Annotated in this window: 41 protein-coding genes and 1 pseudogene (2 of these 42 running past the window's edge); 25 read left to right on the forward strand and 17 right to left on the reverse strand. The window is 72.0% G+C overall.

Annotated features, from left to right (window positions below; all coding sequences use genetic code 11):
• From uvrA to NYF13_RS29700, 4 genes are all read left to right on the forward strand, one after another.
• On the forward strand, positions 1-1,001 hold the final stretch of the coding sequence (uvrA, locus tag NYF13_RS29685; protein ID WP_315661206.1) for an excinuclease ABC subunit UvrA. 1,861 nt of this gene lie to the left of the window's left edge; only the last 1,001 of its 2,862 coding nucleotides appear in the window; the start codon falls outside the window, past its left edge; it ends in the stop codon at positions 999-1,001.
• Positions 1,002-1,112: 111 nt separating this feature from the next.
• Positions 1,113-1,331, forward strand: a complete 219-nt coding sequence (locus NYF13_RS29690) for a hypothetical protein (protein ID WP_315661207.1) — start codon at positions 1,113-1,115, stop codon at positions 1,329-1,331.
• 33 nt (positions 1,332-1,364) lie between these two features.
• Complete coding sequence (locus NYF13_RS29695; RefSeq protein ID WP_315661208.1) at positions 1,365-1,754, forward strand: hypothetical protein; 390 nt, start codon at positions 1,365-1,367, stop codon at positions 1,752-1,754.
• Positions 1,751-2,197: an SRPBCC family protein gene (locus NYF13_RS29700; protein ID WP_315661209.1), complete on the forward strand. Its 447-nt coding sequence runs from the start codon at positions 1,751-1,753 to the stop codon at positions 2,195-2,197. The genes NYF13_RS29695 and NYF13_RS29700 overlap by 4 nt, the downstream gene beginning before the upstream one ends.
• A gap of 108 nt (positions 2,198-2,305) precedes the next feature.
• Here the strand turns inward: NYF13_RS29700 and NYF13_RS29705 are convergent, their stop codons facing one another.
• On the reverse strand, positions 2,306-2,473 hold the full coding sequence (locus NYF13_RS29705; protein WP_315661210.1) for a hypothetical protein: 168 nt from the start codon (positions 2,471-2,473) through the stop codon (positions 2,306-2,308).
• 54 nt (positions 2,474-2,527) lie between these two features.
• Positions 2,528-3,967, reverse strand: a complete 1,440-nt coding sequence (locus tag NYF13_RS29710; protein ID WP_396287746.1) for a cation:dicarboxylate symporter family transporter — start codon at positions 3,965-3,967, stop codon at positions 2,528-2,530.
• Between the two features lie 80 nt (positions 3,968-4,047).
• On the opposite strand from NYF13_RS29710, the gene NYF13_RS29715 reads away from it, so the two are divergent.
• On the forward strand, positions 4,048-5,652 hold the full coding sequence (locus NYF13_RS29715) for an ATP-binding protein (RefSeq protein WP_396287747.1): 1,605 nt from the start codon (positions 4,048-4,050) through the stop codon (positions 5,650-5,652).
• The gene (locus NYF13_RS29720; protein WP_315661214.1) at positions 5,649-6,326 is read left to right on the forward strand and encodes a response regulator; all 678 of its coding nucleotides are present in this window, start codon (positions 5,649-5,651) and stop codon (positions 6,324-6,326) included. The genes NYF13_RS29715 and NYF13_RS29720 overlap by 4 nt, the downstream gene beginning before the upstream one ends.
• A gap of 55 nt (positions 6,327-6,381) precedes the next feature.
• On the opposite strand, the gene NYF13_RS29725 is transcribed toward NYF13_RS29720, so the two are convergent.
• From NYF13_RS29725 to NYF13_RS29760, 8 genes are read right to left on the reverse strand one after another with little or no spacing between them, the layout of a single operon-like run.
• Positions 6,382-7,770, reverse strand: a complete 1,389-nt coding sequence (locus NYF13_RS29725) for a beta-N-acetylhexosaminidase (protein ID WP_315661215.1) — start codon at positions 7,768-7,770, stop codon at positions 6,382-6,384.
• Positions 7,771-7,772: 2 nt separating this feature from the next.
• Entirely contained in the window at positions 7,773-8,615 is an 843-nt protein-coding gene (locus NYF13_RS29730) for a carbohydrate ABC transporter permease (RefSeq protein ID WP_315661273.1), read from the reverse strand.
• 14 nt (positions 8,616-8,629) lie between these two features.
• Positions 8,630-9,583 carry a sugar ABC transporter permease gene (locus tag NYF13_RS29735; RefSeq protein ID WP_315661216.1) on the reverse strand — a complete coding sequence of 318 codons (954 nt, stop codon included), beginning with the start codon at positions 9,581-9,583 and terminating at the stop codon, positions 8,630-8,632.
• A gap of 5 nt (positions 9,584-9,588) precedes the next feature.
• On the reverse strand, positions 9,589-10,872 hold the full coding sequence (locus NYF13_RS29740; protein WP_315661217.1) for an extracellular solute-binding protein: 1,284 nt from the start codon (positions 10,870-10,872) through the stop codon (positions 9,589-9,591).
• 34 nt (positions 10,873-10,906) lie between these two features.
• Complete coding sequence (locus NYF13_RS29745; protein WP_315661218.1) at positions 10,907-12,049, reverse strand: lactonase family protein; 1,143 nt, start codon at positions 12,047-12,049, stop codon at positions 10,907-10,909.
• Between the two features lie 38 nt (positions 12,050-12,087).
• Entirely contained in the window at positions 12,088-13,497 is a 1,410-nt protein-coding gene (locus NYF13_RS29750) for a gluconate:H+ symporter (RefSeq protein ID WP_315661219.1), read from the reverse strand.
• Complete coding sequence (locus tag NYF13_RS29755; RefSeq protein ID WP_315661220.1) at positions 13,494-15,089, reverse strand: D-aminoacylase; 1,596 nt, start codon at positions 15,087-15,089, stop codon at positions 13,494-13,496. The genes NYF13_RS29750 and NYF13_RS29755 overlap by 4 nt, the downstream gene beginning before the upstream one ends.
• Positions 15,089-16,393 (reverse strand): amino acid deaminase, encoded by a 1,305-nt coding sequence (locus NYF13_RS29760; RefSeq protein WP_315661221.1) that lies wholly within the window; start codon positions 16,391-16,393, stop codon positions 15,089-15,091. Before NYF13_RS29760 ends, NYF13_RS29755 begins: the two co-directional genes overlap by 1 nt.
• A 152-nt stretch (positions 16,394-16,545) precedes the next feature.
• On the opposite strand from NYF13_RS29760, the gene NYF13_RS29765 reads away from it, so the two are divergent.
• Genes NYF13_RS29765 through NYF13_RS29775 form a run of 3 tightly spaced genes read left to right on the forward strand, consistent with a single transcriptional unit; the run spans position 16,546 to position 18,663 of the window.
• On the forward strand, positions 16,546-17,487 hold the full coding sequence (locus NYF13_RS29765; protein ID WP_396287761.1) for a sugar kinase: 942 nt from the start codon (positions 16,546-16,548) through the stop codon (positions 17,485-17,487).
• 34 nt (positions 17,488-17,521) lie between these two features.
• Complete coding sequence (locus NYF13_RS29770) at positions 17,522-18,280, forward strand: IclR family transcriptional regulator (RefSeq protein WP_315661223.1); 759 nt, start codon at positions 17,522-17,524, stop codon at positions 18,278-18,280.
• Complete coding sequence (locus tag NYF13_RS29775; RefSeq protein ID WP_315661274.1) at positions 18,280-18,663, forward strand: RidA family protein; 384 nt, start codon at positions 18,280-18,282, stop codon at positions 18,661-18,663. The genes NYF13_RS29770 and NYF13_RS29775 overlap by 1 nt, the downstream gene beginning before the upstream one ends.
• A gap of 35 nt (positions 18,664-18,698) precedes the next feature.
• On the opposite strand, the gene NYF13_RS29780 is transcribed toward NYF13_RS29775, so the two are convergent.
• The 3 genes from NYF13_RS29780 to NYF13_RS29790 all read right to left on the reverse strand — a co-directional run bounded on the left by NYF13_RS29780 (position 18,699) and on the right by NYF13_RS29790 (position 20,940).
• Positions 18,699-19,697, reverse strand: a complete 999-nt coding sequence (locus NYF13_RS29780; RefSeq protein WP_315661224.1) for a 1-aminocyclopropane-1-carboxylate deaminase — start codon at positions 19,695-19,697, stop codon at positions 18,699-18,701.
• Complete coding sequence (locus NYF13_RS29785; RefSeq protein ID WP_315661275.1) at positions 19,694-20,308, reverse strand: GntR family transcriptional regulator; 615 nt, start codon at positions 20,306-20,308, stop codon at positions 19,694-19,696. The genes NYF13_RS29780 and NYF13_RS29785 overlap by 4 nt, the downstream gene beginning before the upstream one ends.
• A gap of 272 nt (positions 20,309-20,580) precedes the next feature.
• Positions 20,581-20,940: a DUF1844 domain-containing protein gene (locus tag NYF13_RS29790; RefSeq protein ID WP_315661226.1), complete on the reverse strand. Its 360-nt coding sequence runs from the start codon at positions 20,938-20,940 to the stop codon at positions 20,581-20,583.
• Between the two features lie 216 nt (positions 20,941-21,156).
• Here NYF13_RS29790 and infC point away from each other — a divergent pair, with 216 nt between their 5' ends.
• The 6 genes from infC to pheT all read left to right on the forward strand — a co-directional run bounded on the left by infC (position 21,157) and on the right by pheT (position 28,154).
• Positions 21,157-21,783: a translation initiation factor IF-3 gene (gene infC / locus NYF13_RS29795; RefSeq protein WP_315661276.1), complete on the forward strand. Its 627-nt coding sequence runs from the start codon at positions 21,157-21,159 to the stop codon at positions 21,781-21,783.
• A 68-nt stretch (positions 21,784-21,851) separates the two neighbouring features.
• Positions 21,852-22,046 (forward strand): 50S ribosomal protein L35, encoded by a 195-nt coding sequence (gene rpmI, locus NYF13_RS29800; protein ID WP_315661227.1) that lies wholly within the window; start codon positions 21,852-21,854, stop codon positions 22,044-22,046.
• Between the two features lie 66 nt (positions 22,047-22,112).
• Positions 22,113-22,490, forward strand: coding sequence for a 50S ribosomal protein L20 (gene rplT, locus NYF13_RS29805; RefSeq protein ID WP_220241958.1), 378 nt, complete (start codon positions 22,113-22,115; stop codon positions 22,488-22,490).
• Positions 22,487-23,299: an RNA methyltransferase gene (locus tag NYF13_RS29810; protein WP_315661277.1), complete on the forward strand. Its 813-nt coding sequence runs from the start codon at positions 22,487-22,489 to the stop codon at positions 23,297-23,299. The genes rplT and NYF13_RS29810 overlap by 4 nt, the downstream gene beginning before the upstream one ends.
• Before the next feature lie 1,232 nt (positions 23,300-24,531).
• Positions 24,532-25,587, forward strand: coding sequence for a phenylalanine--tRNA ligase subunit alpha (gene pheS / locus NYF13_RS29815; protein WP_315661229.1), 1,056 nt, complete (start codon positions 24,532-24,534; stop codon positions 25,585-25,587).
• Positions 25,587-28,154 (forward strand): phenylalanine--tRNA ligase subunit beta, encoded by a 2,568-nt coding sequence (pheT, locus tag NYF13_RS29820; RefSeq protein ID WP_315661231.1) that lies wholly within the window; start codon positions 25,587-25,589, stop codon positions 28,152-28,154. Before pheS ends, pheT begins: the two co-directional genes overlap by 1 nt.
• A gap of 763 nt (positions 28,155-28,917) precedes the next feature.
• On the opposite strand, the pseudogene NYF13_RS29825 reads toward pheT, so the two are convergent.
• Positions 28,918-29,571: pseudogene (locus NYF13_RS29825) on the reverse strand (DNA alkylation repair protein).
• A gap of 130 nt (positions 29,572-29,701) precedes the next feature.
• Between NYF13_RS29825 and NYF13_RS29830 the strand changes: the two are divergent.
• The 9 genes from NYF13_RS29830 (at position 29,702) to argH (ending at position 39,879) form a co-directional block, all read left to right on the forward strand.
• Positions 29,702-31,297 (forward strand): alpha/beta hydrolase, encoded by a 1,596-nt coding sequence (locus NYF13_RS29830; RefSeq protein WP_315661232.1) that lies wholly within the window; start codon positions 29,702-29,704, stop codon positions 31,295-31,297.
• 193 nt (positions 31,298-31,490) lie between these two features.
• On the forward strand, positions 31,491-31,991 hold the full coding sequence (locus tag NYF13_RS29835; RefSeq protein ID WP_315661234.1) for a helix-turn-helix domain containing protein: 501 nt from the start codon (positions 31,491-31,493) through the stop codon (positions 31,989-31,991).
• 648 nt (positions 31,992-32,639) lie between these two features.
• Positions 32,640-33,668: an N-acetyl-gamma-glutamyl-phosphate reductase gene (gene argC, locus NYF13_RS29840; RefSeq protein ID WP_315661235.1), complete on the forward strand. Its 1,029-nt coding sequence runs from the start codon at positions 32,640-32,642 to the stop codon at positions 33,666-33,668.
• Positions 33,665-34,825, forward strand: coding sequence for a bifunctional glutamate N-acetyltransferase/amino-acid acetyltransferase ArgJ (argJ, locus tag NYF13_RS29845; RefSeq protein WP_315661236.1), 1,161 nt, complete (start codon positions 33,665-33,667; stop codon positions 34,823-34,825). Before argC ends, argJ begins: the two co-directional genes overlap by 4 nt.
• Positions 34,822-35,742 (forward strand): acetylglutamate kinase, encoded by a 921-nt coding sequence (gene argB / locus NYF13_RS29850; RefSeq protein ID WP_315661237.1) that lies wholly within the window; start codon positions 34,822-34,824, stop codon positions 35,740-35,742. The genes argJ and argB overlap by 4 nt, the downstream gene beginning before the upstream one ends.
• The gene (locus NYF13_RS29855; RefSeq protein ID WP_315661239.1) at positions 35,739-36,992 is read left to right on the forward strand and encodes an acetylornithine transaminase; all 1,254 of its coding nucleotides are present in this window, start codon (positions 35,739-35,741) and stop codon (positions 36,990-36,992) included. Before argB ends, NYF13_RS29855 begins: the two co-directional genes overlap by 4 nt.
• Positions 36,992-37,918, forward strand: coding sequence for an ornithine carbamoyltransferase (gene argF, locus NYF13_RS29860; protein WP_315661241.1), 927 nt, complete (start codon positions 36,992-36,994; stop codon positions 37,916-37,918). The genes NYF13_RS29855 and argF overlap by 1 nt, the downstream gene beginning before the upstream one ends.
• Positions 37,915-38,415, forward strand: coding sequence for an arginine repressor (locus tag NYF13_RS29865; RefSeq protein WP_315661243.1), 501 nt, complete (start codon positions 37,915-37,917; stop codon positions 38,413-38,415). Before argF ends, NYF13_RS29865 begins: the two co-directional genes overlap by 4 nt.
• A 48-nt stretch (positions 38,416-38,463) precedes the next feature.
• On the forward strand, positions 38,464-39,879 hold the full coding sequence (gene argH / locus NYF13_RS29870) for an argininosuccinate lyase (protein WP_315661244.1): 1,416 nt from the start codon (positions 38,464-38,466) through the stop codon (positions 39,877-39,879).
• Between the two features lie 18 nt (positions 39,880-39,897).
• Here argH and NYF13_RS29875 read toward each other — a convergent pair whose 3' ends face one another.
• From NYF13_RS29875 to NYF13_RS29885, 3 genes are read right to left on the reverse strand one after another with little or no spacing between them, the layout of a single operon-like run.
• Positions 39,898-40,563, reverse strand: a complete 666-nt coding sequence (locus NYF13_RS29875; protein WP_315661245.1) for a TetR/AcrR family transcriptional regulator — start codon at positions 40,561-40,563, stop codon at positions 39,898-39,900.
• The gene (locus tag NYF13_RS29880) at positions 40,563-41,234 is read right to left on the reverse strand and encodes a DUF4166 domain-containing protein (protein ID WP_315661246.1); all 672 of its coding nucleotides are present in this window, start codon (positions 41,232-41,234) and stop codon (positions 40,563-40,565) included. Before NYF13_RS29880 ends, NYF13_RS29875 begins: the two co-directional genes overlap by 1 nt.
• Positions 41,231-41,800 carry a hypothetical protein gene (locus NYF13_RS29885; protein ID WP_315661247.1) on the reverse strand — a complete coding sequence of 190 codons (570 nt, stop codon included), beginning with the start codon at positions 41,798-41,800 and terminating at the stop codon, positions 41,231-41,233. Before NYF13_RS29885 ends, NYF13_RS29880 begins: the two co-directional genes overlap by 4 nt.
• Positions 41,801-41,920: 120 nt before the next feature.
• Here NYF13_RS29885 and NYF13_RS29890 point away from each other — a divergent pair, with 120 nt between their 5' ends.
• Positions 41,921-42,409, forward strand: partial view of a DNA-3-methyladenine glycosylase gene (locus NYF13_RS29890; protein ID WP_315661248.1) — the 5' portion only. 141 nt of this gene lie beyond the right edge of the window; 489 of the gene's 630 nt are visible here — the first part of the coding sequence; it begins with the start codon at positions 41,921-41,923; its stop codon lies off the right edge, out of view.

Below are 42,409 nucleotides of genomic sequence, written 5' to 3' on the forward strand. Positions count from 1 at the left end.
AGCGGCAGCTCACGGTGGTCGGCGCGCGGGAGCACAACCTGCGCGGGCTGGACGTGTCGTTCCCGCTCGGCTGCCTGGTCTCGGTCACCGGGGTGTCCGGCTCGGGCAAGTCCACGCTGGTCAACGACATCCTGGCCCAAGTGCTGGCCAACAAGCTCAACGGCGCCCGCCAGGTGCCCGGCCGGCACACCCGGGTCAACGGGCTGAGCAACGTCGACAAGCTGGTGCGCGTCGACCAGTCGCCGATCGGGCGGACCCCGCGGTCCAACCCGGCCACCTACACCGGCGTGTGGGACCACGTGCGCAAGCTGTTCGCGGCCACCACCGAGGCGAAGGTGCGCGGCTACCAGCAGGGGCGCTTCTCGTTCAACGTCAAGGGCGGCCGCTGCGAGGCGTGCGCCGGCGACGGCACGATCAAGATCGAGATGAACTTCCTGCCGGACGTCTACGTCCCGTGCGAGGTCTGCAAGGGCGCGCGGTACAACCGCGAGACCCTCGAGGTGCACTACAAGGGCAAGACCGTCTCCGACGTGCTGGACATGCCGATCGAAGAGGCGGCCGCGTTCTTCGAGCCGATCAAGGCGATCCACCGGCACCTGCAGACCCTGGTCGACGTCGGTCTCGGCTACGTCCGCCTGGGCCAGCCCGCGCCGACCCTGTCGGGCGGCGAGGCGCAGCGGGTGAAGCTGGCGAGCGAACTGCAGAAGCGCTCGACCGGCAAGACGGTCTACATCCTCGACGAGCCGACCACGGGGCTGCACTTCGAGGACATCAGCAAGCTGATCGGGGTGATCAACGGACTGGTGGACAAGGGCAACACGGTGATCGTGATCGAGCACAACCTCGACGTCATCAAGACCTCCGACTGGATCATCGACATGGGCCCGGAGGGTGGCTCGGGCGGTGGCACGGTCGTCGCGGAGGGCACCCCCGAGTACCTCTCGGAGGTCGCGGAGAGCTACACCGGTGAGTACCTCCGCACCGTGCTGAACCCGGCTTGACCCCCTCGGCGGCGGGGCCGGCCGGGGTCGCCGCCGGGTGCGGGTTCCGGGCCCGGGGCGCAGTGGTCTGGGTGCACCGGTCCGGTAGCACTGGGCAAGGCGGCTACGGCCGTGGCCGCCGTGGTCGTGACCGTTGTGGCCGTGGCCGCCGTGGTCGTGATCGCCGTGGTCGTGACCGTTGTGGTCGTGATCGCCGTGGTCGTGACCGTTGTGGTCGTGATCGCCGTGGTCATGACCGCCCTGTCCGGGGCACCAGCCGCATGTCCGGGGCACCTGGGTCGTAGTGTTCGGCTCCCTCGTCGCGATCTACTATCGCGGGAGGCCGGTTAGCCGGGGGATCGCCACTGGGACGGAGGCAGGGCGATGAGCGCGGTGGAGCAGGAGCGCACGCGGCTCGGCGCCTCCGTCCTGGATGTGTTCGATCGGGTGGGCGGCGAGGATTTCGGAAGGTTCCTGGTGACGTGCGCACCCTGTCACGGCGGCTGTTGGGATAGCCGTGCTCACACTGGGGTGAGGGTGACTGGGCGGCCGACCGCGCCGCTCACCCTGGCAACGCAGATCCCTGGCCCTCGCGACACGGCCGCGACGAACGTCGCCACGGGAGTGCGGCGGACGGCTGGGAACCGGGTTGAGCTTCGGCTCGAACGGGCCGCGATCGTGGCTCCGGCGGGCGCCGGCGAGGTCGGGATCGACCTGCTCGAAGCTCCGCGATCTCTTCTCGGCTCGGGTCTGAGCTGGATCGAGCTCAGATGAGCGCCGACTACCGCTTCCGGAGCACCTGGTGGCTGCCGTCCGCGCCCGCGGACCGGGTTTTCGACGCCTTGGTCGACCTGGAGTCCTATCCGCGCTGGTGGCCGGACGTCCGGTCGGTGCGCCGGCTCGACCAGGACACCGCGGAGCTGGTCTGCCGCTCGCGGCTGCCGTACCGGATCGTCATCGCCATGCACCGGGAGCGGCAGGACCTGGTCGCGGGTCACGTCCGCGTGGGGCTGAGCGGCGACCTCGAAGGCTTCCTCACCGGTGACCTGCAGCCGGTCGGGGCGGGTACCCGGCTGGTCATCACCCAGCAGGTGCGGGCCCGGAAACCGTTGCTGCGCAAGCTGAACGTGGTGGCCCGGCCGTTCTTCCGGGCGAACCACGAGTGGATGATGCGCCGGGGCCACCGCGGCCTGGCCGCCTACCTCGCCCGGCGGTGAAGCTGCTCGGAGGCCACCGCGCCGGACCTGGACGAGGTGGCCTTCCGGGACTTGCCCGACCCGCCGCGCGCAATTGACGGCTGGCTAGTACTGCGACGGCGAGCGCTCTCAGACCAGCACGTCGACGCGGGTCAGCCGGCCGTGCGCGAGGTCGCGGCGGTGGCCGTCACCGGTGCTCGAGATGATCAACGGGGCGGTCAGCCCGGGAAAAGACCGAGTGCCGGGAAAGAAGACCAGGCCGGTGGTCCGTGAGCACGGGGGACGCTCACGGACCACCGGCCCAGCCGGCGTTCCGCGCCGCCCGGAACGGGCCGGCGGACGCGGACCGGGTCAGCTGCCTGCGGCGACCGGCTCGGGCTTCGGCGCGGTGGGGGGCGGCGGGGTCTCGTCGAGCAGGCTCGTCTCGTCGAACGGGGCGTGACCGGCGAACACCCGCTCGGACTTCGCGCGGTCGAACTCCTTCATCCACGATCCGATGAGGACGGTCGCGATGGCGTTGCCGGCGAAGTTCGTCAGCGCGCGGGCCTCGGACATGAACCGGTCGATGCCGAGGATGAACCCGACGCCGTCGACCAGTTCCGGCCGGTGCGACTGCAGTCCGCTGGCCAGGGTGGCGATCCCGGCACCGCTGACGCCGGCCGCGCCCTTCGAGGCCAGGATCATGAACAGCAGCAGGGTGATCTGCTCGCCCAGGGCCAGCGGCGCGTCCTGCGCGGTGGCGATGAACAGCGTCGCCATGGTCAGGTAGATCGCCGTGCCGTCGAGGTTGAACGAATAGCCGGTGGGCACGGTGATGCCGACGACCGGCTTGCTGACCCCCAGGTGCTCCATCTTCGCGATCAGCCGCGGCAGCGCGGACTCCGAGGACGAGGTCGACAGGATCAGCAGGAACTCGCGGCCCAGGTACTTGAGCAGCTTGAACACGTTCACCCGCGCGCCGAGCCACAGCACCGCGCCGAGCACGCCGAACACGAACACCAGGCAGGTCAGGTAGAAGCCGAGCATGATCACCAGCAGGCTGCGCAGCGCGCCCCAGCCGGTCGCGCCGACCACGGCGGCGATCGCGCCGAACGCGCCGACCGGCGCCGCCCACATGATCATCGACAGGATGCGGAACACCAGCCGCTGGATGTGCTCGATCCCGCGCAGGATCGGCTCGCCCCGGGGGCCGAGCTTCTGCAACGCGAACCCGGCCAGCAGCGCGACCAGCAGCGTCTGCAGGACCTGGCCCTCGGTGAAGGCCGAGACGAAACTGGTCGGGATGATGCCGAGCACGAAGTCGACGCCGCTCTCGGCGCCCTTGGCCTGGTCGTGCACCTTGGACACGTCGGCCGGGCTCAGGTGCAGCCCGGCGCCCGGGTGCAGCAGGTTGCCGACGACCAGGCCGATGGCGAGCGCGAACGTCGACATCACGATGAAGTAGACCAGCGCGGTGATGCCGACCTTGCCGACCTTCGCCGCCTTCGCGACCGAACCGATGCCCAGCACGATGGTGCAGAAGATGATCGGCGAGATCATCATCTTGATCAGGTTGACGAAGCCCGTGCCCAGCGGGGCCAGCTGCTTGCCGACGCCGGGGAAGATCAGCCCGACGGCGATGCCGAGGACCACGGCGACGATCACGGCCAGGTACAGGTAACGCGTCCGGTCGCGCCGGGGCGCGGACGTGTCGGGGGTCGGTGGTGCAGGCACCGTTGCCTCCAGCTCGAGGGGGGTGGAACGTCGGTCACTATGCGGGCAGGATATGACCAGCGTCACCGTTGTGTTCATTGAGTTCACGTGAACGCCGTCGGCGTCCGGTTCGGACACCGGTCCCGCCGGCCCGGCCCGGGTGTGCTGGTATGGACGGCGTGCCGACGAAGCCACGGACCCGGTCGAGCCGGTGGAGCCTCGCCCGCCAGCTGCTCGTCCTGCAGCTGGCGGTGCTGCTGGTGCTCGTCGCGGGCGGGATCACGATCGCCTACTTCGACTCGCTGCGCACCACCAAGGACCGCGCGAGCCAGCAGTCGCTGTCGGTGGCGCGCGCGATCGCCGACGCCCCCGACGTCGCCCGGGCAGCGTCCACACCGGACCCGAGCTCGGAGCTCCAGCCGTTCGCGGAACGCGTGCTGGCCGACACCGGCGTGGACTTCGTGACCATCATGTCGCCGGCGGGCACCCGATACACCCACCCGAACCCGGCGCTGATCGGGCAGCCGTTCCTCGGCCACATCGCGGCGGCGCAGTCCGGTGGGGTGGTCACCGAGACCTACACCGGCTCGCTCGGGCCGTCGGTCCGCGCGGTGGTGCCGGTGTTCGACGGGGCGCACCGGGTGGTCGCGCTGGTTTCGGTGGGCATCACGATCGCGGCGATCTCCGCGGAGCTGCGGGAGCGGGCCGGGCCGCTGGCCGGGGTCGCGGGCGCGGTGCTGCTGGTCGGCGCGTGCGGGGGCTGGCTGGTCAGCGCCCGGCTGCGGCGCCAGACCCGCGGTATCGCGCCGGACGAGCTGAGCACCCTGTTCCAGTACCACGAAGCCGTGCTGCACGCGGTCCGCGAGGGTGTGCTGCTCGTCGGCCGCGACGGGCGGGTGGGGCTGTGCAACGACGGCGCCCGCGCGCTGCTCGGCCTCGACGCCGATCCGGCGGGACTTCCGCTGGAGGGGCTGGGGCTGCCGCCGGAGCTGGTGGCCGCGTTCACCGCCGCGCAGGCCCGGACCGAGCAACTGCACGTCACCGATTCCCGGGTGCTGGTGGTCAGCACGACGGTGGTCCGCACGGGCGGGCGGGCGGAGGGCACCGTGGTCATCCTGCGCGACCACACCGAGCTGCAGACCTTGACCGGCGAGCTGACCACCGCGCGCAGCCTGGCCGAGGCGCTGCGGTCGCAGGCGCACGAGGCGGCCAACCGGCTGCACACCGTGGTCTCGCTGGTGGAGATCGGCCGGCCGCAGGACGCGGTCGAGTTCGCGACCGCGGAGCTGGCGCTGGCCCAGGAGCTGACCGACCGGGTGGTCGGCTCGATCGCCGAGCCCGTGCTCGCCGCGCTGCTGCTGGGCAAGGCGGCCGAGGCCAGCGAGCGCGGGGTCGAGTTCACCATCACGCCGGACACGGTGATCGAAGACCTCGGCCCGGCGATCACCGGCCGTGACCTGGTGACCATCCTCGGCAACCTGGTCGACAACGGGATCGACGCGGCGGTGCGCGGCGCGGGCGGGCGGCCCGCCGTGGTGGTCACCGCGCGCTCCGGCGACGGTGACCTGTTCCTCCGGGTCGCCGACAACGGCCCGGGAGTGCCGCAGGAGGCGGTGGGGGACATGTTCCGCCGGGGGTGGTCCACCAAGGCGGACGAGGGCCACGGGCTGGGGCTCGCCCTGGTCGGCCAGGCCGTGCGGCGCTACGGCGGCAGCGTCGAGGTCGGCCGGGACGGCGGCGCGGTGTTCACGGTCCGGCTGCCGAAGCAGGAGGTGCCCCGGTGATCCGCGTGCTGGTGGTGGAGGACGAGCCGGTGGCCGCCGAGGCGCACCGGGTCTACGTGGAGCGGCTGCCCGGTTTCGTGGTCGCCGGCGTGGTGCACTCCGGCGGCGACGCGCTGCGCTTCTGCGAACGCGAGCCCGTCGACCTCGTGCTGCTCGACTTCTACCTGCCCGACACCCACGGCCTCGCGGTCTGCCGCTCCCTGCGCGCGGCCGGGCTGCCCATCGACGTGATCGCGGTGACCTCGGCGCGCGACCTGGCCCTGGTGAAGGCGGCGGTGTCCGTCGGGGTGGTGCAGTACCTGCTGAAGCCGTTCACCTTCGCCTCGCTGCGGGAGAAGCTGGAGCGGTACGCGGAATTCCGGCAGGCTTCGGGCGAGGCGGGCGGCCAGGCCGAGATCGATCGCGCGCTCTCCTCGTTGCGCACCAGCGAGCGCCTTCCGCTGCCCAAGGGCATGAGCGCGCAGACACTGGAAGCGATCACCGACGCGCTGGCCGGGGCCGGGGAAGGACTCTCCGCCGGCGCGGCCGCGAGCGCGATCGGCGCCTCCCGCGTCACGGCCCGGCGGTACCTCGAGTACCTGGCCGACAACGGTCTGGCCCAGCGCGAGCCGCGGTACGGGCAGGTGGGGCGGCCCGAGGTCTGGTACCGGTTGAAGCCGGTCACCTCGCCCTGATCGGCCTCTACCACCACGGCCGGGCTTGTGTATAACGATTTGTACGGCGGGGCGCTCAGCGTGGCCGGCCCGGCGCGTCCGGCCGGGTCTGCCAGGGGTGGGGCCCGTCCAGCGGCCGGTACTCGACGCCCAGGGCGTCCAGCCGCGGGAGGTGGTGGTCGCGCAGGCGGGGCAGGAACTCGGCGAAGTCACGACCCGGGGGGCTCCACGCGAGTTCGGCGAAGGCGGCCAGCCGCGGGAACGCCGCGTAGTCCACCCGCCGGACCGTGTCGAGGTGCTCGGCCCAGATCTGGGCCTGCACGCCGCGCAGCCGGGGACCGGCCAGCGCCGGTTCGTAGCCGTACACGTCGGCCAGGGTGTGCAGGTAGCCGACCGGGATCGGCTCGTCCGGGTGGTCGGACTGGCGGTGGTCGAGGTACAGGTGCTCCTCCGAGCAGAGCACCACGTCGTGGCCGAGGTGCGCGGCGCGCTGCCCGGCGGCGTCGGACTGCCAGGCGCCGATCAGCATCGGCGGCAGGCCGTCGATGTCCAGCACCTCGTCCCAGCCCATCGGCCGGCGCCCGCGTGAGACCAGGTACGCGGCGAGGTCGCGGACGAACCGGCCGTGCGCCTCGGTCCGGCCCGGTGTTTCGTCGCCGCCCAGCGCGATCACCGGCGACGGGAAGATGTCCAGCAGGTGGTCGAACACGGCGCGGTAGAAGGCCCGGGTGGACTCCGACGGGTCGAGCAGCGAGGTGCTGACGCCCCAGGCGGTCCACACCTCCCACTGCGCTTCCGGTTCCGGTCCCAGCTCCGGGTACGCCGCGATGGCCGCGCGGGAATGGCCGGGCACGTCGATCTCGGGCACCACCGTCACCGCTCGTGCCGCGGCGTACGCGACGATCTCGCGCAGGTCGTCGGTGGTGTAGAAGCCGCCGTGCGGACGGCCGTCGCGCTCCGGTCCGTCGTGCCGGCCGACGGCCGAGCCGTGCCGCCAGCCGCCGACCGAGGTCAGCCTCGGGTAGCGCGGCACCTCGATCCGCCAGCCCTGGTCGTCGGTGAGGTGCAGGTTCAGCACGTTGAGCTTGTGCGCGGCCAGCAGGTCGACGAACCGCAGCACCTCGGCCTTGGTCCGGAAGTGCCGGGCCACGTCGAGCAGGCAGCCGCGCCAGCCGTGGCGGGGGTGGTCCCGCACCACCCCGCACGGCAGGGTCAGTCCACTGTGGATCGGCGCGGCCCGGAAGGCGTCCGGCCCGGCGAGCTGGCGCAGGGTCTCGCGGCCGTGGACCTCGCCGGCGGAGTCCGAAGCGGACAGGGTGACGCCGTCCGGGGTGATGTCCAGCCGGTAGCCCTCGGCGGGCAGCTCCGGTCCGGCCCGCACCGAGACGGCCACCGGCCACGGGCAGGTCCCCGGCGCGGGGGAAACCGAGACCGGGCGGGGGAGCAGGGTGTCGAATCCGGGCATGCTCAGCCCTTCACCGCCCCCGCCACCCCGGCGATCAGCCGGCGCTGCACCAGCACGAAGAACACCAGCACCGGGATGGTCATGAGGGTGGAGGAGGCCATCACCGCGCCCCAGTCGGTGTCCTCCGGTTTGAAGAACACCAGGATGGCCTGCGGCAGCGTCTGGTTCTCGGTCTTGGAGATGATGAAGGTCTTGGCGAACAGGAAGTCGTTCCACGCGTGGATGAACGCGAGCACGCTCACCGCCACCAGCCCGGGTGAGACCAGCGGGAACAGGATCTGCCAGGTGAAGCGCACCCGCGAGGCGCCGTCCAGGGCCGCCGCGTCCTCCAGCTCCACCGGGACCGCCGCGACGAAGCCGCGCAGCATCCAGATCGCGAACGGCAGGCTGAAGGCCAGGTGCACCAGCACCAGCGAGCCCAGCTCGTTGAGCCCGAACGCGGGCGCCACCGCGCCGACCGAGCGCATCAGGAAGAACAGCGGGATGGTCAGCGCCTCCACCGGCACCATCTGCGCCACCAGGATCATCACCAGCAGCACGGTGCGGCCGCGGAAGCGGAACCGGGTGAGCGCCACCGCGGACAGGAACGAGATCAGCAGCGACAGCACCACCACGGCCAGCGCGACCACCAGGCTGTTGAGGAAGAACCGGCCGAACCCGGACACCGTCAGCACCCGGGCGAAGCTGTCCAGCGAAGGCGCGAACGTCCACGGCCGGGGGCTCGCGGTCTGGATCTCCCCGGCCGGCTTGAACGCCGAGAGCACCATCCAGTACAGCGGGAACGCCACCAGCCCGGCCACCACCACCGTGACGACCTCGGCCACCAGCCGCCCGGGGCGGCGCACCTTCCGCGCGCTCGTCACAGTCCCGCCTCACCCCGGCGCTGGGACCGGACGTACAGCCCGGTGACCGACAGCAGCAGCACGGTCATCACGACTCCGATCGCCGAGCCGAGGCCGTACTCCTGACCGGCGAAGGCCTGCTGGTAGGCGTAGACGTTGAGCACCAGGTTGCGCCCGGCCACGCCGCCGCCGTTGGTCATCACGTAGATCTGGGTGAACACCTTGAAGTCCCAGATGATCGACTGGATCGTGGCGATCACCAGCAGCGGGCGCACCATCGGCAGCACCACCGCCCAGGTGCAGCGCCACGGCGAGGCGCCGTCGAGGGAGGCCGCCTCCAGCACCTCCTCCGGGATGGCCTTGATCCCGGCGTACATCGTCACCAGGACGAACGGGAAGGAGCACCAGATCACCTCGGCCGCCACCAGCCCGAACGCGCCGAAGGTGCCGAAGGTCCAGGAGTGGTGCGCCATCCCGCTGAAGCCGATCCCCGAAAGCACCTCGTTGACCAGGCCGAAGTCGGTGTCGAAGAGGAAGAGCCACACGTACGAGCCGGCGATCGCGGGCGTCGACCACGCGCCGAGCGCGGCCAGGAACAGCAGCGTCCGCGGCACCGCGCGGACCCGGCCGGCCAGCACCGCCAGCGCCGTGCCGGCTCCCAGGCTGCCGAGGACGCAGGCGGCGGCGAACCCGACGGTCTTGGCCAGCACCGTCCAGAACTGCGCGTCGGACAGCAGGGCCGCGTAGTTGTCGAAGCCGAGGAACACCAGCGGCGCCGCGCCCGCGGCCTGGGGCTGCCCGTAGTCGTAGAACGAGATCAGCACCAGCTGGTAGATCGGGTACGCCAGCAGCGCGGCGAGCAGCAAACCCGCCGGCAGCAGGTAGAGCGCGGCGGCGCGGCCGTCCCGCCGCCGCGCCGGACGGAGCGCGGGCGGGGCCGGGACGGCGGCGGGCAACTGCGGCGTGACCACGGCGGCTAGCCGAAGTTCTTGTTCATCGCGGCCGCGGCGTCGGCCAGCGCGCCCGCCGCGTCCTTGCTGCCGGTCGCGATCTGCTGCACGGCCGTGGGCAGCACGTTCTGGCTGTCGATCTTGGACCAGGCCGGGGTCGCGGGCACGAACTTGGTGCCCGCTTTCAGGCTGTCCACGAAGGGCTTCAGCGACGGGTCGCCGGCGGCCAGCTTCTCCTGCACGCGGCCGAGCGTGGGCAGGTTGCCCATGGCGTCGTACATCTTCTCCTGGTACTTGGCGCCGGCCAGCAGCTCGGTGAACTGCACCGCGAGCCCGTGGTGCCGGCTCGCGCCGAACACGCCGAGCAGGTTGCCGCCGGCGAACGCGGGGGCGATCGAGCCCGGGGTGGTGCCGGGCAGCGGGACCACGGCGTACTTGTCCTGCACCGCGCCCTGCGCCACGGCCTTGCGGTTGAAGTCGCCGCCGATGGTCATGCCGGCCTTGCCGCCGGCGAACGCGGTCACGCTCTGCGTGCCGGTGAGGTTCGCGCAGGCCGAGGGCGGGCAGATGTCGCCGGAGAGCAGCCCGGCGTACTGGGTCAGGCCCGCCCGGGCCGGTCCGTCCTGCACCGTGGAGGTCCACTTCCCGTGGTCCTGCTCGGCGATCTCGCCGCCGTGGGCCCAGATGTAGGGCAGCATCGCGTAGGTGTACTTGCCGCCGACGGAGATGCCGTACAGGTCGGGCTTGGCCGCCCGGATCCGGCGCGCGGCTTCGGTCAGCTCGGCCAGCGTGGCCGGGGGCTTGAGGCCCAGCTCGGCGAACACGTCGGTGCGGTAGTAGAGCGCGCGGATGCCGGTGTACCAGGGCAGCCCGTAGGTCTTGCCGTTCACCTTGGCCGTGTCCAGCACGGCCGGCAGCAGGTCCGGGCCCTCCGGCCAGGACGCGAGGTCGCCGGTGAGGTCGGCCAGCGCGCCGGTCTGGGCGTAGCCGGCCACGTCGGTGTTGCCGAACTCGGCGACGTCGGGGGCGTTCGACGGGTCGTTGAAGGCCCCGGAGAACTTGTCGGCCCGGCCCTCGACCGGCACCCACTGCACGTCCACGTCGACCCCGGCGTGCGTGGATTCGAACTCGGCGATCGCGTCCCGGACCGCGGCCTCCTTCGGGGCGCGGTGGGCTTCGTCGAACAGCCAGACCCGCAGGGTGCCGGTCCGGTCGTCACCGCCCGGCGCGGCGGGGGCGGACTGGGTGGGCGCGCAGCCGGCCAGCAGGGCCAGCGCGGCGACGGCGGTGAAGGTGCGGCGCACTCTCATGGGTGGGCTCCAGGGATTCGGGGCTCGTGGGGGTTCAGGCGAAGAAGACCGAGTTGACCGACGGGACGGCGAGCGAACCCGCGACCGCCCCGGGCCGGCCGGTCGAGGCGTCGCGCGGCAACCAGGTGACCGTGCCGGAGCGCTGGTTGGCGACGTAGAACCAGGTCTCGTCCGGGCTCAGCGCCAGGTGGCGCGGCCAGTTGCCGCCGGTGTCCACACTGGACACCAGGGTGAGTCCCGAGTCGTCGCCGGACACGGAGAAGGTGGCGATCGTGTTCGGGCCGCGCACGGTGGCGTAGGCGAACCGGCCGTCCTTCGACACCGCGATCTCACCCGGGAACAGGTCGCCGGAGCTGCCCGCGGGCACGGCCGGGACGACCGCGATCGGGGTGAGCCGGCCCGCGGCCGCGTCCCAGCTCAGCACCGTGACCTCCGGCCGCAGTTCCTGGGCGAGGTAGGCGTAGTGGCCGCCGGGGTGGAAGGCCAGGTGGCGCGGCCCGGCGCCCGAGGGCAGCGTGATCTGCTGGTGCAGTGCGAGCTTCCCGGTGGCGGCGTCGAGGGTGGAAACGTACACCGAGTCCGCGCCGAGGTCGACGGAGAGCACCCACCGGCCGGTGGGGTCGTTGACCACCTGGTGGGCGTGCGGGGCGCGCTCGGCGCCGACGTGCTGCTGCAGGTCGGTGGCCGCGCCGAGCCCGCCGCCCGCCTGGATCGGCAGCACGACCACGCTGCCCGAGCCGTAGTTGGCCGCCAGCACGAACTCCTGGCTGGAGTGGACGCACAGGTGGGTCGGCGCGCTGCCCTTCGACGACGTGCGGCCCAGCAGCTTCGGACTGGTCACGGTGCTGATGTCCAGCGCCGAGACCGAGCCGGTCGGATCGCCTTCGTCGGTGACGTACAGGGTCCGGCCATCGCGGCTGCGGTCGAACCACGAAGCGTCCGGCACGCCGGGGACGGTGCGAACCGGGGTGAGCGCGGGCACGGAGCCGGCGCGGGTGACCACGTCGAGACCGTGGCCCGCGGGCGGGGAGCTGGTGTAGCTGCCGACGTATGCGGTCGTGCCCGCGGACGGCCGGCACAGCGCGGTCGCGGCGTCGGCGAACTGCGGGCCGAGCGCGGTCGCGAGGCCCGCGCCGCCGGCGGCGCCGAGGAAGGTGCGGCGGGAAAGTCCTGACATCGTGGTGACTCCCAACGGTGGAGGGGACCGAATGTGGTTCAGACCACTAGCATGGCCAGGGCGGCCACGGCGAAGCCGCTGACGGAAAGCACGGTTTCCAGCGCGGTCCAGGTCTTCAGGGTGTCCGGCACGGTCAGCCCGAAGTAGCGCGACACGATCCAGAACCCGCCGTCGTTGACGTGCGAGGCGATGATCGAGCCGGCCGAGATCGCGACGACGACCAGGGCCAGCTGCGCCTGCGAGTAGTGCAGTTGCGCCACCGTCGGCGCGATGATGCCGCTCGTGGTGACGATCGCGACCGTCGCCGAGCCCTGCGCGATGCGCATGCCGCAGCTGATCACGTACGCCGCCAGGATCACCGGCAGCCCGGCGTCGCCGAGCGAGCCGGCCACGGCCTGGCCGATACCGGTCGCGGACAGCACCGCGCCGAAGAACGAGCCCGCGCCCACCACCAGCAGGATCATCGCCACCGGGCGCAGCGCGGCGGCCGAGAGCTCCCCCAGTTGCGCCCCGGTCATCCCCCGGCGGTGGCCCAGCAGCCACGAGGCCAGCAGGGTCGCGATGGTCAGCGCGATCGCGGGCGTGCCCAGGAAGGCCGCGACCCCTGCGGCGCCGGAGTTCCTGGGCAGCAGGATGCTGCCGAACGTGCCCGCGAGGATCAGCACCAGCGGGATGGCGATGATGCCGCCGACCAGCTTCAGCGACGGGGCCCCGCCCGCCGGGTCTTCGGGGTTTTCGGGGTCGCTCCGGTCGCCGGCGAGCCGGGCGAACTCCTCGGCCAGCGGCACGTTCACCCGCCGGCCGATCCAGGTCGAGTACAGGATGCCGCCGGCGAACCAGGCCGGGATCCCGCAGAGCGCGCCCATCAGGATCAGCCAGCCGAGGTCCACGTGCAGCAGCCCCGCGGCCGCGACCGGACCGGGGTGCGGGGGGATGAACGCGTGCGTGATCGACAGCCCGGCCAGCAGCGGCATGGCGTACAGCACGATCGAGCGGCCGCCCTGCTTGGCCGCGGCGTAGACCAGCGGCGCCAGCACGAAGATGCCGATGTCGAAGAACACCGGGATGCCGAAGATCAGCCCGGACAGGCCCATGGCCAGCGGGGCGCGCTTCTCGCCGAACGAGCGCAGCAGCGCCGACGTCAGCACCCGGGCGCCGCCGGAGGCCTCCAGGATCGAGCCGAGCAGCGTGCCCAGGCCGATGATCGCCGTGATGTGCCCGAGGATGCTGCCGAACCCCTTCTCCAGCAAGGAGTCCGAGGTCTTCTGGGCGGTGCCGACCAGGGTGCCCACCGGCAGCCCGGCGGCCAGCGCGGTGAGCAGGCCCACCACGATCAGCGCGATGAACGGTTCGACCTTCACCTTGATGATCAGCACCAGCAGCACGGCGATCGAGACGGCGGCGAGCGTGAGCAGCCCGCCCGTGGTGGTCTGCAGCCAGTGGATCATCGGCCCCTCCCGGGGTGACGGAGGGACCGCCCGGCCAGCGCGCCGGTGGGGTGGCCGTCCTCGATCGCGGCGACGCCGTTGACGAAGACGTGCGGTATCCCCGCGGCGGGCTGCCTCGGTTCGTCGAACGTGGCGGTGTCGGCGACCGTCTCGGGGTCGAACAGCACCAGGTCGGCCGCGTACCCGGGGCGCACGAGGCCCCGGTCGGCCAGCCGCAGCCGCCGGGCCGCGCGCCCGGTGAGGTGCGCAACGCAGTCGGCCAGCCCGAGCACGCCCAGGTCGCGGACGTACCGGGCGAGGTAGCGGGGGAAGGTGCCCCAGGAGCGCGGGTGCGGCCGGTCGCCGACCAGCAGCCCGTCGGAGCCGCCGGTGTGCGTGCGGTGGCGCATGATCGCCTGCACGTTCTCCTCGTGTCCCACGTGCATCAGGCAGGAGGTGCCGAGGTGCTCGTCGAGCAGGGTGTCGAAGTACAGCTCGGCCGGGGGTCGCCCGGCGGCCCGGGCGGACGCGGCGACGCTGTGGCCCACCAGCGCCGAGTTCCCCGCGTTGCGGACGCCGTTGACCTCGATGGCGTCCCAGTCGATCGGCACGCCGTGCGCACCGTCCGAACCGGACTCCTCGATCTCGGCGCGGATCCGCTCCCGGGTGTCCACGTCGGACAGCCGGGCCAGCGTCGCCGCCGGCCCGCCCTCGGAGGCCCAGCTCGGCAGCAGCGCGGAGAGGTAGGTGGCCCCGGGCAGGTACGGATAGGTGTCGAGGGTGATGTCGCAGCCGTCGTCGAGGGCGTCGTCCAGCAGCCGCAGCAGGTCCGGCGCCCGGCCCTGGTTGACCGAGAAGTTCATCGTGGCGTGCGCGAGGTGCAGCGGGCAGCCGGAGCGGCGCGAGACCTCGACCATCTCCGCGAACGCCTCCAGCGCGCCCCGGCCGTAGCTTCGGTGGTGCGGGCTGTAGTAGCCGCCGTGCTCGCCCACCACGCGGCACAGCTCGACCAGCTCGGCCGTGCCGGCGTACATCCCGGGCGGGTAGGTGAGGCCCGAGGACATCCCGAAGGCGCCTTCGCGCATTCCGGTCGCCACCAGTTCCTTCATCCGCGCCAGCTCCGCCTCGGTCGCGGTCCGGTCCTCCCAGCCCAGCGCCAGCATCCGCACGGTGCCCTGCGGCACGAGGTAGGCGGCGTTCACCGCGACCCCCGCGTCGAGCCGGTCCAGGTACTCACCGACCGAGCGCCAGTTCCAGTCGAAGCCCGCCGGGTCGTCGTTCCAGCCGGCGAGCTGGCGGCGCAGGGTTTCGAGCACGGTGTCGTCGACCGGGGCGTAGGACAGCCCGTCCTGCCCGAGCACTTCGGTGGTGACGCCCTGCGAGACCTTGGCCAGGTGGTCCGGCTGCGTGAGCAGTTGCAGGTCGGAGTGCGAGTGCATGTCGATGAACCCCGGCGCGAGCACCAGCCCGCCGGCGTCCAGGACGCGCCGGCCGGTCACCGAGCCGGGCGCGCCGACCTCGGTGATCCGGTCTCCGGTGACCCCCACGTCGAGGCGCGCCGGCTCGGCGCCGGTCCCGTCGGCGACCTGCGCCCCGCGGATCACCAGGTCCATCAGAACCACGTCCGCACGAAGCCGGTGACGGTCTCGCCGTCGGTGTCCACCACCGGGAGCAGCGGCCACTTGTCGAAGGTGGTGCACGGGTGCGAGAGGCCCAGCCGCACCCAGTCGCCGACCTCGACCGGCGAGCCGGACGGCAGGTCCAGGAAAGCGTGCTGGTCGTTCAGCTTCGTCACGGTGTGGCCGGTCAGTTCGGTGACGACGCCTTCGTGACGCAGCCGCTGGGGCCTCGGCATCCCCTCGTCGAACGGCAGGTCGCGCTTGCCCGCGGTGAGCAGGGCCAGCCCGGGCGAAGGCTTCGACGTCACCTGCGCCCAGGCGTGCAGAGCCGGCCGGAAGGCCGCGACCCCGGGGATCCGCGGGTGCTCGCCCAGCGGGGAGATCTCGCGGTAGAACCCGTCGTCGTGGGTCAGGTAGGCGCCGCTGCGCAGGATCGGCAGCACTTCGAGGCCCTCGGGCCAGGGCTTGGTCAGCTCGTCGGCCACGCGGTCGAAGTACGCGCTGCCGCCGGCGGTGACCAGCACCGGCCCTTCGGCCAGCAGCCCCCGGTCCGCCAGCGAGACGGTCAGCTCCCGCATACCGTCCACATAGGAGCTGATCTTCGCCAGCGCCGCTTCGTCGGTGTGGTGGGAGAGCGAGCCCTCGTAACCGCCGGTGCCGCGCAGCCGCAGCGCCGGGCTGTTCGCGGCCGCCTCGGCGACGGCCAGCGCGTCCGCGGTGTCGCGGACGCCGGTGCGCCCTCCGTCCGCGCCCAGCTCCACCAGCACGTCGACCGGCCGGGCCGAACCGGCCAGCGCCTCGGTCATCAGCTCGACCCCGCGGACCGAGTCGACCCAGCAGACGAACTCGAACCCGGGGTCCGCGGCCAGCTCGCCGGCCAGCCAGCGCAGCGCGGACGGGTCGAGCAGCTGGTTGGCCAGCAGGATCCGGGGGACCCCGAAGGCGCGGTAGACCCGCAGGTGCCCGGCGTTCGCCGCGGTCAGCCCCCACGCGCCGTGCGCGAGCTGGCGGGCGAACAGCTCGGGCGCCATCGTGGTCTTCCCGTGCGGGGCCAGCGCGACGGCGCGCCCGGCGCACCAGGCGGCCATCGTCGCCAGGTTGTGCTCCAGCGCGGCCGCGTCCAGCACGACGAAGGGGCCGAAGAAGCCGTCGCCGAACAGGTTCGCGCGGCGGGCGGAGGCCTCGTCGAGGGTCAGCCCGGCGAGCGCGGGCGCGATCGAGCGGAACCGCCAGTCGATCCGCTCCTCGCGGCCGGCGCGGACGGCGGCGGTCAGGGCGTCGTTCTCGGAACTCTGCATGGGTGACCGACCTAGGTTGCGTATGTTGCAACGGACGTTGCGCAGAATGCGCGACATAGGTGTAGCATCCGGTTCGCCAGCGGTCAACGGGGTGAAGAACGGGGAGACATTCAGTGACCAGCGCGCCCGAGGTGCTCTGCATCGGCGAGTCGATGGCCCTGTTCGTGCCGGCCGAGCCCGGCCCGCCCGAGCAGGTCCGCCGCTGGCTGCGCACCATCGGCGGCGCGGAGTCCAATGTGGCCTGTCACCTGCCCGCGCTCGGCGTGCGCAGCGGCTGGGTCAGTGCGGTCGGCGACGACCCGTTCGGCCGCGCGCTGGTCCGCGAGATCGCCGCCGCCGGGGTCGACGTGAGCGGCGTCTCGGTCGACCCGGTGCGCCCGACCGGCCTGTACGTCAAGGAAAGCGGTGCGCACGGCAGTCCGGTGCGCTACTACCGGGCGGGCTCCGCCGCGTCCGGGATGGGGCCGGGCCTGCTGCCGGGGCTGGACCTCGGCGACGTCCGCGTACTGCACCTTTCGGGGATCACGCCCGCGCTGTCGGAAAGCTGCCTCGCCCTGGTGCGCGCCCTGCTCGACGCGCCGCGGGGCGACACGCTGGTGTCCTTCGACGTCAACCACCGCCCGGCGCTGTGGGCCGGGCGCGACGCCGCCGTGCTCGCCGAACTGGCCGCCCGCGCGGACATCGTGCTGACCGGCGACGACGAGGCCGCACGGGTGTGGGGCACCGGCGAACCGGCCCGGCTGCGCGAACGGCTGCCCGCGGTCGGCACGCTGGTGGTCAAGCACGGCGAGCACGGCGCGACCCTGGTCGAAGGCTCGGCGCCGCCCGTGTTCGCGCCCGCGTTGCGGGTGGACGTGGTCGAACCGGTCGGCGCGGGAGACGCCTTCGCCGCCGGTTTCCTGGCCGCCACCCTCCGCGGCGCCGACCCGGCCACCCGCCTGCGCCGGGGCCACCTGCAGGCCGCCGCCACCCTGCTGACCCACGACGACGTCGGCCCTCCGCTGGCCCCGGACGTGCTGGAGCGGCTGGTGCACGCCGGCGAGGACGAGTGGGCCGCCGCGCGGCTGACCGCGGAAGGGCTGGTGCTCGCGTGAGCCCCGCCGAAGTGCTTTCCCCCGGGGAGACGGCATGAGCCAGAGCTTGGACCGGGCCCTGACGCTGCTGGCCGGGCTGGCGCCGGGGGCGAAGACGCTGGACGAGCTGGCCGAAGCGGTCGGCGTGCACAAGACCACCGTGCTGCGGCTGCTGCGCACGCTGGAGTCGCACCACTTCGTCCGCCGCGAGGGCACCCGGCACTACCGGCTGGGCAGCGCGCTGTTCGACTTGGCGAGCCAGGCGCTGGAGGACCGCGACGTCCGGCGCAGCTCGGCCGCGGCGCTGGCCTCGCTGAACGAGCGCACCGGCCACACCGTGCACCTGGCCACCTACGAAGACGGCGAAGTCGTCTACATCGACAAGTACGAGGGGCGGCACTCGGTCCGGATGTACTCGCGCATCGGCAAGCGCGCCCCGCTGCACTGCACGGCGGTGGGCAAGGTGCTCGTCTCGGCGATGCCGCGCGCACGGCGCGAGGCGCTCGCGCACGGTATCGACTACGTGGTGCTGACGCCGAACACGATCAGCTCGCCCGAGGCCTACCTGGCCGAGCTGGACGAGGTCGCCGCCCGCGGCTACGCGGTGGACGACGCCGAGCACGAGGACTTCATCCACTGCGTCGCGGCGCCGATCCGCGGCGGCGGGGGAGAGGTGCTGGCCGCCGCGTCGATATCCGTGCCGAAGGTGCTGCTCGACCACGAGGGCCTGCTCGCGCTCGTGCCGCAGCTGCTGGCCGCGACCGGCGAAGCTTCCGTCCACAGTGGATGGACGGAGAACGGAAAGGGGTCATGATGGGCAAGACGGCGATCAGCACCGGGAACGCGCCGAAGCCGCCGGCGAAGTTCTCGCAGGCCGTCCGGAAGGGCAACCTGCTCCAGGTGGCCGGGCAGGTGGCGTTCGACGCGGCCACCGGCGCCATCGTGGGCGAGGACATCGCCGGGCAGACCCGGCAGACCTTCAAGAACGTCCAGGCCGTGCTGGCCGAGGCCGGCTCCAGCCTGGACGACGCCGTGATGGTGCGCGTGTTCCTCACCGACACCAGCCACTTCGGCCCGTTCAACGAGGTCTACGACGAGCTGATCGGCGAAGCCCCGCAACCGGCCCGCACCACCGTCTACGTCGGCCTGCCCGCCGGTCTCCTGGTGGAGATCGACGTGCTCGCGGTCCTCGACTGACGCCGCCGCCGGTGGGGCCCCCACCGGCGCGGTGGTCAGCCCAGCACGCTGGTGTAGGCGTTGATCGCGGGCTGGCCGCCGAGGTGGGCGTAGAGCACGTTCGAGCCGCGGTCGATCTCACCGCGGCGCACCAGGTCGATCAGCCCGGCCATGGACTTGCCCTCGTACACCGGGTCGGTGATCATGCCCTCCAGCCGCGCGGCGGTGCGGATGGCGTCCAAAGTGGACTCGTCCGGGATGCCGTACACACCGGCGTGGTAGCGCTCGTCCAGCACCACCTCGCCGATACCGGGCGCCCCGATGAGGTCCGCGGTCGCCTTCGCGATCCGCGTGATCTGCTCGCGCGTCTCGCCGGGCTTGGCCGAGGCGTCGATGCCCAGCACCGTCCGCGGCCGCCCGCTCAGCGCCACGCCCGCGACCATGCCCGCCTGCGTGCTGCCGGTGACCGAGCAGACCACGACGGTGTCGAAGAAGACGCCGAGCTCCCGCTCCTGCTGCTCCAGCTCGGCCACCCAGTTCGCGAAGCCGAGCCCGCCGAGCGGGTGGTCCGAGGCGCCGGCCGGGATCGCGTACGGCTTCCCGCCACCGGCCTCGATCTCGGCGACGACCCGTTCCCAGCTCTGCTTGAAGCCGATGCCGAAGCCCGCGTCGGCCAGCCGCACGTCCGCGCCGAGGATCCGCGAGAGCTGGATGTTGCCCACCTGGTCGTGCATCGGGTCGTCCCAGTCCACCCAGCTCTCCTGCACCAGCACGGCCTTCAGCCCGGCGCGCGCCGCGGCGGCCGCGACCTGGCGGGTGTGGTTGGACTGCACGCCGCCGATCGAGACGAGCGTGTCCGCGCCCCGGGCGAGCGCGTCGGCCACGAGGTACTCCAGCTTGCGGGTCTTGTTGCCCCCGTAGGCCAGGCCGGAGTTGAGGTCCTCCCGCTTGGCCCACACGGTGGCCCCGCCGAGGTGCTCGGTCAGCCGGTCGAGCCGGTGCACCGGCGAGGGCCCGATCAGCAGCGGGAAGCGGGGGAAGCCGGCGAGCGTCATGGTATCTCCAGGAGGTCTTCGAGGTCGGACCAGATGGTCGAGGTGACGGCGGCGGCCCGGACCGCGTCGCCCTCGGCGAGGGCGTCGATCAGCTCGGTGTGCCGCCGCACCGATCGGTGCGCGGGCAGGGAAGTGAAGCGGGCGTGTTCGAGCCGCCGCAGCAGCGGCGTGTAGCGCTCGAGCGTCGCCGCCACGGCCCGGTTCCCGCATACGCGAACGGGCACCTCGTGCAACTGGTCGTCGGCCTCGATGGCGGCCCCGGCGTCCCGCTCCTCGACGGCCGCGGCGAACCGCTCGTTGGCCGCCCGCATCTCGGCGATGTGCCCGGCTTCGAGCCGGGGCAGTGCCTGCCCCACCGCGAACTCGTGCAGCGCGCGCACCAGTTGCACCGCGTCACGAACGTCTTCGTCGACGAACCCGGCCACCCGGGTGTAGCTCTGCGGTTTCGAATCGACGAGTCCGTCCCCGGCCAGCCGGAGCAGCGCCTGCCGCACGGGCGCCCGCGAGAGCCCGAGCTGCTGGGCGAGGTCCCCGTCCCGCAGCGCGGTCCCGGCGGGCAGCGTCCCGTCGATGATCGCCCGCCGGATCCGCTCGTAGGCCGTGTCCCGCAGCAACGGCCGGTCCAGCCGGGACCGGGGCCGCTCGACCGAGCGCAGGGCCGGACCGGCCGTCCGGTCGTCGGGGGAACGGTGGTGTTCCGGCTGGGGGATCACCACTAAAATGTTAGATGGCGAGCCGAGGTGGCCGCAAGGACCGCAGGCCGGCGGTTCGTGGCGGTCCGGCCGACGCAGAACGCCCGGCTGGAAGATCCAGCCGGGCGTTCTGCCGGGAAGACTGACGGCCGTCCGAACCGGCCGTGGGAGGGGCGGAGGCCGCCCCGGGCTCAGTGGACTGGCCCGGTGTACTTCTCGCCCGGGCCCTGACCCGGCGGATCGGCCACGACCGAGGCCTCGCGGAACGCCTTCTGCAGCGATTGCAACCCGTCGCGCAGCGGTCCGGCGTGCAGGCCGAGGTATTCCGCCGAGGCGGTGATCAGGCCGGCCAGCGCGGTGATCAGCCGGCGGGCCTCGTCCAGGTCGCGGTGGGGTGAGGTGGCCGGGTCGGGATCGGCCAGGCCGAGGCGCTCGGCGCCCGCCGACAGCAGCATCACGGCCGCGCGGCTGATCACCTCCACGCTCGGGATGTCCTCCAGTTCGCGGACGTCCGGGGAATAGGGGGGCGGTGAAGAAGGTTGATCTGACACGTCTGGTACCCTTCCACGAGCGACCAGCCCCCGAGTGATCGGGGGCGGCAAGTGGAGCCCCGCTCCCACCCGCGTCACCGCCTCAGGTGTCCGGGTCCGGTCTCGCCGAAGCGATGGATGCCCTCCGGTGTTCTTCACTTGCGGCGAAGCGCCCGATCTTCACCGACCGGGCGCGATCGGAGACAGAGCGGGCCCCGTGAACCGGTGACACAGCCGGTGGCGGGGCCTGATTCATGTGGGCACCAGGTCGAAAACGAGAAATTTCACTCGGACCAAGGAGGCCCCATCAGTTCCGAGACACGCATCAACGAACGCATCCGGGTGCCGGAGGTCCGACTCGTCGGGCCCAACGGCGAACAGGTCGGCATCGTCCGGATCGAAGATGCGCTGCGGCTGGCCCAGGAGAACGATCTCGACCTGGTCGAGGTCGCTCCGCAGGCCCGCCCGCCGGTGTGCAAGCTCATGGACTTCGGCAAGTTCAAGTACGAGAGCGCGCAGAAGGCCCGCGAGTCCCGCCGCAACCAGCAGCTGACCGTCATCAAAGAGCAGAAGCTGCGGCCGAAGATCGACCAGCACGACTACGAGACCAAGAAGGGTCACGTGTCGCGGTTCCTGGCGGCCGGCAACAAGGTCAAGGTCACGATCATGTTCCGTGGGCGCGAGCAGTCCCGGCCGGAGCTCGGTTTCCGGTTGCTGCAGAAGCTCGCCGACGACGTGACCGAGCTGGGCTTCGTGGAATCGTCGCCCAAGCAGGACGGTCGCAACATGATCATGGTGCTGGCCCCGCACAAGAACGTGAAGCCCAAGGCCGTCAAGGCCGAGGCCGAGGTTCCCGAGGCGTAACGCGCCGACCAGCACAGTCAGCGGCACACCGGGGTTCCGGTGTGCCGCCGCACGGAAGAGGACAACTCATGCCGAAGATGAAGACGCACAAGGGCACGTCCAAGCGGGTCCGCGTGACGGGCACGGGCAAGCTGCGCCGCCAGAAGGCCGGCCGCCGCCACCTGATGGAGAAGAAGTCGAACCGGCTCACCCGCCGGCTCGAGGGCACCGTCGAGGTGGCCAAGACCGACGCCGGCCGCGTCAAGCGCCTGCTCGGGATCTGACCCTCCCCGTACCCGCACCACTCACCCCGGGGTCTCCGCGCCCCCCGAAACCGACAGGATGGACCAGTGGCACGCGTCAAGCGGGCGGTCAACGCCCAGAAGAAGCGTCGCGCAACTCTCGAACTGGCCAGCGGCTACCGCGGCCAGCGTTCGCGGCTGTACCGCAAGGCCAAGGAGCAGACGCTTCACTCGCTCAACTACGCCTACCGCGACCGCCGTGCGCGCAAGGGTGACTTCCGCCAGCTGTGGATCACCCGCATCAACGCGGCCGCCCGGGCCAACGGCGTGACCTACAACCGGTTCATCCAGGGCCTCAAGGTCGCGGGTGTCGAGGTCGACCGCAAGATCCTGGCGGACCTCGCGGTCAACGACGCCGCCGCCTTCACCGCGCTCGCCGAGCTCGCCAAGGCGAACGTCAACACCGGCGAAGCGAAGTCGGCCTGACCGGCAGTTCCCAGCGACCCGGGGCGGAACCGTTCACCGAACGGACCCCCCGGGTCGTTGCTGCGCGCAAGCTCACGCGCCGCGCGGAACGCGACCGGACCGGCCGGTTCCTGGCCGAAGGGGCCAACGCGGTCGAGGCCGCCCTGGCCTGCGGCACGGTGCACGAGCTGTTCGCCACCGACCGCGCCGCCGCGGCGCACCCCCCGCTGCTGGCCGCGGCCCGCGACGCCGGTATCCGCGTCTCGCCCATCACCGACCGCGCGGCCGCCGCCCTGTCGGAAACCGTGACGCCCCAAGGCCTGGTGGCCGTCTGCTCCCTGGTCGACCGTCCACTGGAGACGGTGCTCGGCGGAGCGTCCCTGGTGGTCGTCCTGGTGGACGTCGCGGAGCCGGGCAACGCGGGCACGGTCGTCCGCGTGGCCGACGCCGCGGGCGCCGACGCGGTGATCCTGGCGGGCGACACGGTGGACCCGCACAACGGCAAGAGCGTCCGCGCCGCCGCCGGCAGCACCTTCCACGTCCCCATCGCCCGCGTCCGCGACACCCCCGCGGTGCTGACGGCGCTGAAGACCGCCGGCCTGCGCACCCTGGCCGCCCACGGCTACGCCCAGACCTCCCTGGAAACCCTGGCCTTCGACACCCCCACAGCCTGGATCTTCGGCAACGAGGCCCACGGCCTCCCCCCCGACGTCCTGTCCGCCGCCGACACCGCGGTGAAGATCCCCCTCTACGGCCAGGCCGAAAGCCTCAACCTGGCCACCGCCGCCGCCATCTGCGTCTACACGACGGCAATGGCCACCCGGCACTGACCACTCCACTCCCGAACCGGCCCGACAGAGCCTGGCCCGGGATGAGCATGCCCGGGATCGAGCCCGCTTGACCGAGCCTGCCCCGGGATGAGCTTGCCGCTGGATGAGCCTACCCGGAATCGAACCGGCCCGACCGAGCCTGCCCGGAGCTGAGCTTGCCCCGGGAGGAGCATGCCCCCGGGTGAGCCTGCCCGGAATCGAACCCGCCTGACCGAGCCTGCCCCGGACTGAGCCTGCCCCGGTTCAGCTCGCCCGAGAATGGGGGTACTCCGGATCGAGCGTGCCCCGGGCTGGGCCTGCCCCGGCCCAGCTCGATCCGGTACTGAGCCTGTCCGCCCGAACTGCCCAGCACCGAATCTGCCGATCGAGCCTGCTCGACAGCGAACCCGCTCGGCTGAGCCTGCCCGGGACTGAGCCCGCCCGACCAAGCTCGCCCGGTGCTGAACCTGCCCGGTACCGCCCGCGGTACTTCACCAGCTAGCTCCCGCATCGGCTGGTTCCCGGCTGGTGTCGGTGCTTCACCCCGGTTGGTCCTGCGTCGGTTATTTCCGGGCTTGGCTGGCGGCGGTGCTTGACCAGGCTGCCCGCTTCTCAGTTGTTTCCCGGGTTTCGCTAGCGGCGGTACTTCACCAGGCTGCCCGCGTCTCGACTGTTTCCCGGCTTGGCTGGTGGCGGTGCTTCGCCCCGGTTGGTCTCGCACTGGCTGCTTCCCCGGCTTCGGTTACCTGCGTGCTCTGCTCGTCGGTTCAGTTCGCCCACCCGTTCATGGCGGTTCTCCAGTCTGGCTGCGTGAGCCTGCCCACCGGCTGTCGGCTCACGGTCCTCGGACCGGGTGTTCGTCGCCTGCCGGACCCGTGCCCGGCTCATCGCCGCGCCACGAGTCCGTCTTCGCCAGGTCACCCGATGTCCTGCGTGCTATCCGGACAGTCACCCGGCCCCCTCCACCGCGTCGCCCGGACTCGGTCAGACCGTTCGGCCCGCCGTTTCACCCCGGCTGCCCGCCTCACGTCCGGCGGCGGTGGATCTTCGCGGCGTGACGGCGTCCGGCGGGTCACCCGATCCGTGGCGCGGTGGTGTGACCGGCCGTGGTGATCCGGCGCCGCCGCTCCGGAACCGGAGGGCGAGCGGCCGGGCCGGCGGGCCGATCCCCTAGACTGGGCTGCCCGATGTGCACGTGCGGCTTCCCGCCCGCGTGCCGCCGCCCAACCAGTCCCAGTGGACGCCGAGGAGTCATGTCCGGAGCCACAGACAAGCCGGTCGAGGTGCTCGCACCGGAAACCCTGCGCGCGGCGATCAAGGCGGCCGAAGAGGCCTTCGCCGCCGCGGCCGACCTGGACGCGCTCGCCGCCGCCAAGCCGGCCCACCTCGGTGACCACTCGCCGCTGATGCTCGCGCGCCGGGAGATCGGCGGACTGCCCAAGCAGGAGAAGGCCGAGGCGGGCAAGCGGGTCAACGAGGCGCGCCAGGCGATCCAGGCCGCCTTCGACGAGCGTCGCGCGGTGCTGCAGGCCGAGCGGGACGAGCACGTGCTGCGTGCGGAGACCGTCGACGTCACGCTGCCGTGGGACCAGATCCCGCGCGGGGCCCGGCACCCGATCACGACCGTCTCCGAGCGGGTGGCCGACGCCTTCATCGCCATGGGCTACGAGGTCGCCGAAGGCCCCGAGCTCGAGGCCGAGTGGTTCAACTTCGACGCGCTCAACTTCGGCAAGGACCACCCGGCGCGCCAGCTGCAGGACACCTTCTACGTCGGCGAGGAGGACTCCGGACTGGTGCTGCGCACGCACACCTCGCCGGTGCAGGCCCGCAGCCTGCTGCACCGCGAGCTACCGGTGTACGTCGTGTGCCCCGGCCGGACCTACCGCACCGACGAGCTGGACTCCACCCACACCCCGGTGTTCACCCAGGTCGAGGGGCTCGCGGTGGACAAGGGCATCACCATGGCGCACCTCAAGGGCACGCTCGACACGTTCGCGCGCGCCATGTTCGGCGAGAACTCCAAGAGCCGCCTACGCCCGCACTTCTTCCCCTTCACCGAGCCCTCGGCCGAGGTGGACGTGTGGTTCGAGGAGAAGAAGGGCGGCCCCGGCTGGGTCGAATGGGGCGGCTGCGGCATGGTCAACCCGAACGTGCTGCGCGCCTGCGGCGTCGACCCCGAGGTGTACTCGGGCTTCGCTTTCGGCATGGGCATCGAGCGGACCCTGCAGTTCCGCAACGGCATCCCGGACATGCGCGACCTCGTCGAGGGCGACGTCCGGTTCACCCTTCCCTTCGGAACGGAGGCGTAGTGCGAGTCCCGGTGAGCTGGCTGACCGCGCATCTCGAGGTGGATGCCGAGGTCACGCCCCAGGACCTGGCCGACGCGTTCGTGCGGATCGGGATCGAGGTCGACGAGCTGAGCGAGCTCGGACCGGTGACCGGTCCGCTCGTGGTCGGCCGGGTGGCGGAGATCGAGGAGCTGACGGAGTTCAAGAAGCCGGTCCGCTTCTGCCGCGTCGAGGTCGGTGAGGAGGCGTCCGAAGAGGACATCGCCGAAGCCGCCGACGACGAGGACGAAGGTGACGACGACGCCCCGTTCGAGGCCGAGGGCCCGCACGGCATCCGGACCCGCGGCATCATCTGCGGCGCGCGCAACTTCGCCGAGGGCGACCTGGTCGTCGTCGCGCTGCCCGGGGCGGTGCTGCCGGGTGACTTCGCGATCGCCGCGCGCAAGACCTACGGCCGCGTCAGCGACGGCATGATCTGCTCGGCCAAGGAACTGGGCCTCGGCGAGGACCACACCGGCATCCTCGTGCTGCCCTCGGGCACCGCGAGCCCGGGTGACAACGCCAAGGAACTGCTCGGCCTGTCCGACACGGTCATCGAGGTCACCCCGACCCCCGACCGCGGTTACGCGCTGTCCATCCGGGGCCTGGCCCGCGAGCTGTCCAACGCGCTCGACGTCCCGTTCGGCGACCCGGCCGCGGTGGAGCTCCCCGAGGCCGAGGGCGACGCGTGGCCGATCCGGGTCGAAGACCCCGAGGGCTGCCCGCGGTTCGTGCTGCGCCGGGTGAAGGGCCTCGACGCGACGGCGCCCACGCCGTGGTGGATGCAGCGGCGCCTGATGCTGGCCGGGGTCCGGTCGATCTCGCTCGCGGTGGACGTCACCAACTACGTGATGCTCGAGGTCGGCCACCCGCTGCACGCCTTCGCCACCTCGGCGGTCCAGGGTGAACTGGTGGTGCGCCGCGCGCAGCCGGGCGAGCGGCTGACCACGCTGGACGACGTGGAGCGCGAGCTCGACGCCGACGACATCGTGATCGCCGACGACAGCGGCGTGATCTCCCTGGCCGGCACCATGGGCGGCGCCAGCACCGAGATCACCGCGGAGAGCACCGACGTGCTGCTCGAAGCGGCGCACTGGAACCCCGCGTCGATCAGCCGCACGGCCCGCCGTCACCGGCTGTTCTCCGAAGCGGCCAAGCGGTTCGAGCGGTTCACCGACCCGGCGCTGTGCGCGGCCGCGGTGGAGCTGGCCGCGCGCCTGCTGCGCCAGTACGGTGACGCCGCGATCCAGCCCGGCCGCACCGACGAGGGCGCAGTCGCCCCGAACCCGCCGGTCACCATGCCGATCAACCTGCCCGACCAGATCGCGGGCGTGCGCTACCAGCGCGGCGTCACGGTCAAGCGGCTCGGCCAGATCGGCTGCCGGGTCAACGTCAGCACCAGCGACGCCGGTGTTTCGCTGGTCACGGTCATTCCGCCGACCTGGCGTGGTGACCTCGTGCAGCCGGCCGACCTGGTCGAGGAGGTGCTGCGGCTCGAAGGCTACGAAAGCATCCCGTCGGAGCTGCCTGCGGCGCCGGCCGGTCGTGGTCTCACCGAAACGCAGCGCCGCCGCCGTGCCGTCGCCCGCGCGCTCGCCGAGGGCGGGTACGTCGAGGTGCTGCCGTTCCCGTTCGTCTCCGACTCGGTGTGGGACGCCTTCGGCCTGCCCGCCGACGACGTCCGCCGCACCACCGTGCGCGTCCGCAACCCGCTCGAAGCCGACCTCGACCGGATGTCCACCACGCTCCTGCCGGGTCTGCTGGACATGCTGCAGCGCAACGTGTCCCGGGGCATGAAGGACGTCTCGCTGTTCAACATCGGCCAGGTCGTGCTGCCGAAGCCGAACCAGCTCGAGGTCCCGGACCTCGGCGTCGAGCACCGTCCCACCGACGAGCAGCTCGCGGTCCTGGAGGCGGCGGTGCCCGCCCAGCCCGTGCACGTCGGCGTGGTCCTCACCGGCCGTCGCCGCCGCGCCGGCTGGTGGGGCGAAGGCGAACCCGCCGGCTGGGCCGACGCCGTGCAGGCCGCGCGCGTGGTGGCCGAGGCCGCCGGTGTGGAGCTGACGGTGCAGTCCGCCGACCTCCTGCCCTGGCACCCGGGCCGCTGCGCGCAGCTGAGCGTGGGCGGCTGGCCGGTCGGCCACGCCGGCGAGCTGCACCCGAAGGTCGTCGAGGCCCTCGGCCTGCCGCCCCGCACGGTCGCCATGGAACTGGACCTGGACGCGATCCCGCTCCCGGACTCGCGTCCGGCCCCCAGCGTGTCGGCCTACCCGCCGGTGCTCCTGGACGTCGCCCTGGTCGCGGCCCAGGACGTCCCGTCGGCCGACCTCGCCGACGTCCTGCGCACCGGTGCCGGAGAACTGCTCGAAGAGATCACCCTCTTCGACGTCTACGCCGGCGAGCAGGTCGGCGAGGGCAAGCGTTCCTTGGCCTATAAGCTCCGCTTCCGGGCCCCGGACCGCACCCTGACCGTCGACGAGGCGACCAGGGCCCGAGACGCCGCCATCGCCGCGGCGGGCGAACGCTTCGAAGCTACCCTCCGAGCCTGATCGAACCCCGGGACGGCACCCGCCATCCCGAGGACCGGCCTCTCGTGGGCCGGGAGCGCTGCCCTTCGCACGCTCCCGGCCCACGGGCGTTTCCGCCCAGCGTTCCGGCCGGACGGGCGTTCCCGCAGCCAGCCAACGCTCTTGCGAGGCACGCCCGGCTTGCAGCCCACTCGCCCACCGGCTCACGACGTGGTGACCGAAAGCTGAAGTCCGCTACCGCGAACTCGGCTGACGGGCCGTTCGACACCAGCCCTGCGTAGGACCTCCCGGCACCCCCAACCGTCGCAACGCTCAGAGCGGGCTCGGCGTCTCCGGCCGCTCGAAGCACTCATCCACCCCAGCGTTCAGGGTGCGACCAGCGACACCGTCCGGCGTGCTCCACGGTTGGACGGGCGCCAGCGGCCACCAGCCCGGCCCGCCGCCTCGCTCCACCGCCGTTCAAGCCGCTGCCGTTCAGACCCACTGCCTCGGCGAGGCGCTGGTCCAAGCACTGTCAGCTGCCTGATCGTGAAGCCGGTTCGCTGGCACCACCGGCTGCTCCACGCGAGTGGATTCACCGGTAGCGGCCCTGGATCCAGGGCTGTTCCGGCTCGCCACGTGGCTGGTCTGGCTCCGGCGACGATCGTCTTCGCGCTGCCGGTCGCGTAGCGGGCGTCACCGGGTGACGATGCCTCCCCTGTTCGGTCGGGTTTGCCACGGCTGTGAGCATCTGGTTGATGGCTGTTCCGAGTCTCCTCCCGTGCGTCACTCGTTCGTGGGGGCTTCAGGACAGGTGCTTCAGTGCCTCCCGTGTGGACAGTCCGGACAGGTCCGGATGGTCGGTGACGAACCGCGGACCCAGTCCGGCGCCGTCCTGGCGTAGTCGCGCAGGGCCCGGCCGATCCCCTTGCGCAGGAAGAAGTCCGAGTCGCCGATGGTGGCCTCGACGGCTGACGCGAGCAGAGCCCGATCGGTGTCCTGCTTCGCGCCCACCTGGCAGATGACGGCCGTGCGGCGCCGCCACCGGTCCGGGTCGCCGACCCATCGCCGCAGGGTCGTAGTGACCGTGGCCCGGTCACTGCGCAGGATGGGTCCACCAGGCACCGCTGACGATCATCTCCTCGTACAATCCGAGCAGATCCGGATCCTGCCAGCGGCGGTAGGCCCGGTGCCCGGAGAGAGCGATGGCCGCGTACCTCTCCTCGCGGAATTCGGCCTCTTGCCACAGCTCTCGTACGGTCGCCTCGAATACCACTCGATCGGGTAAATGATGGGCGGACAGCACTCTTCGCATCAGCACGCTCCGCGCCGGTTTGGGCACTCCCCGAAACGGCATCGCCGATTTCATGGAGGCCTGCATGGCCGGAGCCCGGACCGGATCCGCCAGCTCGGCGAGTCCGGTTCGGATCCCGGAGATCACCGCCTTGCCCGCGCCCATACGGGGTCACCTCCCCAGTGCCGAATACCGACGAAAGGTGGATGGCGCAACTCGTGTCGTGCGAGGAGATTGTTGCGCACGGTCGGTAGTTTCGACGAATTCGGGTTGCCCGCGGACGAAAAGGAACTCTGTGAAGAAAATCGTTGCCGCCTTCGCCGCCGCGGCTGTCGCGGCCGGCGCGCTGGCCGCCGCTCCCGCCGCCACAGCGGCCCCGGCCAGGACCCCGGACTTCACCCCGGCGCCGATCAGCTGGGGCGGGTGCGCCTCGGCGAGCCTCAAGAACGCCGGTGCCGAGTGCGGCTTCCTCGTGGTCCCGATGGACTACGCGAAGCCCGCGGGGGACAAGGTCGAGGTGGCCGTCTCCCGCATCAAGCACAAGACCGCCCAATACCAGGGCGTCATGCTGGTGAACCCCGGCGGTCCCGGCGGCTCCGGCCTCGGCCTGTCGCGGCTCGGAGGGGCCGTGCCCAACCACGCCGGCGACAGCTACGACTGGATCGGGTTCGACCCGCGCGGGGTCGGCTCCAGCAAGCCCGCCCTGTCCTGCGACAAGAACTACTTCGGCTACGACCGCACGCCGTACGTGCCGACGACGTCGCGGATCGAGCGCAGCTGGCTCGACAAGACCAAGGGCTACGCCGACGCGTGCGCCAAGAACGGCGCGATCCTCGACCACATCAAGACCACCGACGTCGCCCAGGACATGGACAGCCTGCGCAAGGCGCTGGGGGAGAAGCAGATCAACTACTACGGCTTCTCCTACGGCACCTACCTCGGGCAGGTGTACAGCACCCTGTTCCCGGGGCACGTGCGCCGCATGGTGCTCGACGGCAACGTCGACCCGCGCAACGTCTGGTACCAGGCCAACCTGGACCAGGACGTGGCTTTCGACCGCAACATCAAGATCTACTTCGGCTGGCTCGCGAAGTACGACAGCGTCTACCACCTCGGCCGGACCGCCGACGCCGTGGAGAAGCTCTGGTACGAACAGCAGCGGAAGCTCGACCGCAACGCCGCGGGCGGCGTGATCGGCGGCGACGAGTGGACCGACGTCTTCCTGCAGGCCGGCTACTACGTGTTCGGCTGGGAGGACATGGCCAAGGCGTTCGACGGCTGGGTCCACCGCGGTGACTGGCAGACGCTCAAGACGCTCTACGACAACTCGAACACCCCGGGCAACGACAACGGCTATGCCGTGTACAGCGCCGTGCAGTGCTCCGACGTGCAGTGGCCGACGAACTGGAACCGCTGGCGCTTCGACAACTGGACGACCTACTTCCGGGCACCGTTCGAAACCTGGGGCAACGCCTGGTACAACGCCCCGTGCGTGAACTGGCCGGCGAAGCCGGGCAAGCCGGTGCACGTCGATGGGAGCAAGGTCTCCGGCGCCCTGCTGATCAGCGAGGAACTCGATGCGGCGACGCCGTACGCCGGCAGCCTTGAGGTGCGGAAGCTGTTCCCGAAGTCGAGCCTGATCAGCGCCCCCGGCGGCACCACGCACGCCGGTTCGCTGTCCGGCGTCGCCTGCGTGGACGACAAGGTCGCCGACTACCTGTCGACCGGCGCCCTGCCGAAGCGCACGCCGGGCAACCACTCCGACGCCCAGTGCGATCCGGTGCCCCAGCCCGTTCCGGCCGCGGCGTCCGCGGGTGGGCAGGCGAAGTCCGACACCCAGCCGGGTGCGCGGATCAAGCAGGACGCGCTCGCGCAGATGCTGCACTCCTGAGCCGTGTCTCCCGGTGCCCCGGTCTGGTTCGCCAGACCGGGGCACCGTTCTTTTCCCTCACTCACCGGGCCTCCTCGGTCGCTGTTCGTGGTCGGTGGTGACGGTACGACGAGGGTCTGACAATTTCGGAGCGCAGCCGGTCACGCACAGCCGGTGAGCGAAAATTGTCGGGGGTGGTCGCTACCGTCGCGGCATGACGATCATCGAAGAGCACCGGACCGAGGTCCGGTCGGGAAATGTCCAGTACCAAGTCACTGTCGTCACCCGCACGGGGGCGCAGGAGGAATCGCGCGTCGTCGTCACCGTGGGCGGGGAGGGCCCCGGTGGCGAGCTGGTCGCGCAGGGCCGGCTCGAACTCGACTCCGCCGCGGTGCCGGTCGTGGCCGAACTGCTCGGCGGAAGCCTGCTGGCCTTCGCCGGCGGAGGTGGCGCGGGTCGCCGAAGAACCGGGGAACGGCCGGCCCAGCAGGGCCGGCCGTGGAGCGAGGAGATGGACGCGGAGCTGGAACGCCGGTGGCTGGCCGGAGACCCAGTCTCCGAGCTGGCGCGCGACTTCGAGCGCACCCCCGGCGGGATCCGAGCCCGGTTGCCCCGGGTCTGTTGCGATCCGGAGAAGCCCGGCAACCATCTGCCGATGCCACCAAGCCTTCGCGAGGAGCCGGGAGGTGAGGAGCTGGGCGGTGACGAGTTCTGAGCCCGCTCGCAGTCGCCCGCCCTGGATGCCTGCCCGGGTGGGCATCCGCGGGGGCTGGGGAGGAGTCGGGTGACGACTGAGGCACGAGTGTGGGGTTGTGCGGTGGCTGGGACGCGAGGACGTCGGAAGTGCCGAGGCCGAGGTGCGGCGCGCGGATCGTGCGGAAGCCCGGGTTGCGGAGCCGGTTGCGCGCAGATCGAGCTACGGGGAGACGGATAGCGAGATGACGAACGGAGACGTAGATCGAGAGGGCGAGGAGTGAGTTGCCTGGATCGTGAACTGCGGGGAGGTGGGGTAGTCGAGATGTGAGGCCTACGGGGCGGCACGGTGGCTCGGCGACGGTGTCGGTCTCGACGGGCTCGCTCTGGCGTGGACTAGCTGCGAGGCGGGCGTTGGCATTGCTGCGGGGCCGAGGTCTCGTGGGGCGAAGTCGATCGGCCGGACCGGCTGAGGATGGTGCTGTGGGAGGCGGTGGTGTCGAGGTAGATCCGGCTGCGGATGGTCTCGTCGTGGATGGCGACGCTGGGGACCGGTTCGCACCGGCACCTGCGGTCAACGGCACCTGCAGCTACTGCGGAGCGGACAACGGGAGACCAGTGGGTCAAACCCTGTTTGTTTGAGATTGCACCGTCGTGCATAATCATTCGTATGACGGTGAAGATCGCGGTGGCCGGGGCGAGCGGGTACGCGGGGGGCGAGCTGGTGCGCCTGCTGCTCGGTCATCCCGAGGTCGAGATCGGCGCGCTGACTGCGGCCAGCAGCGCCGGGACCACCCTCGGCACGCACCAGCCGCATCTGGTGCCGCTGGCCGGGCGGGTGCTGGCGGAGACGAGCGCCGACACGTTGGCCGGGCACGACGTCGTGTTCCTCGCGTTGCCCCACGGGCATTCGGCGGAGATCGCGGCTCAGCTCGGGCCCGGCGTCCTCGTGGTCGACCTCGGGGCGGACCACCGGCTGGCCGATCCGGCCGACTGGCGGCGCTGGTACGGCGGTGAGCACGCCGGGCAGTGGCCGTACGGGCTGCCGGAGCTGCCCGGGGCGCGGGAGAAGCTCGTGGGCGCCAAGCGGATCGCGGTGCCGGGCTGCTTCCCGACCGGCGGTTCGCTGGCACTGGCGCCGGCGCTGGCCGCGGGACTGGTCGCGCTGGAGGTCACGGTCGTGTCCGTGACCGGTACGTCCGGGGCGGGCAAGAGCCTCAAGCCGAACCTGCTCGGGTCCGAGGTGATGGGGTCGGCCGGCGCGTACGGGGTCGCGGGAGCGCACCGGCACACGCCGGAGTTCGCGCAGAACCTGTCCGCCGTGGCCGGGACGAGGGTCAGCGTGTCGTTCACGCCGGTCCTCGCGCCGATGCCGCGCGGCATCCTCACCACCGCGAGCGCCCCGCTGACCGGCGAGGCCGACGAAGCGGCCGCGCGCGCGGTCTACGAGCAGGCCTACGACGCTGAGCCGTTCGTGCAGCTGCTGCCCGCGGGCGTCTGGCCCACGACCGGTGCGACGCTCGGCTCGAACAACGTCGCCCTGCAACTCGGGGTGGACGCCGACGCCGGACGGCTGGTCGTCGTCAGCTCGATCGACAACCTGACCAAGGGCACCGCGGGCGGTGCCGTGCAGTCGATGAACCTGGCCCTCGGATTCCCCGAGGCCACCGGACTTTCCACTGTGGGAGTGGCACCGTGACCGTTACCGGCCCTCAGGGCTTCCGCGCCGCCGGCGTCGCCGCGGGCATCAAGGACTCCGGCGCGCTCGACCTCACGCTGGTCGTCAACGACGGCCCGCTCGACGTTGCCGCCGGAGTGTTCACCCGCAACGTGATCAAGGCCGCGCCCGTGCTGTGGTCGCAGGAGGTGCTCAAGCAGCGCCGGCTCAAGGCCGTGGTGCTCAACTCCGGGGGCGCCAACGCGGCCACCGGGCCCGGTGGCTTCCAGGACACGCACGCCACCGCGGAGAAGGTGGCCGAGGTGCTCGGCGCCGGGGCCATCGAGGTGGCCGTGTGCTCCACCGGGCTGATCGGGCAGCGGTTGCCGATGGCTGCGGTCCTGTCCGGTGTGGACAGTGCGGTCAAGGCGCTCGACACCGGTCTGGAGGCGGGACTCAACGCCGCCACCGGCGTGATGACCACCGACTCCAAGCCGAAGCAGGCGTTCGCGAAGCACGAGGACGGCTGGAGCGTCGGCGGGTTCGCCAAGGGGGCCGGCATGCTCGCGCCGAACCTGGCCACCATGCTGTCGGTGATCACCACGGATGCCGTGGTGGACGGGGAAACCCTCGACCGCGCCCTGCGCGCCGCCACGCACGTCACCTTCGACCGGCTCGACGTCGACGGCGGCACCTCCACCAACGACACCGTGCTCGTGCTGGCCTCCGGGGCGAGCGGTGCCGAGCCCGCCGAGGCCGAGCTCACGGACCTGCTCACCACCGTGGCGCGTGACCTGGTGCTGCAGCTGCGCGCGGACTCCGAAGGCGCGACCAAGGACGTCGACATCACCGTGCGGGGCGCGGACTCCGAGTCCGACGCCGAGGTGGTCGCCCGTACCATCGCCGAGGACAACCTGGTCAAGACCGCCTTGTTCGGCTCCGATCCGAACTGGGGCCGGATCGCCATGGCGCTCGGCCGCGCGCCCGCGCGCATCGACCCGGACACGGTGTCGATCACGATCAACGGGGCCACGCTGTTCGCCGCCGGCACCACCGCCGAGCACCGCTCGGCCGCGGACCTGTCCGGCCGGGCCGTGGTGATCGTCGTCGACCTCGGGGTCGGCGAGGCCGAGGCGACCGTCTACACCACGGACCTCTCGCACGGGTACGTCGAAGAGAACAGCGCGTACTCGTCGTGACCGGCCCCGAAGCGCTGGTCTCCGCGGACGAGCGGTTCACCACCGCGGCCGAAAAGGCCGGGGTGCTGATCGAGGCGCTGCCGTGGCTGCAGCGGTTCCACGGCGCCACCGTGGTGGTCAAGTACGGCGGCAACGCCATGATCGACGACCGGCTCAAGGCCGCGTTCGCCCAGGACATGGTGTTCCTGCGGCTGGCCGGCCTGCACCCGGTCGTGGTGCACGGCGGCGGCCCGCAGATCACCTCGATGCTGAACCGGCTCGGCGTGGAGGGCGAGTTCAAGGGCGGCCTGCGGGTGACCACGCCGGAGACGATGGACATCGTCCGGATGGTGCTGGTCGGCCAGGTCAGCCGGGAACTGGTCGGGCTGATCAACGCCCACGGCCCGTACGCCGTGGGCATCTCCGGTGAGGACGCGCGGCTGTTCACCGCCCAGCGCAAGAAGGCCACTGTGGACGGTGAACAGGTCGACATCGGCCTGGTGGGCGAAGTGGCGGCGGTGAACCCGGACGCGGTGCTCGACATCGTCAACGCCGGGCGCATCCCCGTGGTGTCCACTGTGGCCCCCGACGTCGACGGGGTGGTGCACAACGTCAACGCCGACACCGCGGCCGGTGCGCTGGCCGCGGCGCTGGGCGCCGAAAAGCTCGTGGTGCTCACCGACGTGGAAGGCCTCTACGCGAACTGGCCCGACCGCTCCTCGCTGATCGACCGCATCGGCGTCGACCGGCTGGAGAAGCTGCTTCCGGGACTGGCCAGCGGCATGATCCCGAAGATGGAGGCCTGCGTCCGCGCGGTCCGCGGTGGCGTGCGCGGCGCGCACGTGATCGACGGCCGGCTCGCCCACTCCGTGCTGCTGGAAGTCTTCACCTCCCGTGGCATCGGTACCATGGTCCTTCCCGAAACGGAGCTCCCGTGACCCCTCTCACGTCCAATGTGGACGGACGGCAGCACTGGCAGTCGGCCGTGATGGACAACTACGGCACCCCCGGCCTGACCCTGGTCCGCGGCGAGGGCGCGAAGGTGTGGGACGCCGACGGCCGCGAGTACGTCGACCTCGTCGGCGGCATCGCCGTGAACGCGCTCGGGCACGCCCACCCCGACGTGGTCCGCGCGGTCACCGAGCAGATCGCGACGCTGGGCCACACCTCGAACCTCTACGTCAACCCGGTCGCGGTCGAGCTGGCCGAGACACTGCTGGACGTCGCGGGGCTGACCGGGCAGGGCAAGGTCCTGTTCGTCAACTCCGGGGCCGAAGCCAACGAGGCCGCGCTGAAGATCAGCCGGCTGACCGGCCGCTCCAAGATCGTCGCCGCCGAGGGCGCGTTCCACGGCCGCACGATGGGCGCGCTGACGCTCACCGGCCAGCCGGGCAAGCGCGACCCGTTCGCGCCGTTGCTGCCGGGGGTCACGCACGTGCCGTTCGGTGACGTCGAGGCGTTGCGCGCGGCGGTCGACACCGACACCGCGGCCGTTTTCCTGGAGCCGGTGCTCGGCGAGGCCGGGGTGGTCCCGGCGCCGGACGGCTACTTGCAGGCCGCGCGCGAGATCACCAAGGCCACCGGCACGCTGCTGGTGCTGGACGAGGTGCAGACCGGCATCGGCCGGCTCGGCACCTGGTTCGCCTTCCAGCAGGTGGGGATCGTGCCGGATGTGATCACGCTGGCCAAGGGCCTCGGCGGCGGGCTGCCGCTGGGCGCGGCGATCGGGGTCGGCGCGGCGGGCGAGCTGCTCAAGCCCGGCCAGCACGGCACCACCTTCGGCGGCAACCCGGTGTGCTGCGCGGCCGGCCTCGCCGTGTTGCGCGTCCTCGCCCGCGACGGCCTGCTCGATCACGTTTCCGCGCTGGGCAAGGACATCGCGGCCGGCGTCGAAGCACTGGGCCACCCGCTGGTCAGCGGCGTGCGCGGCGCGGGACTGCTGCTGGGCATCACGCTGCGGAAGCCGGTGTCCGCCGCCGTGGCCCGGGCCGTGCAGGACGCCGGTTACCTGGTCAACCCGGTCGCGCCGGACACCCTCCGGCTCGCCCCGCCGCTGGTGCTCGGGGAAACGCAGGCCCAGGGCTTCCTCGCGGCCCTCCCGGACGCCCTCACCAGTGCCGACTCCGCCGCCGGTGACACCCCTGAGACCAGCACCCCCAAGACCAGCACCCCGAAGGAAACCGACTGATGCCCCGCCACTTCCTCCGCGACGACGACGTCAGCTCCGCCGAGCAGGCCGCGCTGCTCGATCTGGCCGACCAGCTCAAGGCCGACCCGCTCGGGAACCAGGCGCTGGCCGGCAAGACAGTAGCCGCGATCTTCGAGAAGAACTCCACGCGCACCCGGGTCTCGTTCGAGGTCGGCATCAGCCAGCTCGGCGGTCACCCGCTGATCGTGGACGGCCGTTCGATGCAGCTCGGGCGCGAGGAAACCATCGAGGACACTTCGCGCGTGCTGTCGCGCTACGTCGACGCCGTGGTGTGGCGCACCTTCGCGCAGAAGCGCATCGACGCCATGGCCTCGGTCGCGTCGATCCCGATCGTCAACGCGCTCACCGACGAGTTTCACCCGTGCCAGGTGCTCGCCGACCTGATGACCATCCGCGAGCGCAAGGGCCGGCTCGCCGGGCTCAGCCTGGTCTACCTCGGCGACGGCGCCAACAACATGGCCCACTCGCTGCTGCTCGGCGGGGTCACGGCGGGGATGCACGTGCGGGTCGTCTCGCCCGAGGGCTTCCAGCCCGACCAGCAGGTGGTGCTCGACGCCAAGCACCGCGGCACCGCCACCGGCGGCAGCGCGACCGCGTTCACCGACCCGCACGCCGCGGTCGAAGGGGCCGACGTGCTGGTCACCGACACCTGGACGTCCATGGGCCAGGAGAACGACGGCCTCGACCGCATCGGCCCGTTCCGCGCGCTGCAGGTCAACACCGAGCTGCTCAAGCGCGCGGCGGATGAGGCGATCGTGCTGCACTGCCTGCCCGCGCACCGCGGCTGGGAGATCACCGACGAGGTGCTCGACGGCCCGGCCAGCGCGGTGTGGGACGAGGCCGAGAACCGGCTGCACGCGCAGAAGGCCCTGCTCGTCTGGCTGTCCGGGCAGCCGGCCCGATGAGCGGCAGCCGGGTCGGGCGCCAGGCGCGGATCACCGAACTGGTGTCCACGATGGCCATCCGCAGCCAGACCGAGCTGGCGAAACTGCTGGCGGCCGAGGGGATCGAGGTCACCCAGGCGACGTTGTCGCGTGATCTCGACGAGCTCGGCGCGGTCAAGCTGCGCGGTGCCGACTCGGGTGCCCCGGTCTACGTCATCCCGGAGGACGGCAGCCCGGTGCGCGGGGTGCAAGGCGGTACGGCGAGGCTGGCGAAACTGCTGGCCGAGCTGCTCGTCTCGGCGGACGCTTCGGGCAACCTCACGGTGCTGCGCACGCCCCCGGGCGCGGCGCAGTTCCTGGCCAGCGCCATCGACCGGGCGGCGCTGGAGGAGGTCGTCGGCTCCATCGCGGGCGACGACACGGTCGCGGTGATCGCGCGAGAGCCGTTGACCGGGAAGGATCTGGCCGAGCGCTTCGCCGCACTGGCGCAGCGTTCGTCCATGCTGAACGCGGAATGACCGCACCACCCGGTGCGGGCACCGGGACCTGACGAGGAGAGGCCAGCAGTGAGCGGGAAAGACCAGCCGGTGCAGTTGTGGGGCGGGCGGTTCGCCAGCGGCCCGGCGGAGGCCATGGCGGCGCTGAGCGCATCGACGCACTTCGACTGGCGACTGGCGCCGTACGACATCGCCGGTTCGCGGGCCCACGCGCGGGTGCTGCGCCAGGCCGGGCTGCTCACCGAAGCCGAGCTGGCGGGCATGCTGGACGCGCTGGACGCGCTGGACCGCGACGTCGAATCGGGCGCGTTCACCCCGACGGTCGCCGACGAGGACGTGCACACCGCCCTCGAGCGGGGCCTGCTGGAACGGGCGGGCACCGAGCTGGGCGGCAAGCTGCGCGCCGGCCGCTCGCGCAACGACCAGGTGGCCACGCTGTTCCGGATGTGGCTGCGTGACGCCGCCCGCCGCGTCGTGGCGGGCACTCTCGACGTGGTCGACGCGCTGGTTTCGCAAGCCCAGCGCCACCCCGGGGTCATCCTGCCCGGCCGCACGCACCTGCAGCACGCGCAGCCCGTGCTGCTCGCGCACCACCTGCTGGCCCACGGCCAGGCACTGCTGCGCGATGTTTCCCGGCTGCGCGACTGGGACGTTCGCACGGCGGAGTCGCCCTACGGTTCGGGAGCGCTGGCCGGTTCCTCGCTCGGGCTCGACCCGGAGGCCGTCGCGACCGAGCTGGGCTTCGACACGAGCGTGGAGAACTCCATCGACGGCACTGCCTCGCGGGACTTCGTCGCCGAGTTCGCGTTCTCCGTGGCCATGCTGGCGGTGAACCTGTCCCGGATCGCCGAAGAGGTGGTCATCTGGAACACCGCCGAATTCGGCTACGTCACGCTCGACGACGCGTGGGCCACCGGCAGCTCGATCATGCCGCAGAAGAAGAACCCGGACGTGGCGGAGCTGACGCGGGGCAAGGCGGGCCGGCTGATCGGCAACCTGACCGGGCTGCTGGCCACGCTCAAGGCGCAGCCGCTGGCCTACAACCGCGACTTGCAGGAGGACAAGGAGCCGGTCTTCGACTCCGTCGAGCAGCTGGAGCTGCTGTTCCCGGCGATCGCGGGGATGCTCGCCACGCTGACCTTCCACACCGGACGGCTGGCCGAACTGGCCCCGGCGGGCTTCACCCTGGCCACCGACATCGCGGAATGGCTGGTGCGCCAGGGGGTTCCGTTCCGGGTGGCGCACGAGGCGGCGGGGGAGAGCGTCCGGGTGGCCGAGGGCCGCGGCGTCGGCCTCGACGAGCTGACCGACGAGGAGTTCCAGGCCATCGACCCGGCGCTCACCCCGGCCGTGCGCGAAGTGCTGACCGTCGAGGGCTCGGTCCGCTCGCGCAACTCCCGCGGCGGTACAGCGCCCGAGCGCGTCGCCGAGCAGCGTGCCCGGCTGGAGGAGCGGGTCGCGACCCACCGGAAGTGGCTCGGATAGGTCGGTGAGCCGGGGCGGTCACTTCCCGTCCCGGCCCCGTCCGGCCTTGCGCAGCCGGGCGCGGACCGCGCGCGTCGCGACCGGGCCGAGGCCCTCGACGACGTCCACCAGCGAGGCCAGCCGGTCCAGGGCGTCCAGCGCCCGCCGTCCGCCTTCGGGATCGACCGACTCGAACAGCGTCAGCCCGAGGAACCCGGCGGACACCGCGTGGGCGAGCCCGTCCGGGTCGACCAGGTCGGCCATCGGCGAACCGGCCAGCACCCGTTCCAGCGCCGCGCGAACCTCGGTCACCCACTTGTCGAGTGCTTCACGGGTCGCCTCGGCGAGCCGCCCGCCGGCCTGCGCGCCGGCCAGCGCCTGCGCCAGCACGGCCAGGTTGCCCTCCGCGCGCTCGCCCTCGTGCACTTCCCGGCCCAGCTCCAGCAGTTCGCCGACGGTGCCGACGGCCGCGAAGCGTTCGCGATAACCGGCCACCCGCTCCTCGGTCGCCCCGATGCACGCCTGCGCGACGAGTTCCTCGACGCTGCCGAAGTGGTAGAAGATCAGTGCCTGGTTCGCGCCCGCGGCGGTCGCGACCGTGCGGGCGGAAACAGCGGTGATGCCGTGGCGCCGGATGGTCTCCAGCACGCCGTCGACGAGGCGTTGCTTCGTCTCGGACGAGCTGGGACTCCGGCGGCTGGTCATCAGTCCAGGACCTTCTCACGCAGGGGCTTCACCGCGCCGCTCACCCCCGTCGTGAGGTCGACGAACCGGGCCGCGAACGAGCCGTGGTAGCCGAACAGCAGGCCGAAGCGCGGGTTCACCACCGCCACCTCGATGCGGAACCGCCCGCTGGCCTCGTCGAACCACTCGTCCACCCGCGCGGCGCCGACCATCGCGGGCGGCAGCACCGCGCGCAGCGGCCCTTCACCCAGCCGGAACTCGCCGGAGCGGATGCGGAACCCGCCGTCCGGGCGCACCGAGATGTCCAGGTCCACCGCCAGGTGCTGGTGGGTGCCCAGGTAGTCGACGATCCGCCCGCCGGCGCAGACCATCTGCGCGTCGAAGCGCCGCCGTCGACGGGGCAGCTCGAAGGTGCGCACGAAGGACACCGTCTCGCGGCCGTGCGAGTCGATGTACGGGTAATTCTCGATGGTGAACGGCACGTCCCGGCCCCGCTCGGGGAACAGGATGTGCCGGCTCGCGCCGAGGCGCAGGAACGGCCCGAGGCAGGCCGGGCCGCGGCGGATCTCGTCCATCACGCCGTGGCCGATCATGCCGACGCCGTCCTCCGTGGACAGGCTGAGCCGTTCGCGCATCCGCGGGTGCAACTGGTCGAAGTCCTCGCCGAGGGCGTGGGCGAAGATGCCGGTCACGGTCGCTCCAGGGTGCTCAGCAGGGACGGGGCGACGCCGTCGCGGCGCCGGGCGGGGGCGCGACGGCAGCGGTCGGCCGAGGGGGCGAGCCAGGCCTGCCGTTCGGGCGGGGTGCCGGTTTCGAGCCAGATCCGCAACCGGTCGAACGACCAGGCCGTGGCCCAGCCGAACAACGGGCGGAACGCCCGGTCCGCCAGCCGCCCGGCCGGACCCCAGCGGGTCTCGTAGTCGAAACCGGCGACGAACCGGACGCCGCCGCGCTCCGGGGTGTAGCGCCAGTACCCGGCGCCCGAACGGATCAGCGAGCGCGAGTCCTGGGAGCCGAACTTCAGCGCCGAGGTGCGCGTGCCGTCCGGGCGTCGCCGTTCGCCGGCGTGGGTGCCCGTCCCGCCGATGCTCAGCCCGAGCACCCGCGTGCGATAGGCGAACTGGCCCGGCCCGCTCGTCTCGATCTCGCCGAACCGCAGGTCCCAGCGCCGGTGCAGCTCGGGGTCCTGAGTGTGGGCCCACAGGGTGTCCAGGTCGGTGCGGATCACGGTCTCGACGTAGAGCGCTCTTCGGCTCATCACGAGCCTCCTTCCGGTTTTGAGCGACTGCTCAAAACTGTAGCGCACGATTGAGCGGTCGCTCAAGTGCTGGTGGCCGAGGCGCCCTGGCTAGGCTGACGGGGAACGAGGGGAGCGCGCGTGGACCGGTTGTTCCGGCGTGAGGAACTGGCCCTGGACCCGGTCGAGCTGGCGCACCTGCTGCTGGGCGCGGTGCTGGAGGCCGACGGACCGGACGGCACCGTCGCCGTCCGGCTGGTGGAGGTCGAGGCCTACCGCGGGGCCGACGACCCGGCCTCGCACTGCTATCGCGGCAAGACCCCGCGCAACGCGGTGATGTGGGGCCCGGCCGGGCACCTGTACGTGTACTTCGTCTACGGCATGCACTTCTGCGCCAACATCGTCGGCACCGAAGACGGCACGCCGGGTGCGGTGCTGTTGCGCGCCGGTGAGGTGGTCGAGGGCCTGGACCTGGTGCGGAAACGGCGGCCGAACGCGCGAGGCCGGGGCGAGCTGGCCAAGGGCCCGGCGATCCTGACCTCGGTGCTGCGGGTCGACCGCGCGGAGAACGGGGTCGACCTCACGGACCCGTCCTCGCCGGTGCGGCTGCGCGTGGGGGAGCGGGTGCCC

This window comes from Amycolatopsis sp. PS_44_ISF1 (assembly GCF_032335455.1).
Classification (GTDB): Bacteria; Actinomycetota; Actinomycetes; order Mycobacteriales; family Pseudonocardiaceae; genus Amycolatopsis.

What these genes read in the sequence shown, in the direction of transcription:
- NYF13_RS29835 (WP_315661234.1), top strand. Translation starts at nt 31,491, where the DNA reads ATGACGATCATCGAAGAGCACCGGACCGAGGTCCGGTCGGGAAATGTC.
- argC (WP_315661235.1), top strand. Translation starts at nt 32,640, where the DNA reads ATGACGGTGAAGATCGCGGTGGCCGGGGCGAGCGGGTACGCGGGGGGC.
- NYF13_RS29775 (WP_315661274.1), top strand. Translation starts at nt 18,280, where the DNA reads ATGGGCAAGACGGCGATCAGCACCGGGAACGCGCCGAAGCCGCCGGCG.
- NYF13_RS29750 (WP_315661219.1), bottom strand. Translation starts at nt 13,497, where the DNA reads ATGATCCACTGGCTGCAGACCACCACGGGCGGGCTGCTCACGCTCGCC.
- NYF13_RS29700 (WP_315661209.1), top strand. Translation starts at nt 1,751, where the DNA reads ATGAGCGCCGACTACCGCTTCCGGAGCACCTGGTGGCTGCCGTCCGCG.
- pheS (WP_315661229.1), top strand. Translation starts at nt 24,532, where the DNA reads ATGTCCGGAGCCACAGACAAGCCGGTCGAGGTGCTCGCACCGGAAACC.
- NYF13_RS29875 (WP_315661245.1), bottom strand. Translation starts at nt 40,563, where the DNA reads ATGACCAGCCGCCGGAGTCCCAGCTCGTCCGAGACGAAGCAACGCCTC.
- NYF13_RS29865 (WP_315661243.1), top strand. Translation starts at nt 37,915, where the DNA reads ATGAGCGGCAGCCGGGTCGGGCGCCAGGCGCGGATCACCGAACTGGTG.
- NYF13_RS29780 (WP_315661224.1), bottom strand. Translation starts at nt 19,697, where the DNA reads ATGACGCTCGCCGGCTTCCCCCGCTTCCCGCTGCTGATCGGGCCCTCG.
- NYF13_RS29885 (WP_315661247.1), bottom strand. Translation starts at nt 41,800, where the DNA reads ATGAGCCGAAGAGCGCTCTACGTCGAGACCGTGATCCGCACCGACCTG.
- NYF13_RS29695 (WP_315661208.1), top strand. Translation starts at nt 1,365, where the DNA reads ATGAGCGCGGTGGAGCAGGAGCGCACGCGGCTCGGCGCCTCCGTCCTG.
- NYF13_RS29760 (WP_315661221.1), bottom strand. Translation starts at nt 16,393, where the DNA reads ATGCAGAGTTCCGAGAACGACGCCCTGACCGCCGCCGTCCGCGCCGGC.
- argF (WP_315661241.1), top strand. Translation starts at nt 36,992, where the DNA reads ATGCCCCGCCACTTCCTCCGCGACGACGACGTCAGCTCCGCCGAGCAG.
- NYF13_RS29740 (WP_315661217.1), bottom strand. Translation starts at nt 10,872, where the DNA reads ATGAGAGTGCGCCGCACCTTCACCGCCGTCGCCGCGCTGGCCCTGCTG.
- NYF13_RS29725 (WP_315661215.1), bottom strand. Translation starts at nt 7,770, where the DNA reads ATGCCCGGATTCGACACCCTGCTCCCCCGCCCGGTCTCGGTTTCCCCC.
- NYF13_RS29770 (WP_315661223.1), top strand. Translation starts at nt 17,522, where the DNA reads ATGAGCCAGAGCTTGGACCGGGCCCTGACGCTGCTGGCCGGGCTGGCG.
- NYF13_RS29745 (WP_315661218.1), bottom strand. Translation starts at nt 12,049, where the DNA reads ATGTCAGGACTTTCCCGCCGCACCTTCCTCGGCGCCGCCGGCGGCGCG.
- NYF13_RS29755 (WP_315661220.1), bottom strand. Translation starts at nt 15,089, where the DNA reads ATGGACCTGGTGATCCGCGGGGCGCAGGTCGCCGACGGGACCGGCGCC.
- NYF13_RS29710 (WP_396287746.1), bottom strand. Translation starts at nt 3,967, where the DNA reads ATGAACACAACGGTGACGCTGGTCATATCCTGCCCGCATAGTGACCGA.
- NYF13_RS29765 (WP_396287761.1), top strand. Translation starts at nt 16,546, where the DNA reads ATGGCCCTGTTCGTGCCGGCCGAGCCCGGCCCGCCCGAGCAGGTCCGC.
- rpmI (WP_315661227.1), top strand. Translation starts at nt 21,852, where the DNA reads ATGCCGAAGATGAAGACGCACAAGGGCACGTCCAAGCGGGTCCGCGTG.